Annotated in this window: 42 protein-coding genes and 1 tRNA gene; 21 read left to right on the top strand and 22 right to left on the bottom strand. The window is 63.1% G+C overall.

What is annotated here, in order from left to right:
• The 6 genes from NKH02_RS27050 to NKH02_RS27025 form a co-directional block, all read left to right on the top strand.
• Positions 1-274 (top strand): phosphomethylpyrimidine synthase ThiC (locus NKH02_RS27050; RefSeq protein WP_352882762.1); only part of this gene is annotated, 274 nt, incomplete at its 5' end.
• A complete protein-coding gene (thiO, locus tag NKH02_RS27045) occupies positions 271-1,272 on the top strand; it encodes a glycine oxidase ThiO (protein WP_352882761.1) in 1,002 nt (333 codons plus the stop codon). The genes NKH02_RS27050 and thiO, both read left to right, overlap by 4 nt.
• The gene (gene thiS, locus NKH02_RS27040) at positions 1,241-1,438 is read left to right on the top strand and encodes a sulfur carrier protein ThiS (protein WP_352869610.1); all 198 of its coding nucleotides are present in this window, start codon (positions 1,241-1,243) and stop codon (positions 1,436-1,438) included. Before thiO ends, thiS begins: the two co-directional genes overlap by 32 nt.
• 3 nt (positions 1,439-1,441) lie before the next feature.
• A complete protein-coding gene (locus NKH02_RS27035) occupies positions 1,442-2,215 on the top strand; it encodes a thiazole synthase (RefSeq protein WP_352882760.1) in 774 nt (257 codons plus the stop codon).
• Positions 2,212-2,817, top strand: a complete 606-nt coding sequence (locus NKH02_RS27030; RefSeq protein WP_352882759.1) for a thiamine phosphate synthase — start codon at positions 2,212-2,214, stop codon at positions 2,815-2,817. The genes NKH02_RS27035 and NKH02_RS27030 overlap by 4 nt, the downstream gene beginning before the upstream one ends.
• Positions 2,808-3,569, top strand: a complete 762-nt coding sequence (locus NKH02_RS27025) for a hydroxymethylpyrimidine/phosphomethylpyrimidine kinase (RefSeq protein WP_352882758.1) — start codon at positions 2,808-2,810, stop codon at positions 3,567-3,569. The genes NKH02_RS27030 and NKH02_RS27025 overlap by 10 nt, the downstream gene beginning before the upstream one ends.
• Before the next feature lie 250 nt (positions 3,570-3,819).
• Here the strand turns inward: NKH02_RS27025 and NKH02_RS27020 are convergent.
• Together NKH02_RS27020 and NKH02_RS27015 are read right to left on the bottom strand one after the other, a co-directional pair.
• A tRNA-His gene (locus NKH02_RS27020) sits at positions 3,820-3,896 on the bottom strand.
• Between the two features lie 380 nt (positions 3,897-4,276).
• The gene (locus tag NKH02_RS27015; protein ID WP_352882757.1) at positions 4,277-4,735 is read right to left on the bottom strand and encodes a phasin; all 459 of its coding nucleotides are present in this window, start codon (positions 4,733-4,735) and stop codon (positions 4,277-4,279) included.
• Between the two features lie 247 nt (positions 4,736-4,982).
• Between NKH02_RS27015 and NKH02_RS27010 the strand changes: the two genes are divergently transcribed.
• Positions 4,983-8,711 (top strand): PAS domain S-box protein, encoded by a 3,729-nt coding sequence (locus tag NKH02_RS27010; RefSeq protein ID WP_352882756.1) that lies wholly within the window; start codon positions 4,983-4,985, stop codon positions 8,709-8,711.
• 334 nt (positions 8,712-9,045) lie between these two features.
• On the opposite strand, the gene NKH02_RS27005 is transcribed toward NKH02_RS27010, so the two are convergent.
• The gene (locus NKH02_RS27005) at positions 9,046-11,004 is read right to left on the bottom strand and encodes an acetoacetate--CoA ligase (RefSeq protein ID WP_352882755.1); all 1,959 of its coding nucleotides are present in this window, start codon (positions 11,002-11,004) and stop codon (positions 9,046-9,048) included.
• Between the two features lie 216 nt (positions 11,005-11,220).
• Here NKH02_RS27005 and NKH02_RS27000 point away from each other — a divergent pair, with 216 nt between their 5' ends.
• On the top strand, positions 11,221-13,074 hold the full coding sequence (locus NKH02_RS27000) for an AsmA family protein (protein WP_352882754.1): 1,854 nt from the start codon (positions 11,221-11,223) through the stop codon (positions 13,072-13,074).
• 19 nt (positions 13,075-13,093) lie between these two features.
• Here the strand turns inward: NKH02_RS27000 and NKH02_RS26995 are convergent, their stop codons facing one another.
• The 6 genes from NKH02_RS26995 to NKH02_RS26970 form a co-directional block, all read right to left on the bottom strand.
• Positions 13,094-13,912, bottom strand: a complete 819-nt coding sequence (locus tag NKH02_RS26995; RefSeq protein ID WP_352869624.1) for an ABC transporter permease — start codon at positions 13,910-13,912, stop codon at positions 13,094-13,096.
• A gap of 4 nt (positions 13,913-13,916) precedes the next feature.
• Positions 13,917-14,891: an ABC transporter permease subunit gene (locus tag NKH02_RS26990; protein ID WP_352882752.1), complete on the bottom strand. Its 975-nt coding sequence runs from the start codon at positions 14,889-14,891 to the stop codon at positions 13,917-13,919.
• A gap of 9 nt (positions 14,892-14,900) precedes the next feature.
• Complete coding sequence (locus NKH02_RS26985; RefSeq protein WP_352869628.1) at positions 14,901-16,040, bottom strand: ABC transporter ATP-binding protein; 1,140 nt, start codon at positions 16,038-16,040, stop codon at positions 14,901-14,903.
• Between the two features lie 82 nt (positions 16,041-16,122).
• The gene (locus NKH02_RS26980; protein WP_352882751.1) at positions 16,123-17,220 is read right to left on the bottom strand and encodes a polyamine ABC transporter substrate-binding protein; all 1,098 of its coding nucleotides are present in this window, start codon (positions 17,218-17,220) and stop codon (positions 16,123-16,125) included.
• 344 nt (positions 17,221-17,564) lie between these two features.
• Complete coding sequence (locus NKH02_RS26975) at positions 17,565-18,518, bottom strand: DMT family transporter (RefSeq protein WP_352882750.1); 954 nt, start codon at positions 18,516-18,518, stop codon at positions 17,565-17,567.
• A gap of 135 nt (positions 18,519-18,653) precedes the next feature.
• Positions 18,654-20,096 carry a helix-turn-helix domain-containing protein gene (locus NKH02_RS26970; protein WP_352882749.1) on the bottom strand — a complete coding sequence of 481 codons (1,443 nt, stop codon included), beginning with the start codon at positions 20,094-20,096 and terminating at the stop codon, positions 18,654-18,656.
• Positions 20,097-20,332: 236 nt separating this feature from the next.
• Here NKH02_RS26970 and aceA point away from each other — a divergent pair, with 236 nt between their 5' ends.
• The 3 genes from aceA to NKH02_RS26955 all read left to right on the top strand — a co-directional run bounded on the left by aceA (position 20,333) and on the right by NKH02_RS26955 (position 22,605).
• The gene (gene aceA / locus NKH02_RS26965; RefSeq protein ID WP_352882748.1) at positions 20,333-21,622 is read left to right on the top strand and encodes an isocitrate lyase; all 1,290 of its coding nucleotides are present in this window, start codon (positions 20,333-20,335) and stop codon (positions 21,620-21,622) included.
• Between the two features lie 58 nt (positions 21,623-21,680).
• Positions 21,681-21,923 (top strand): SMc00767 family acetate metabolism repressor, encoded by a 243-nt coding sequence (locus tag NKH02_RS26960; protein WP_352629639.1) that lies wholly within the window; start codon positions 21,681-21,683, stop codon positions 21,921-21,923.
• A gap of 277 nt (positions 21,924-22,200) precedes the next feature.
• Positions 22,201-22,605, top strand: coding sequence for a response regulator (locus tag NKH02_RS26955; protein WP_502911007.1), 405 nt, complete (start codon positions 22,201-22,203; stop codon positions 22,603-22,605).
• A gap of 21 nt (positions 22,606-22,626) precedes the next feature.
• On the opposite strand, the gene NKH02_RS26950 is transcribed toward NKH02_RS26955, so the two are convergent.
• Positions 22,627-23,343 (bottom strand): HAD family hydrolase, encoded by a 717-nt coding sequence (locus NKH02_RS26950; protein WP_352882746.1) that lies wholly within the window; start codon positions 23,341-23,343, stop codon positions 22,627-22,629.
• Positions 23,344-23,486: 143 nt separating this feature from the next.
• Here NKH02_RS26950 and NKH02_RS26945 point away from each other — a divergent pair, with 143 nt between their 5' ends.
• The 3 genes from NKH02_RS26945 to NKH02_RS26935 all read left to right on the top strand — a co-directional run bounded on the left by NKH02_RS26945 (position 23,487) and on the right by NKH02_RS26935 (position 27,613).
• Positions 23,487-24,923: a glutamine synthetase family protein gene (locus NKH02_RS26945; RefSeq protein WP_352869640.1), complete on the top strand. Its 1,437-nt coding sequence runs from the start codon at positions 23,487-23,489 to the stop codon at positions 24,921-24,923.
• A gap of 173 nt (positions 24,924-25,096) precedes the next feature.
• A complete protein-coding gene (locus NKH02_RS26940) occupies positions 25,097-26,383 on the top strand; it encodes an NAD(P)/FAD-dependent oxidoreductase (protein WP_352882745.1) in 1,287 nt (428 codons plus the stop codon).
• 366 nt (positions 26,384-26,749) lie between these two features.
• Positions 26,750-27,613 carry an SH3 domain-containing protein gene (locus NKH02_RS26935; protein WP_352882743.1) on the top strand — a complete coding sequence of 288 codons (864 nt, stop codon included), beginning with the start codon at positions 26,750-26,752 and terminating at the stop codon, positions 27,611-27,613.
• A gap of 93 nt (positions 27,614-27,706) precedes the next feature.
• Here the strand turns inward: NKH02_RS26935 and NKH02_RS26930 are convergent, their stop codons facing one another.
• On the bottom strand, positions 27,707-28,453 hold the full coding sequence (locus NKH02_RS26930) for an SDR family oxidoreductase (RefSeq protein ID WP_352882763.1): 747 nt from the start codon (positions 28,451-28,453) through the stop codon (positions 27,707-27,709).
• A gap of 315 nt (positions 28,454-28,768) precedes the next feature.
• Between NKH02_RS26930 and zwf the strand changes: the two genes are divergently transcribed.
• From zwf to edd, 3 genes are all read left to right on the top strand, one after another.
• Positions 28,769-30,238: a glucose-6-phosphate dehydrogenase gene (zwf, locus tag NKH02_RS26925; protein ID WP_352882741.1), complete on the top strand. Its 1,470-nt coding sequence runs from the start codon at positions 28,769-28,771 to the stop codon at positions 30,236-30,238.
• Positions 30,220-30,936: a 6-phosphogluconolactonase gene (gene pgl, locus NKH02_RS26920; protein WP_352882740.1), complete on the top strand. Its 717-nt coding sequence runs from the start codon at positions 30,220-30,222 to the stop codon at positions 30,934-30,936. The genes zwf and pgl overlap by 19 nt, the downstream gene beginning before the upstream one ends.
• 71 nt (positions 30,937-31,007) lie before the next feature.
• Positions 31,008-32,831 (top strand): phosphogluconate dehydratase, encoded by a 1,824-nt coding sequence (gene edd / locus NKH02_RS26915; RefSeq protein WP_352882739.1) that lies wholly within the window; start codon positions 31,008-31,010, stop codon positions 32,829-32,831.
• An 83-nt stretch (positions 32,832-32,914) separates the two neighbouring features.
• Here the strand turns inward: edd and NKH02_RS26910 are convergent, their stop codons facing one another.
• The 8 genes from NKH02_RS26910 to NKH02_RS26875 form a co-directional block, all read right to left on the bottom strand.
• Positions 32,915-34,579: a vWA domain-containing protein gene (locus tag NKH02_RS26910; RefSeq protein WP_352882738.1), complete on the bottom strand. Its 1,665-nt coding sequence runs from the start codon at positions 34,577-34,579 to the stop codon at positions 32,915-32,917.
• Between the two features lie 388 nt (positions 34,580-34,967).
• Positions 34,968-35,930, bottom strand: a complete 963-nt coding sequence (locus tag NKH02_RS26905; protein ID WP_013530232.1) for a GlxA family transcriptional regulator — start codon at positions 35,928-35,930, stop codon at positions 34,968-34,970.
• 56 nt (positions 35,931-35,986) lie between these two features.
• The gene (folD, locus tag NKH02_RS26900) at positions 35,987-36,886 is read right to left on the bottom strand and encodes a bifunctional methylenetetrahydrofolate dehydrogenase/methenyltetrahydrofolate cyclohydrolase FolD (protein ID WP_352882737.1); all 900 of its coding nucleotides are present in this window, start codon (positions 36,884-36,886) and stop codon (positions 35,987-35,989) included.
• Between the two features lie 180 nt (positions 36,887-37,066).
• Positions 37,067-39,625 carry a GumC family protein gene (locus NKH02_RS26895; RefSeq protein ID WP_352882735.1) on the bottom strand — a complete coding sequence of 853 codons (2,559 nt, stop codon included), beginning with the start codon at positions 39,623-39,625 and terminating at the stop codon, positions 37,067-37,069.
• A 319-nt stretch (positions 39,626-39,944) separates the two neighbouring features.
• Complete coding sequence (locus NKH02_RS26890) at positions 39,945-40,886, bottom strand: Csu type fimbrial protein (RefSeq protein WP_352882734.1); 942 nt, start codon at positions 40,884-40,886, stop codon at positions 39,945-39,947.
• A gap of 14 nt (positions 40,887-40,900) precedes the next feature.
• Complete coding sequence (locus NKH02_RS26885) at positions 40,901-43,321, bottom strand: fimbria/pilus outer membrane usher protein (protein WP_352882733.1); 2,421 nt, start codon at positions 43,319-43,321, stop codon at positions 40,901-40,903.
• Complete coding sequence (locus tag NKH02_RS26880; RefSeq protein WP_352869659.1) at positions 43,293-44,012, bottom strand: fimbrial biogenesis chaperone; 720 nt, start codon at positions 44,010-44,012, stop codon at positions 43,293-43,295. Before NKH02_RS26880 ends, NKH02_RS26885 begins: the two co-directional genes overlap by 29 nt.
• Before the next feature lie 21 nt (positions 44,013-44,033).
• Positions 44,034-44,531, bottom strand: coding sequence for a Csu type fimbrial protein (locus NKH02_RS26875; RefSeq protein ID WP_352869661.1), 498 nt, complete (start codon positions 44,529-44,531; stop codon positions 44,034-44,036).
• A gap of 547 nt (positions 44,532-45,078) precedes the next feature.
• Here NKH02_RS26875 and NKH02_RS26870 point away from each other — a divergent pair.
• Positions 45,079-46,374 carry a lipopolysaccharide biosynthesis protein gene (locus NKH02_RS26870; protein WP_352882732.1) on the top strand — a complete coding sequence of 432 codons (1,296 nt, stop codon included), beginning with the start codon at positions 45,079-45,081 and terminating at the stop codon, positions 46,372-46,374.
• 25 nt (positions 46,375-46,399) lie between these two features.
• Here NKH02_RS26870 and NKH02_RS26865 read toward each other — a convergent pair whose 3' ends face one another.
• From NKH02_RS26865 to NKH02_RS26855, 3 genes are read right to left on the bottom strand one after another with little or no spacing between them, the layout of a single operon-like run.
• A complete protein-coding gene (locus NKH02_RS26865) occupies positions 46,400-47,329 on the bottom strand; it encodes a DUF6492 family protein (RefSeq protein ID WP_352882731.1) in 930 nt (309 codons plus the stop codon).
• Complete coding sequence (locus tag NKH02_RS26860; RefSeq protein ID WP_352882730.1) at positions 47,326-48,120, bottom strand: WecB/TagA/CpsF family glycosyltransferase; 795 nt, start codon at positions 48,118-48,120, stop codon at positions 47,326-47,328. The genes NKH02_RS26865 and NKH02_RS26860 overlap by 4 nt, the downstream gene beginning before the upstream one ends.
• On the bottom strand, positions 48,117-49,289 hold the full coding sequence (locus NKH02_RS26855) for a glycosyltransferase family 4 protein (RefSeq protein WP_352882729.1): 1,173 nt from the start codon (positions 49,287-49,289) through the stop codon (positions 48,117-48,119). Before NKH02_RS26855 ends, NKH02_RS26860 begins: the two co-directional genes overlap by 4 nt.
• Before the next feature lie 172 nt (positions 49,290-49,461).
• Between NKH02_RS26855 and NKH02_RS26850 the strand changes: the two genes are divergently transcribed.
• Genes NKH02_RS26850 through proC form a run of 3 tightly spaced genes read left to right on the top strand, consistent with a single transcriptional unit; the run spans position 49,462 to position 52,651 of the window.
• Positions 49,462-50,460, top strand: coding sequence for a glycosyltransferase family 2 protein (locus tag NKH02_RS26850; RefSeq protein WP_352882728.1), 999 nt, complete (start codon positions 49,462-49,464; stop codon positions 50,458-50,460).
• Positions 50,429-51,775 carry an O-antigen ligase family protein gene (locus NKH02_RS26845; RefSeq protein ID WP_352882727.1) on the top strand — a complete coding sequence of 449 codons (1,347 nt, stop codon included), beginning with the start codon at positions 50,429-50,431 and terminating at the stop codon, positions 51,773-51,775. The genes NKH02_RS26850 and NKH02_RS26845 overlap by 32 nt, the downstream gene beginning before the upstream one ends.
• A 60-nt stretch (positions 51,776-51,835) precedes the next feature.
• Positions 51,836-52,651, top strand: a complete 816-nt coding sequence (gene proC / locus NKH02_RS26840; protein ID WP_352882725.1) for a pyrroline-5-carboxylate reductase — start codon at positions 51,836-51,838, stop codon at positions 52,649-52,651.
• Positions 52,652-52,832: the final 181 nt, after the last annotated feature.

Genomic DNA, 52,832 nt, shown 5'->3' with positions numbered 1-52,832 from the left:
CTGGGAGGACCAGTTCAACCTGTCGCTCGACCCGGAAACCGCGCGGTCCTTCCACGACCAGACCTTGCCCAAGGAAGCGCACAAGCTGGCGCATTTCTGCTCGATGTGCGGGCCGAAATTCTGCTCGATGCGAATTTCCCACGACATCCGCGCCGAAGCGCAGAAGGAGGGCATGGCGGCCATGGCGGCGAAATACCGCGAGGGCGGCGATCTCTACATTCCAACTGGCGAGACCAGCGTCCCACTCATGCCTGAGGCCCCGGAACCGTCATGAGGGTGCTGGTCAAAGGGGCCGGCGTCGCCGGCCTCACCGCCGCCTTCGAACTCGCCGCCCGCGGCGCGACGGTCACGGTCGCCGAGATCCGGCATGGCCTTGGAGGCAATGCGTCGTGGTTCGCCGGCGGCATGCTGGCGCCATGGTGCGAGCGTGCAAGCGCCGAGCAGCCGGTGCTGGATCTCGGACGCGACGCCGCCAACTGGTGGGATGCCGCAACGCCCGGCTTGGTAACACGGCGGGGAACGCTGGTCTTCGCCGCGCCGCGCGATGCGCGCGAGCTCGACCGGTTCGCTAGTCGCACGTCGGGCCACCGGCGTGTCGGTGAAGAGGAAATCGCGTTGCTGGAACCCGACCTCGCCGGCCGCTTCCGGCGCGGATTGCTCTTCCCCGATGAAGCTCATCTCGACCCGCGCCAGGCGATGGCAGCACTTCATCACAAGCTCGCGGCAATGGGCGTCGAATTCCACTTCGGCGCCGACCCCCAGCATGTTTTTGGTTTCGATCGTCAGATCGATTGCACGGGAATGGCAGCCGCCGATGACAGGCTGCGCGGCGTTCGCGGCGAAATGCTCATCCTGCGCACCCCTGATATCTCGCTGTCACGCCCGGTCCGGCTGCTTCATCCGCGCTTCCCGCTTTATGCGGTGCCGCGCACCGACCACCGTTTCATGATCGGCGCGACGATGATTGAAAGCCAGTCCGCCGGACCAGTCACGGCGCGTTCGATGATGGAGCTGCTGGGGGCCGCCTATGCCCTCCATCCGGCTTTTGGCGAGGCCGTGATCGTTGAAACCGGTGTCGGCGTTCGTCCAGCCTTTGCCGACAACCTGCCGCGCGTCGAAATGAACGGAGACACCGTCGCGATCAACGGGCTCTATCGTCACGGATTTCTTCTCGCCCCCGCCATGGCGCGCCAGGCTGCCGACCTGGTTTTCAATCAAGACGCAACCAAGGAACTTGCTCATGAAACTGATGGTCAACGGCGAATCGCATGAGGTTGCCACCGCCACGCTGGCGGAGCTGCTTGCCGCGCTCGACTACGAGGGCGATTGGTTGGCAACGGCCGTCAACAGCGACCTCGTGCACAAAGCCAACCGGGCGGAATTCCAGCTAAGCGATGGCGACCGGGTCGAAATCCTCTCGCCCATGCAGGGAGGCTAGATCATGTTAGAGCTTTATGGAACCGAGCTTCCGTCGCGCCTGCTTCTCGGCACCGCGCAATATCCTTCGCCGGCCATCCTTGCCGAGGCTGTCAAGGCGTCGGGCACATCGGTGGTGACCGTCTCGTTGCGCCGTGAGATGGCAGGCGGCAGGGCCGGCGAAAAATTCTGGTCGTTGATCCGCTCGCTCGGCGTCAGAATCCTGCCCAACACTGCCGGCTGCCACTCGGTCAATGAAGCTGTCACGACCGCGAAGATGGCGCGCGAAGTTTTCGGCACCAACTGGATCAAGCTCGAAGTGATCGGCAACCACGACACGCTGCAGCCGGACGTGTTCGGGCTGGTCGGGGCCGCCCGCATCCTGTGCGAGGACGGTTTCGATGTATTCCCCTATACCACCGACGATCTTGTCGTCGCCGAGCGGCTGCTGGAGGCGGGCTGTCAGGTTCTGATGCCGTGGTGTGCACCGATCGGTTCCGCCCTCGGGCCGATCAACATTCCGGCGCTGCGCTCGATGCGCGCACATTTCCCCGGCGTTCCACTGATCGTGGATGCTGGGCTCGGGCGGCCGTCGCACGCGGCCACCGTCATGGAACTCGGCTTTGATGCCGTGCTCCTAAACACCGCCGTTGCCAAGGCGGCCGATCCGGTCGGCATGGCGTGTGCGTTCGGCAAGGCGGTCGAGGCCGGTCGTGAAGCTTTCAGCTCCGGAATGCTCGAACCGCGCGACGTCGCCGTGCCATCGACGCCGACCATCGGCAGGGCAGTTTTTTCATGAAGCTTGATCCCTTCTACCTGATCGTCGACAGCGCTGCCTGGATCGAACGGCTGGTGCCGCTCGGCGTCAAGCTGGTGCAGTTGCGCATCAAGAGCATGGATGAAGCCGGGTTGCGCGCGGAGATCCGCAAGGCCAAGGCTTTATGCGCCCAGCACCAATGCCAGTTCATCGTCAACGACCACTGGCGCCTGGCAATCGAGGAAGGCTGCGACTTCGTCCATCTCGGCCAGGAGGATTTGCTATCCGCCGACCTCGCGCGGATACGGGCAGCCGGCGTGAAGGTCGGGGTCAGCACGCATGATCATGTCGAACTGGAAACGGCCATGGCCGCCATGCCCAACTACGTCGCGCTCGGCCCCATCTATCCCACCATCCTGAAGAAGATGAAATGGGCGCCGCAAGGGCTTGAGCGGATCAGCGAGTGGAAGCATCGGGTGGCGCCGATCCCATTGGTCGCCATTGGCGGCCTCAACCCCGACCGGCTCGACGGTGTTTTCGAGGCTGGTGCGGACAGCGCGGCAGTGGTCACCGACATCACGTTGAATGCCGATCCCGAAGCGCGCACGCGAGAATGGATCGAAAAGACAAAGCCATGGCGCTGAGGCGAGAACCGCATGTGCTCGTGGTCGGCGGATCAGACTCCAGCGGTGGGGCTGGAATTGCACGCGATATCGAGACGATCTCTTCCATTGGCGTGCGCACCTGCCTTGCCGTCACCGCGCTGACGGTGCAGACGCACGAAGCCGTGATGGAAATCCATCCTTCGCAGCCCGATCTTGTGGCCAATCAGATGCGCGCGGCGCTGCAGGCCAACGAGGTGGCGGCCATCAAGATCGGGATGCTCGCTACGGCCGAGATCGTCGTTGCCGTTGTCGCTGTGCTGCGCGAAAATCCACAGGTGCCGGCAGTGCTCGACCCGGTGCTGGCCTCGACGTCGGGCCGGGGGCTCCTGGAAGCCGGCGCCATCGCCGCCTTGAAGCGTGATCTGATGCCATTTTGCGGTCTGGTCACCCCCAATCTCTTCGAGCTGGCGCTCCTTGTTGGCGCGGAACCGGCGGCGGACGAGAGCGACGCGATGAAACAGGGACGGAAATTGCTGGCATCTGGCGCGCGGGCCCTGCTGATCAAGGGGGGCCACGCTGCGGGACCTCGTTCGACCGATATTCTGTTGCGCCGTGATCAAGAACCAATCCGCTTCAACACACCGCGCCTTGCAGGATCGATGCGCGGGACGGGATGCATGCTGGCCAGTGCGATTGCGGCGCATCTGGCGAAGGCGAACTCGCTTGAGGACAGCGTGCGCAAAGGCAAGCTATTTGTGTTCGAGAAGCTTCAGAAGCAAGCAGCCGAATGACAGTGGCTTTATGCCCAAGTTGATCTGCCCGCCTGAGCGGGCGCCCGTCTTTCGATCCTCGGCCTTTGAGTGTTTCATGTGCGCGAAGCAGACCCGCCGATTTGCGCGTGGCGCTCCGCCCTATTTGTAGCGTCCACAATCGCGCGGATCGCCTCCGATCATGGTTTGGCCCGCCCACGTTCGACGAGCTGTTCCAGCGCGCTCGCCTCATCCTCGCAGCCGTAAATCATTGAAATCATTTCGTGAATTATGGTACCGTTGGCTGGGATCGAACCAGCGACCTCCGGATCCACAATCCGGCGCTCTAACCATCTGAGCTACAACGGCACGTTTGCCTGAGTGGGATCGAAGCAGAAACTCATCCCACTCGACCGCTCTGTCGTTCGGCGATGCGTCCTTACGGGCTTATGGATTCTAATTCAAGGCTTTTGGAAAGCAAAGATCACTTCCCCACATCGGCACGACATTTGCCTGGCAACAAGAGGCACAAGGCAAGAACAGGGCGCCAGACAAAGAAAAAGGCCGGCGGGAGGAGGTGCCGGCCTTTTCCTGTTACGAGCCAGCGGGAGGAGGTGCTGGCTGGTCACCCCGGGAGGCAGAGGGAGGAGGTTCCACCCGCCGGGTATTCCTTGATGGTCACCATCATACGGTTGATCTATCTTAAGAAAATGCGACCTTTTGTTGCATCTTCAGATCATGCGTAAATGTTAGGCGACCTTGATTTCCTTCATCGCCTTCTCGAAGGCGGTCTTGATCGGCTTGGAGACGTCCTCGGCCGCCTTGGAGGCGACAGCCTGGAAGTCCTTGGCCTGCTCGACGGTGGTTTCGACGCGCTTGCGCAGGAACGCGGTCTGCAACTCGACGACTTCCGACAGCGACTTGGCGCCGATCAGCGCTTCGAGGTGCGAGAAGCCGGCTTCGGCATTGGCACGCAGGGCGGAAATGGTCTTGAGCGAAAGGTCGCTGGAAACGGTCTTGGCGGTCTCGAAGGTCGACTCCAGAGCCTTCTGGGTCTCCTCGGCGCCGGTCTTCAGCTTGGCATAGGCTTCCTTCGACTGCTCAACGCCCTTTTCGGCGAAGGCGCGCATCTGGTCGGTGGCCTTGGAAGCGTCGAAGCTCGGGAATTCAACGTTTTCGATCGTCTCGGCGGCTTTGGTCCTGGACATTTTCCATCCTTTTCAGCGGCAGCGGCTTTGACAGAAAGCCGTCTCGTTCATGTATGATGGCAATATAAAGGCAAATTTTGTGCATTGCAATATCTTTGTTGCAGTGCACCATAAATTCTTTTGGGCCATTAACCAAGAGCCCAAATTCCAGCCTTTGCACGTTCTGGCTTGTGGACCTTCGCGCCTCCGGCTTTTATTAACAAAGCGTTAACTGCAAATTCGCCGCTCCGTTAGGGTTAGCCAAGGCATGCCGTCCGAATATTCCTTCCTCGACGTCGCCGTGCTCGACGCGGTCCGCCAGCGCTTTGCCGCCGGCGACGCGATCGCGATCCTGTCGGCGGACCTGGAGCAGGTGATCTGGGCCAATGGGCCGGGAGCCGCGATGTTCGGCTATCCCGACATCGAGGCCATCATCGGCGCCTCGACGCAGCTGCCCTTGATCGCCAAGCGCCAGATCATGGCGACCAGCGGATTTCCCGAGATTGGCAGCGACCGCGCCATCATGGTGCGGCTGGCGACCGGCATGACCAGCCGCGCCGTCGGCTTCCTGGCCAGTGCCGTGAGCATGCCGGACGCCGAAAAGGCGATCATGCTGGCCGTGCCGGCGGCGCAGACGGGTTCGCGCAGTGCCGGCGAAATCGCCGCTCGCGCCATCAGCGGGTTTACCGAGGATGGCCATTTCATCGCCTTTGTCGATGCCGCGGGCAACATCGAGGCCGCCTCGGAGGGGTTTTCGGCGCTGGGTATCCTGCCGGAGACGCTGGCCGCGCTCGTCGCCGATGTCGCGGCCGAGAGCGACCGCATCGTCAAGCGCCTCGTCCCCGGCGGTGCGACCTCCTATCCGGCGGGGCTGGCAAGACTGACCGAAGAGCGGCATCTGCTGGTGGTGATCGACGAGGACCAGCTCGACGACACGACCGCTGGCGGCGAACACCCGGCGCAAACCATTGCCGGGGCTGCGCCGGCCGGCGACGTCGCCGCATCGCAGCCGCATGAGATCGCCGACGCGACGGCGCAGCCGCCCACGGCAGCCAACAGCGATCAACCGGCAGCCGCGCGCACGCGGGCGCAGCACGACCATTGGTACTTCAATGCCGGCGAGGACGAAGGGCAACGGGCGCCGCGACCAGCCGCGCCCGAACCTCAAGCACCGGCTGAAACGGCCGCCCTGGAATTTCCTGCCCAAGACACGAAACGGGACGATGTCCAGGCCACCTCCGCGCCCGCGACGGTCTCGGCGACAGATCGCATGGCGGCGCCGGTACGCTTCGTCTGGCGCACCGATGCCGAGGGCAAGTTCAGCGCGCTGTCGCCGGAATTCGCCGACATAGTCGGCAAGCCGGCGGCCGACGTGATCGGCCGGCGCTTCAGGGATGTCGCGGCCACCTTCGGTCTCGACCCCTCCGGCGAAATATCAGGCCTGCTCGAACGGCGCGACACCTGGTCCGGGCGCTCCGTGCTCTGGCCGGTCGTCGGCACCGGTCTGAAGATACCTGTCGACCTGGCGGCGCTGCCTGTCTATGGCCGCAGCCGCGCCTTCGAAGGTTTCCGCGGCTTCGGCGTCGCGCGCACCAGTGATGCGGTCGTCGATCCGGAAGCCATCGGCATGGCGCTGGTGCCCAACGGCAGCGCGCCAGCGACGCCGGAACCGCAAGCCGTCGAAGCCGAGCCCGAACAGCCAAAGGCCGAGGATGCTCAGGCATCGGATCCGTTCAAGGGCGAGGTGCCGGCGCTGACTATCGTGCCGAAACCGGAACGGCGCTTTGCCGACAAGGTGATCAGGCTGGCCGAACATCGGCAGCCAGCCAACGACAAGGGTCTGTCGAGTCTGGAACGCAGCGCGTTCCGCGAGATCGGCGAGCGGCTGAAGAAAGACAGCTCCCCGGTCGAGCCGCCAGGGGCCGAGAAGCCCAGCCTTGAAAGCTTCGAGGAAGCGACGACCGAAACATCTGCTGAACCTTTGGGAAAAGCTGACGTGCCTAAAGCGGAGGCCGAAGCCCCGGTCGAGGCGGCTGGCGAGGTTGCGTCGACGCCCGATGCTGTCCAGCAGGAAGACTCCACGCATGCCGGCGAAATCCCCGCGGCAGAGCCAGAGAACGAAACAGCGCCAGCCGAGCTGTCCGAAACCGATGTCGATGCCGAGGACGAGCGGGATCTGGCGCGGCTTGATGGCGGCCATCCGAACGAAGCGGTTCATGAAGACCCCTCCGAGTCGAATGCGGCGGCGGGCTCATTGCTCGACTATGCCGACCATGATGACGACAGCATGACGTCGGCGGACTTTCGCGATGCCGAGGATAGTGAAGATTGGGCGCAGCCCGACGAGGAAGCCTCGGCGCCTGACGAGCAGGCGGTTGCGTCGGCCGAGGAAACCGCCAGTCCAAGCGACGCCGTTGCGGCACGCGTCGAGCGCCCTCGCCTGCAGGTGCCGCCGCTCAAGGCCGAAGGATTCGTGCCGTCGGCGTTTTCGGCCGGAGATGAGCACAAGGCTCCGGACACTTCGCTTCTCGGCAAGCTGCCCGTGCCGCTGCTTATCCATTCCGGCGACCAGTTGCACTATGCAAACGACGAATTCCTCAATCTGACCGGCTATGAGGCGCTCGACGACCTGGCGGATGCCGGCGGCCTCGGCGCGCTGTTTGCCGATCCCTACGCCCACGACGGCGCTTCCGACGGCGCCGATCGCGCGCTTCGGTTGAAGACGCGTGACGGGCAGGAATTCCCGATCGAGGCTATTTTGCGTTCAGTCCCCTGGCGCGACGGCAAGGCGCTGATGCTGGTCGTTCGCCGCTCCGGCGAGGATGACGCACCGGTGAATGCGGTTGGCGACGAGCAGACGCAGCCCGACATTCCCGAGCTCAAGGCGCGAATCGCCGAGATGCGCACCATCATCGACACCGCCACCGACGGCGTCGTGCTGATCGGCCGCGACGGCACCATCCGCTCGATCAGCCGTCCGGCCGAAGCGCTGTTCGGTTTCGACAGCGACGACGTGACCGGCAAGCCGTTCGCCTCGCTGTTTGCGATCGAAAGCCAGCGGGCCGCCCGCGACTATCTCAACGGGCTGTCCGAGCCCGGCGTGGCGAGCGTGATGAATGACGGGCGTGAGGTGATCGGGCGCGAGGCGCAGGGGCGCTTCATCCCGCTGTTCATGACCATTGGCCGATTGCCCAACGACAGTGGCTTCTGCGCTGTCGTGCGCGACATCACGCAGTGGAAGCGGGCCGAAGAGGACTTGACGCAAGCGCGTGCGGTGGCCGAGCGCGCGTCCTCGCAGAAGACCGATTTCCTCGCCCGTATCAGCCATGAGATACGCACGCCGCTCAATGCCATCATCGGCTTTTCCGAACTGATGGTCGACGAGAAGTTCGGACCTGTCGCCAATGACCGTTACCGTGACTATCTGCGCGACATCAACCGGTCGGGCAATCATGTGCTCGACCTCGTCAACGACCTGCTCGACATATCGAAGATCGAAGCCGGCCAGCAGGAGATGGCCTACGAGGCGGTGTCGCTCAACGACACGCTGGCCGAGACAGTGGCGATGATGCAGCCGCAAGCCAACCGCGAGCGCGTCATCATCCGCTCCAGCTTCGCTTCGCGGTTGCCGGAAGTGGTGGCCGACCTGCGCAGCGTGCGCCAGATCGCCCTCAACATCCTGTCGAACGCCATCCGCTACACCCAGGCCGGCGGCCAGGTGATCGTCTCGACCGCCTATGAGACATCGGGCGACGTCGTCATGCGGGTGCGCGACACCGGCATCGGCATGAGCCAGGCCGAGATCGAGCAGGCGCTGAAGCCGTTCAAGCAGATCAATGCGCTGAAGCGCGGACGCGGCGACGGCACCGGGCTTGGATTGCCGTTGACCAAGGCGATGGTGGAAGCCAACCGCGCCCGGTTCATCATCAACTCGACACCGGGTGAAGGCACGCTGGTCGAGGTCGCTTTTCCCTCGACCCGTGTACTTGCGGAATAGGCCAGCGCCCCTCCACAGCTCGATCTCGTACCGGCAAAAGAAAAGGCGCCCAAAGGACGCCTTAAGAGATAGGATTGCTGTCACAACGGGGGCTTGAGCGAATTCGGATCCTCCGGGGGCCGAGGAACGGGATTTCTCCCTCAAGTTGAATGCGACTATCGACGCCGGACCTTAACAACTCCTTACCGGCCCGGCGGAAAATTTACGGATGTGTACCACTCATGAAATCTAGGTAAATTCTACCGACATATTTCGGTAACCATGCCGGATTCTTTGTTTCATGCATGTCGTTGTCTCAAAACCGGGGCCACTTTTGAGCGACATGCATTAGCGATCACTCCGCCAGTTGCGGCAGGTTCTTGAACAGCTCCAGCGCCTCTGGGTTGGCGAGCGCCTCCTTGTTCTTGATGGCGCGGCCATGCACCACGTCGCGCACAGCAAGCTCGGTGATCTTGCCCGACTTGGTGCGCGGGATGTCGGTGACGGCGACGATCCTGGCCGGCACGTGACGCGGGCTTGCCCCGCCGCGGATTTTTGCCCGTATGCGTTTTTCAAGTTCCTCGTCGAGCTGCACGCCGGCGGCCAGGCGCACGAAAAGGACGACGCGCACGTCGTTGTCGAAGTCCTGGCCGATGCACAGCGCCTCCAGGATCTCCGGCATCTGCTCGACCTGGTTGTAGATCTCCGCCGTGCCGATCCTCACGCCGCCCGGGTTGAGCGTGGCGTCGGAACGGCCATGGATGATCAGGCCGCCATGCTCGGTCCATTCGGCGAAATCGCCATGACACCAGACATTATCGAAGCGCTCGAAATAGGCCGCCCGGTACTTCTTGCCCTCGGGATCGTTCCAGAAGCCGATCGGCATCGCCGGAAACGCCTTGGTGCAGACCAGCTCGCCCTTTTCCTGCCGGACCGGCCTGCCGTCGTCGTCCCAGACATCGACGGCAAGGCCGAGGCCGGGACCCTGGATCTCGCCGGTCCAGACCGGCTGCGTCGGCACACCGAGCACGAAGCAGGAGACGATGTCGGTGCCGCCGGAGACCGAGGCCAGATGGACGTCTTTCTTGATGCCGTCATAGACGAAGCGGAAATCCTCCGGCGACAGCGGCGAGCCGGTGGAGGAAATCGCCCGCACGCTCGACAGATCATGGCTGCGGATCGGCTTCAGGCCGGCCTTGCGCACGGAATCGATGAACTTGGCCGAGGTGCCGAAGAAGGTCATCTTCTCGGCATCGGCAAAGTCGAACAGCACATTGCCGTCAGGGTAGAAGGGCGAGCCGTCATAGAGCAGCAGCGTGGCACCCGAAGCGAGCCCCGACACGAGCCAGTTCCACATCATCCAGCCGCAGGTGGTGAAGTAGAAGAAGCGGTCGCCCTCGATCAGCCCTGCATGCAGCCGGTGTTCCTTGACATGCTGGATCAGCGTGCCGCCGACCGAATGGACGATGCATTTGGGAATGCCGGTCGTTCCCGACGAGAACAGAATGTAGAGCGGATGCGCGAAAGGCAGCGGCTCGAAGGCAACGGGCTTGCCGGCGAAGGGCGACAGCGCCTCTTCCAGCGCCACCGCCTTGTCTATGGTGCCAGCGACATCGCTCGAAGTGCCTAGATAGTCGACGACCAGGATCTTGCGGACAGTGCCGAGCTTGGCCGCGACCGCGGCGATCTTGTCGGCGACCTCGATCGCCTTGCCGTTGTACCAATAGCCATCGGGCGCGATGAAGACGACAGGCTCGATCTGGCCGAAGCGGTCGAGCACGCCCTGCTCGCCGAAATCGGGAGAGCAGGACGACCAGACCGCGCCGATCGAGGCGGCTGCGAGCATGGCGGCGACGGTCTCCGGCATGTTGGGCATCATCGCGGCAATGCGATCGCCCTTCTTCACCTTGAGCGACAGGAAAAGCTGCTGCAGCCGCGAGGTCAGCGCATGCAACTCGTTCCAGGACAGACGGCGCTCGACCTTGTCCTCGCCGCGAAACACGATCGCCTCACTGGCGCCGGTCTTCTTCAGGAGATTCTCGGCGAAATTCAGTGTGGCCTCGGGGAAGAACGATGCGCCGGGCATCCTGTCGCCGTCGACCAACACAGGCTCTCCCTTGTCGCCGACGATGCCGCAGAAATCCCAAACCAGGCTCCAGAACCCGTCGCGGTCCTCGACCGACCAGCCATGAAGCTGCGAATATGAAGAAAACGCCACGCCGGCTTTCCCAGCGGCGGCCTTCGTGAAAGCGGTCAAGGGTGCTGCATCAATCTGGTCTTGCGTCGGGGTCCAGAGCGGTACTTCGGCAGCCATGATCGTTCCTCCGCGGTCGCCATCGCTTATGCATATCGCAGCGCAGCAGAGCAAGATTTTGTTCGGCCGATGCGGCCAGATGTGCGCAAATGCCATCGCGGGGCCATAAAGACTTGAAATGCGTCAGCCCTAAGTCGTAGTGACGACTGGAAGTCGTGGTAACGACTGGGTTACACCATCGGGCGATTTTGTCGGAATGGAAGCATACGGGGCGATATGCCATCATCTTTGATCCGGCGCGGAATATGGGCGATCGGCGCTGCCGTGATCGTCATCGCGCTGGTGGTTGCTACCCTGCCGCTGATCGCCTCTACTCGTATCGTGCGCGACCGCATCGCTTGGGAAATGAGTGCGTGGAGCGGCTTCCGGGTCGCCATCGAGGGCTCGCCGCGCATCGAGGTCTGGCCGACATTCCGGGCAATCCTGACCGATGTGACGCTGTCGCAATGGACCGACACCGAGGCGCCACCGGTCGTCGAGGCCGAACGGGTCGAGGTCGACCTTTCCGCCATGGCGGCCTTGCGCGGCGACGTGGTGTTTTCGACGGCGCGGCTGGTGCGGCCGACGATCCGGGTTGAGCGCACGCCAACCGGCCTTTTCCTGCCCGCCGTCCCGACCGGCGGGCGCATCACGCGTTCCATCGACGCGGCGCGCGGCGTCGTCAATGCCGACCCCGCCGCGCCGGATCTCGACAAGCTGCCGACCGATACTTTCGGCACGGTGGAGTTTCGCGACGGCCGCATGGTGGCTTCGGTCAATGGCAAGGACGTCGAGATTCTGAGCAGCCTGAGCGGCCAGGCGACCTGGGCGGCGATGAACAGCAATGCGACGCTGTCGGCGACGGGGATCTGGCGCGGCGAAAGCGTGGCCGTGGACGCCGCCTCGGAGAAGCCGCTGGTGCTGTTTGCCGGCGGCATGGCGCCGCTTACTCTGTCTTTCAAGGCCGCGCCCGCCACCTTCTCTTTCGACGGCACGGCCAGCATGTCCGAAAACAGCTATTTCGACGGTCAGGCGAAGTTTTCGGCGCCCTCGCTGCGGCGCGTGCTGGAATGGTTGCAGTCCGGCATCGCGCCAGGCGCCGCGATCGGCTCGGTCAGCATTTCGAGCAAGGTCACGGCGACGGCCGGGCGCGTCAAATTCGACAACACCGCCATCGCGCTGGACAACAATCCGGGAATGGGAGCGCTGGACCTGTCGCTTGGCGAAGCTCAGCCGGTGATCTCCGGCACACTCGCCTTCGACACGCTCGACCTCAGATCGTTCCTGTCGGCCTTCACGCCGCTGGCGCCGACCGGAGGGGCCGGGCCCAGCGAAATCGACACAAGTTTCGCCGACAAGATCAACCTCGATCTCAGGCTGTCCGCGGCACACGCCACGGCGGGGCCTATCCAGCTCGCCGACGTCGCCGCCACCGCACAGGTCAAGGATGGTCTGTCCGTCTTCGATATCTCCGATGCCTCGGCCTTCGGCGGCAACATCCAGACCAGCCTTCGCTTCGACCGCAAGCCGGAAGGTTCGCAGGTCGAAATCCGGCTGCTGGCGTCCGATATCGACGGCGGTGCTTTCGCCACGGCGGCGGGGATGACCCGGCTGGTGCCGGTCGGCACCGGAACCGTCTCGGTGATCCTCAAGGGGCCTGGCAGAACCTGGGACTCCATCTTCGACAATGCCGACGGCTCGGTTTCGGCGACCTTCGGACCGGGTGCGTTGAGCAAGCTCAACTTGCCGGCCTTCCTCAAGCATACCGAACAAGGCGGCTTCTTCGCGCTCGACGACGTCTCCGACGGAACGCTGCCGATCGACGGCGCCGAGATCAAGGCCAGCATTTCGAAGGGCGTGGCTCGGCTCGACAAGGCCGAAGCCAATTCGGCGAAATACAAGATCTGGCTGTCCGGGATCGCGTCCTACGCCGGACGCGGACTGGCCCTGTCCGGCGGTGTCATTCAGCAGGACCAGGCGGCAACGCAGACCACTGGCCAGCAAGGTTCCAACCAGTCATCGTTTTTTGTTGGCGGGACCTGGAGCACGCCGTTCATTTCCCCGATCAGCCGCGGCGTTTCGGGGGAATAGGCAGCCGCGCTTCCCATCTTCACCCGCGCTGCGCGGCCTGCTCGTCGAGCTGGCGCTGCACCTCACGCCGCTTGTTGGCAAGCGAGGCGATGATGACGCCGATCGCCACAACGGCGATCAGGATGGTGCAGGCGGCGTTGATCTCCGGCGTCACGCCGAGGCGAACCTGGCTGTAGATCTTCATCGGCAGCGTCGTGGCACCCGGCCCGGAGGTGAAGCTGGCGATCACCAGATCGTCGAGCGAAAGTGTAAAGGCCAGCATCCAGCCCGACACGATCGCCGGCATGATGACCGGCAGCGTGATCTGGAAAAAGGTCTTCACCGGTGTCGCGCCAAGATCCATCGCCGCTTCTTCCAGCGAGCGGTCGAAGGTGACGAGGCGCGACTGCACGACGACGGCGACGAAACACATGGTCAAGGTGATGTGAGCCAGCGTGACGGTCAGGAAGCCGCGGTCGAGACCGACGGCAACGAAGAGCAGCAGCAGCGACAGGCCGGTGATGACTTCCGGCATGACCAGCGGCGCAAAGACCATGCCGGAGAACAGTACCCTGCCCTTGAAGCGGGTGTAACGGGTCAAGGCGAGTGCCGCCAGCGTGCCGAGCACCGTCGCCACGGTGGCCGAGATCAGGCCAACGCGTGCCGTCACCCAGGTCGCGTCCATGAGGCCCTGGTTGTGGAACAGCGAGACGTACCATTTGGTCGAGAAGCCGCCCCAGACGGTGACCAGCTTGGACTCGTTGAAGGAGAAGACGATGAGCAGCACGATCGGCAAATAGAGAAAGGCAAAGCCAAGCACGATCGAGGTGATGTTGAAGCGGCTCCAGGTGGTGTTCATGAGGTCACCTGTCCATTTCCTGAGCGCGCGCCTGAGCCCGCTGGAAGAGCATGATCGGCACGATCAGCAGCAACAGCAGGATGACGGCGACGGCCGACGATACCGGCCAGTCGCGATTGGCGAAGAACTCGTTCCACAGCGTCTTGCCGATCATCAGCGTCTGCGATCCACCGAGCAGATCGGGAATGACGAACTCACCGACGGCTGGAATGAACACCAGCAGGCAGCCGGCGATGACGCCCGGCAGCGACAGCGGGAAGGTGATCTTCCAGAAAGCGCTGGTTGGCGGACAGCCGAGATCCTTTGCCGCCTCGATCAGGGAATAGTCCATCTTCTCGAGAGCGGAATAGAGCGGCAATACCATGAACGGCAGATAGGAATAGACGATACCGATGAAGATCGCCGTGTAGGTGTTGAGGATGATCAGCGGCTGGTGGATGACCCCGGTGGCGAGCAGCAGCTGATTGAGCAATCCTTCGGGCTTGAGAATACCTATCCAGGCGTAGACGCGGATCAGGAACGAGGTCCAGAACGGCAGGATCACCAGCATCAGCAAGGTTGGGCGGATCGTCGCTGGCGCGCGTGCCATTCCATAGGCGATCGGATAACCCACGAGCAATGTCAGGACTGTCGAGATCGCGGCGATGATGACGCTGGTCACATAGGCGTTGAAGTAGAGCGCGTCCTGCGTCAGCCAGGTGTAGTTGTCGAGGCTGAGTTGTTTCAGCTGATCCAGAAATCCGGAAATGCCGCCGCTGAAATCGAGTGCCGGCGTATAGGGTGGAATGGCGATAGCCGTCTGCGACAGCGAAATCTTGAAGACGATGACGAACGGAATGAGGAAGAAGAACAGCAGCCAGACATAGGGGATGATGATGACCAGGCGGCCAACGAAGGCAGCGCCCAACTTGGCGAGGGCGGATTTGCCGGCATTGATTGCCGGAGAGGCTGATGTGGTGGTGACGGTGGCGCTCGACATGGTCGCCCCCTACCGCGTCAGCACGACGCCGGCGTCGGGCCGGAAGGAAACCCAGGCGCGGTCGTTCCAGCTCAATGGATCCTCGGTGATGCGAGCCGCGTTCATGGTGCTCGCGCGCACCACCTGGCCGTCGTCCAGCCTGACGTGATAGACGGTCATGTCACCGAGATAGGCGATGTCGTAGACCTCGCCCTCGATAGCGTTGACGGCCTCGGCCGGCTTTCTCGACGACACCTTGATCTTTTCCGGCCTGATGGCGAAGGTGACGGCCGTCCCGGCACTGGCAGCGCCGGCATTGTCGGTGCGGATGGTGATGCCATTGCCGGCATCGATGCTGGCGGCGCCAGCCTCGCCACGCGCGATCTTGCCCTCGAACATGTTCACATTGCCGACGAAACCGGCGACGAAGCGCGACCCCGGCGCCTCGTAGACTTCGGCCGGCGTTGCCACCTGCATCACCTCGCCCTTGTCGATGATGGCGATGCGATCGGCCATCGTCATCGCCTCTTCCTGGTCGTGGGTGACGACGACGAAGGTCAGGCCGAGGTTCTGCTGCAGGTCCATCAGTTCGAACTGCGTCTCTTCGCGCAGCTTCTTGTCGAGAGCGCCAAGCGGCTCGTCGAGCAGCAGCACTTTCGGCCGCTTGGCGACCGAGCGGGCGAGCGCGACGCGCTGGCGCTGGCCGCCGGACAGCTGGTGCGGCTTGCGCTTGGCGAACTGCTCGAGCTTGACCAGCTTCAGCATCTCGGCGACGCGCGACGCGATCTCGGGCTTCGGCATGCCGTCCTGCTTGAGGCCGAAGGCGATGTTGTTCTCGACCGTCATATGCGGGAACAGCGCATAGGACTGGAACATCATGTTGACCGGCCGGCGATAGGGCGGGATACCGCGCATATCCTGGCCATCGAGCAGGATGCGGCCGGCCGTCGGCTCCTCGAAACCGGCGAGCATTCTGAGCAACGTCGACTTTCCGCAACCAGAGGCGCCGAGCAGCGCGAAGAACTCCCGCTCGAATATGGTCAGCGACAGTTTGTTGACGGCGGTGAAGTCACCGAACTTCTTGGTGACATTGTCGAACTGGATGTATGGCTTGGCGTTCGGGTCGTTCCACGGCGCAAAATCCCTGCGGATGCTGCCAAGCGATTTCATGTCCCACTCCGTGCTGATTCCTGCTTCTTGCCCCAGAAAAGAATGGTCCCGGCAGGTGGCTGCCGGGACCATGTCGGATTGCTTACTGGCCAGTGACGATCTTGGTCCAGGTGCGCGTGATGACGCGCTGGGTCTTGGGATCGTATGGCGAGACCGTGTAGAGCTTCTTTATCGTCTCGGCATCGGGATAAACCGAAGGATCATCCAACAGCGCCTTGTCGACGAATTGCTGCGAAGCCTTGTTGCCGTTTGCGTAGAGCACGTAGTTCGACGACTTGGCGATAACCTCCGGCTTCATCATGTAGTTGATGAACTCAAGCGCCTCGGCGACATGCGGCGCATCGGCCGGGATCGCCATCTGGTCGAACCACATCTGAGCGCCCTCCTTCGGCACGGAATAGCCGATCTCGACGCCCTGCTTGGCCTCGACCGCGCGGTTACGAGCCTGGAACACGTCACCCGACCAGCCGACCGCCAGGCAGATATCACCGTTGGCGAGGGCGTTGATGTATTCGGAGGAGTGGAATTTTCGGATGTAGGGCCGGACCTTGAGCAAAGTTTCCTCGGCCTTGGCGATATCGTCTGATGACGTGCTGTTCGGGTCGAGGCCGAGATATTTCAACGCCGCCGGGATGATGTCGGCCGGGGAGTCCAGCACGTAGACGCCGCAGTCCTTCAATTTGGCCAGGCTGTCGGGATTGAAGAAGACATCCCAGCTGTCGATCTTGTCGGTGCCGAGTGCTGCTTGCACCTTCTTGATGTTGTAGCCGATGCCAACCGTGCCCCACATGTAGTTGACCGAGTATTCGTTGCCGGGGTCGTATTTGGCGGTGCGCTCGGTAACCGTGTCCCACATATTGGAAATGTTCGGCAGTTTCGACTTGTCGAGCTTCTGGAACACCCCGGCCTGGATCTGGCGCGCGAGGAAATTGCCGCTCGGCACGACGACGTCATAGCCGCTGCCGCCGGCAAGCAGCTTGGTTTCCAGGATTTCGTTGGAATCGAAGGTGTCGTAGACGACCTTGATGCCGGTTTCCTTGGTGAAATCGTCGATGATCGAACTGTCGATATAGTCCGACCAGTTGAAGACGTTGACGACGCGATCCTCGGCATGACCGCCGACGGTGAAAAGCGTCAGAAATACCGAAGTCGCCGAAAGCCAGAGCGCTTTGCGGATCATGCTATTCTCCTTTGGTGAGTGTTCCTTCGCCGGCTCGTCGCGGTTCCAGCGCGGCCGGGCATTTGTTTCAGGCTATTGAGCTTTCCAAAAGGCGACAAGCGTGAACTGCCAACGCTATGCAGGCAGTTCGATGAGCGGCAGGCGTTGTGTCGTCGCCGGGACTCGTGTGGCGTGCAGATGCCGTCATAGGCTTTCGCCGTGGCGCAGGCAGAGATACGACGATGTGGTCCGGTCTCGATCTGACCGGCAGGGAGACTTGGCAAGATACGCCTGTCTTGTTGTTGCCGTAATCTCAGCCTGCCCGCGCGGCAGCGACATTGTCAATGGCAAAGCTGCGCGCCACATCAATTAGGCGATGGAACTCCGGTGACCCCTGCGCGCTCGGGCCGGGTCTGGCGCTTGAATTCGAGCCCGATATGAACGAGCAGCGCCGTGACAACCACCGCGCCACCGATGATGGTGCGCCCCGATGGCACCTCGGAATGGATTAGCCAGACCCATATCGGGCCGAGGATCGGCTCGAACGTGCCGAGCAGTGCTGCTATTGCCGCCGGGATCAGCCGCGCGCCGGTGGCGAAGAAGGCGAGGCCGAGGCCCAGATTGACCACGCCGAAGACAAAGAGAAAGCCCATGTCACTGGTCGACACAGTGAATGTCGATGCCTGCGAGGCGGCGAAGCCGGCCGCAAGCATGGTGCCGAGGCAGGTCGCCGGCGTCATGCGCACGCTGGAAAACCGCCGGGTGATGACGGTGGCGATCGAGAACATCACCGCGATCAACAGAGCCAGCCCGTCGCCTATCGGCGAGACAGCGCCATCTAGCGATTCCGACACCATGATGGCGACGCCGGCGATGACGGCGGCAATCGCCAGCCAGGTCGCGACACCAACCCTTTCACGGAACAACGCCCAGGCAAACAGCGCCGCCAGCAGCGGCACGCCGGCCTGCATCAACAGGATGTTGGCGACGGTGGTGTAGGCAAGTGCCACAACGAACGCCGTCGATGCGGTGGCGAAGCAGACCCCGACGGCAAGGCCGGGCAGACCCATGTCGCGGAACATTTTCAACATGCCGCGCCAGCCGTCGCGCCAGACCATGAAGCAGATCAGGAAGGCCGCTGCCCAGACGGAGCGCCAGAAAATAACCGTCCAGCTGTCGCCGACCGTGATGAAGCGGGCGATGGTGCCGCCGAAACTCCACATCAGCGCCGACAGGAATACCAGCAGGAAGCCGATGCGCTCCTCCCGCTGTGGGACGGTCGAGGAAACAAGGATCGGCGACGATGCGGTGTCGGTCATGGGCGCGACTGTCGGGCTTTTGTGGACGGGACGATGCGCAAGGGACGACGAAAAGATGCTCTGTTCGCGTAACGCAAAAATGCAGGCCGGGCGTGAGCCAGCGACCGGCGACAATTGTGGCACCCTGCCACGGCGTTACTGGAAGTCGAAGGCACTTAAGCCTGTCACCATCTCGTCAAGGCCGAGCGGACGCGTCACCGGCGGCTCGGCGCGCGCCAGGCAGCCGACGCGCTCGCAAAGCCGGCAGGCGGGCCCGACCGGCGTCGCCGCGACACTGCCGGTCTTTGCGGTGACTGCCGCGCCGGGCAGTGCGGCGCCATAGACGATGTCGTCGCGAAAGCCGATGTCGCAACCAAGCAGCAGCGCCGTGCGGCGCGGGCGTTCCGAGAACGCGCCTTGCGGTCCTTCCAGCGTGCGGGCGATGCACAGGAACTCGGCGCCGTCGGGCATTTCCACCGCCTCGACGAAGATCTGGCCGGGCTGGGTGAAGGCGACATGCACCGGCAGCTTGGGACAGGCACCGCCGAAGCGGCTTTGCGGAAAGCCCTGGCTGCCGGCCTTGCGGAAGCGGTTGCCGGCATTGTCGACTTCCAGCATGAAAAACGGCACGCCCGAGGCACCCTGCCGCTGCAGCATGGTCAGCCGATTCGCCGCCTGTTCGAAAGAGACACCGAAACGCGAACGCAGGACGTCGATATCGTAGCGGGCGCGCACCGCAGCCGCGTGAAAGGCCTGGTAGGGCATCATCAGTGCATGCGCCGCATAGCGGCCGAGTTCGAAGCGAGCGAGCCGGCGAGCCTCGTCGGTGGTCAGCTTGAGCGCCTGGATCTCGCCGGCGACCGCGACCGTCATGCGGATCAGACAGGCCTCCATCGCGACTTCGCGCAGGTGGTCGAACGGCGACAACCGCTCGGACAGGAACAGGCGCTGCGAGTGGCGGTCATAACGACGACGCCAGTTCGGCATGGTGGAGACCGGCAGCACCTTGACCACGATGCCGTATTCGCGCTTCAGCCAGGACTTCAGCGCGCCGAACAGATCGTCGCCGGGGTCAAGCACCGAGGTGAACGCCGCGGTCTCCTCCTCGAGGGCCGCGAAATGGTTCGGCCGGCGCTCGAAAATCTCGCGCATCTCGTCTATCGGCAGACGGGCTCCGGAAAGTGCGGTCGCCCGGCCCTCGCGCGCCAAAAGCTCGTTGAGGTCGGACAGGCGCTCGGCCTGCTCGCGATAGGCGCGAAACAGCTTTATCACCGCCGCGGACGCGTTTGGCGCCGCCTCGGCGAACTCGATCAGCTCCTGATCGCCTGGCAGTTCGCCGACCAGCAGAGGGTCGGTGAACACCTCCTTCAAGGCAGCGACAGATCCCCTTGCCTCGCCCTGCAACTCATGCGGATCGATCTTGTAGACGGACGCCAGCTTGAGGATCAGCTGCACCGTCAGCGGCCGCTGGTTGCGCTCGATCAGATTGAGATAGGACGGGGAAATGCCAAGCCCCTCGGCCATCGCCGTCTGGGTCAGGCCCTTGGCGTTGCGGATGCGGCGGATGCGCGGTCCGGCAAATATCTTCTGGTCAGCCATCGACTGTCCTTGACAGGAATTTACATAAGTTTCGCGGCAATCTCGATGCGCCGCTCTTTACAATCATGACAAATTTACAGCGTGCCTCTGTCAAACGCAACACAGATTTTCCCTTATATTTCGACGATTTTCTTGATTTTTCTGGCTCATTTCGCGCCGCAATGTAATTTCAGTCATATTCCGACGCACAGATGGTTGATGCTCGGACACGGTTCAGCAATCCTTCGGAGTGACCCATGACTGATTTTTACAACCTCGTCCCATCGGCGTCGGAAGGTCGCTTCGACGGTATCGAACGGCCCTATTCCGCGGAAGATGTGAAGCGGCTGCGCGGCTCGGTGCAGATACGCCAGAGCCTTGCCGAAATGGGCGCCAACCGGCTGTGGAAGCTCATCCACGAGGAGGACTTCGTCAACGCGCTCGGCGCCATGTCCGGCAACCAGGCGATGCAGCAGGTCCGCGCCGGACTAAAGGCGATCTACCTGTCGGGCTGGCAGGTTGCCGCCGACGCCAACACCGCTTCGGCTATGTATCCGGACCAGTCGCTCTATCCGGCCAACGCGGCGCCCGAGCTGGTCAAGCGCATCAACCGCACACTGCAGCGCGCCGACCAGATCGAGACCTCCGAAGGCAACGGGATTTCAGTCGAGACCTGGTTCGCGCCGATCGTCGCCGACGCGGAAGCGGGTTTCGGCGGACCGCTCAACGCCTTCGAGATCATGAAAGCATTCATCGAGGCGGGCGCCGCCGGCGTCCACTACGAAGATCAGCTGGCGTCGGAGAAGAAATGCGGCCATCTCGGCGGCAAGGTGCTGATCCCGACCGCGGCGCACATCCGCAACCTCAACGCCGCACGCCTGGCGGCGGACGTGATGGGCACGCCAACCCTGGTCGTCGCGCGCACCGACGCGGAAGCCGCCAAGCTGCTCACCTCCGACATCGACGAACGCGACCAGCCCTTCGTCGACTACGGCGCCGGGCGCACCGTGGAGGGTTTCTATCACGTTAGGAACGGCATCGAACCCTGCATCGCCCGCGCCATCGCCTATGCGCCTTACGCGGACCTGATCTGGTGCGAGACCTCGAAGCCGGACTTGGCGCAGGCCAAGAAATTCGCCGAGAGCGTGCGCAAGCATCACCCCGACAAGCTGCTCGCCTACAATTGCTCGCCATCGTTCAACTGGAAGAAGAATCTCGACGACGCGACGATTGCCAGGTTCCAGAAGGAACTCGGCGCCATGGGCTACAAGTTCCAGTTCATCACGCTCGCCGGCTTCCACCAGCTCAATTACGGCATGTTCGAACTGGCTCGCGGCTACAAGGCACGGCAGATGGCGGCCTATTCCGAGTTGCAGGAAGCGGAGTTCGCGGCCGAGGCCAACGGCTACACCGCGACCAAGCACCAGCGCGAGGTCGGCACCGGCTATTTCGACGCCGTGTCGATGGCGATCACCGGCGGCCAGTCGTCGACCGCCGCCATGCATGAATCGACCGAGCACGCGCAGTTCAAGCCGGCCGCCGAATAGCGAACAGAAGAACGCAGAGGAAACGCCCGACAGGGCTTGGGACACAAGGAGAAGAGCAATGGCATCGATAAGCCGTGTCAAGGAACGCGCCGAGGAACAGTCCACGACGATGAGCGTCGATCAGCAAGCGACGATCCGCATGCTGGCCAACGATCTGCACCGCCTCAACCAGTCGGTGATGAAGGCGGTCGAGGCAGGCGTCTCGGTGGAGCTCGTGCGCTCGGCACGCCATCACGGCGGCGACGGCAACTGGGGCGATCTGCTGATCCCGGTGATCGTCACGCAGCAGGGCCACGGCTGATCGCAATCCGCGCAACCGTCCTCTTCACCTGCGCGTCTCTGCGCAGGTGAATTTTCTTTTTATGAAACGCACTATGGACAGTTCAGTACAGTAGCGTTGCTTGAAATTCACTGCTCCAAGCATGATTTGGGGGTCTTTTATTTCAACTTGACATGGACCACGATCTCACGCCAATTGCTCGCCAGATTCAACTCTGCATTGAAATAGGGGCGAGCTTCTTGGTCGACTTGTGTGCCCAGTGAATCGTGAGGACGAGACTCCAAGACATCTGAATTGGGTGGCCCGCGACGCAAGCACCGAGGCGATCCGTGATCCGTCGCAGGTGCTTGTCGTCGGCAAATCGCCAATCAATCGCGTGGTGATTTCGAAGATCGTCGAGCGATCCGGGCTCAAGCCAATCTCAGAATCTCCCGACACCGCGGCAAGGATCTTGCGGTCCCTCATTCCCGGCGCGGTTGTCCTTGACGGCGGCGCCGACAACAAGGACTGCGACAATCTGATGTCCAGCATCGGCGCGTTGCGGCGCGCCTCGGGCAAATCGCTGCCACCAGTGATCCTGCTTTCGACCAAGAATGGCACTACGGAAAGCCTGGGCCTGTCTGACATCATCGACGTGGTGGTCGCCAAGCCGATCACGCCCGAACGGCTGCAACCGGTGATCGATCGCTTGGTCGGCCGCTAGAGCGTAGGCGGTTTCCTGGGATCAGCCTGCGTTCACGATGCTTTCTACCAGTTCCGGCAGTTGTCCGAGATCGGATATCTGGCGGAATCTCGATTCGGCCACCGGGGCCTCGACATGCTCGAGCACCCAGGTCAGTTCATGCGGCACATGGACACCCCAACCGCCGGCCTCGATGGCCGGCACCACGTCCGACTTCAGCGAATTGCCGACCATCATGCTTTTTGCCGGACCATCGCCATGCCGGCTGAAGATCCTGCCATAGGTGGCGGCATTCTTGTCGCTGACGATCTCGATCGCGTCGAACAATTCGCCCAGGCCCGACCCGGCCAGCTTGCGCTCCTGGTCGAAGAGGTCGCCCTTGGTGATCAGCACAAGGCGGAATGCGCCGGCAAGCTTCTCGACCGTCTCGCGCGCATGCGGCAAGACCTCGATCGGATGGCTCAGCATCTCGCGGCCGGCATCGAGAATCTCCGATATGACCGCCGCAGGGACGCGAGCCTGCGTAACCTCGATCGCCGTCTCGATCATCGACAGGGTAAATCCCTTGATGCCGAAGCCATAGACGGCGAGGTTGCGTCTTTCGGCTTCCAGCAATCGTGCCGAGATGTGCTCCGCTTCGGCATGATCGGCAAGCATGGCGGCAAAGCGCTTCTCCGTCAGGCGGAAGAACTGCTCGTTCTGCCAGAGTGTGTCGTCGGCGTCGAAGCCGATCGTCGTCAGTTTGCCGTCGTGCCGCATGCAATTTCTCGATTGGGATTGAAGGCCGAAACTAAGCCGATCGGCGTGATTTTCAACCGTGTCAGCCAAAGCCCGACGCGGCTCCCCTTCCCTTCCATGGGAGGGCACGGCTATACTCCACAATCCGCAACCCAATCTGGTGAATGATGCCGCCTGCAAAAAAGGAAGTCCGTCCGTCGAGCCGCGGAGGACGTGCCCGCACGCCTGCCTTCGTGAAAAACCAACGGGGCGTCAAGAACTGGAAGGAAGTCAGCGCCTGGCTGGAATGGCGCGGCATCGAGGACATCGAGTGCATCACGCCTGATCAGGCTGGCGTCGCGCGCGGCAAGATGATGCCATCGAAGAAATTCACCTCCAACACCTCGCTGGCACTGCCGTCGGCTGTGTTCATGACGACGATTTCCGGCGGCTACCCCGAGGATGGCAACGGCTTCCACTACCCGGAAGACGACGGCGACCTCAAACTGATGCCGGATCTGTCGACACTGACGGTAGTGCCCTGGGAAGAAGACCCGACGGCCGCGGTCATCTGCGACCTCGTCCACCAGGATGGCCGCTCGGTCGAGTTCACGCCGCGCAATGTGCTGAAGCGCGTGGTTGCCGCCTATGACAAGCTCGGCCTGAAGCCGGTGGTGGCGCCCGAGATCGAATTCTATCTCGTGCGCAAGAACCCCGATCCGGACTATCCGCTGACCCCGCCGGTCGGCCGGTCCGGACGCGCGATCGGCGGCGGCGCCGGTTATTCGATCGCCGGCGTCAACGAATTCGACGAACTGATCGACGACATCTACCATTTCTCCGAAAGCCAGGGCCTGGAGATCGATACGCTGATCCATGAGGAAGGTGCCGGCCAGTTGGAGATCAATCTGCGCCATGGCGACCCGATCGAACTGGCCGACCAGGTGTTCATGTTCAAGCGCACCATTCGCGAGGCGGCGCTGAAGCACGAGATCTATGCCACCTTCATGGCCAAGCCCATCCAGGGGCAGCCTGGCTCCGCCATGCATATCCATCAGTCGATCATCGACAAGAAGACCGGACAGAACATCTTTTCAGCCGCCGACGGTTCGGAAACCGACGATTTTTTCCACTTCATCGGCGGCATGCAGAAGCATGTGCCGAACGCGCTGGTGATGTTCGCGCCCTATGTCAATTCCTACCGCCGCCTGACACAGGCGGCGTCGGCGCCGGTCAACAACAAATGGGGCTACGACAACCGCACCACGGCGTTTCGTGTGCCACGCTCGGATCCGGCGGCACGGCGCGTCGAAAACCGTATCCCCTCCTCCGACGCCAACCCCTATCTGGCGCTGGCGGCATCGCTTGCCTGCGGGCTGATCGGCATCACCAACAAGGTCAAGGCCGAGCCTCCCGTCCTGACCACCGCCAACGCCGACGAGATCGACCTGCCACGCGGCCTGCTCGAAGCCGTCGACCTGTTCGAGGGCGACGAGGAACTCTGCGCGCATCTGGGCAAGTCCTTCGCCGCGACCTATGCGGCCATTAAGCGCGCGGAATTCGAGACGTTCATGGAAGTGATCAGCCCGTGGGAGCGGGAGTATCTGCTGCTGAATGTTTAGAGGAATAGCGAATAGCGAATAGCGAATAGCGAATAGCGAATAGCGAATAGAAATGATGAGACAGGCGACACAAGTCTCGATCAACCCTCACTCCTCAATTCTCCCTATTCGCTACTCCCTACTCGCTATTCGCTTTCTCACTCCCTTCCAAATCTCCGAGTCTTCACCGCATCATGGCCTACCAATCCCCAATTTCTCCCGGCCGCTCCTGGTATGAGGACAGCGCCGGACCAAGACCCGAATACCCAAGCCTCGATGGCGACCGGACTTGCGACGTCATTGTCATCGGCGGCGGCTTTACCGGTCTGTCGGCGGCAGCGCATCTGGCCAAGGCTGGCACCAATGTCGTGCTGATCGAGGCGAATCGCTTCGGTGATGGCGCTTCCGGGCGCAATGGTGGCCAACTTGGCACCGGCCAGCGTTCGTGGGTGGAGGATCTGGAGGCCGAGTACGGTTTTTCCCGGGCCAAGGCGCTGTTCGATCTCGCCGAAGAGGCGAAGGCCCATCTCCTCGAATTCGCTGCTGCCAACCAGATCGACATCGACTATATGCCGGGCCAGCTCTCGGTGGCGCACAAGCCGCGCTACGTCGACGGTTACAAGGCGCATGCCGAGACCATGGCGAGCCGTTTTTCCTACCCGCATATCTCGTTCATGGATGCCAGGGAGACGGCGGAGCGGCTGGGGTCGACCGCCTATTTTGGCGGGACACGCGACACCGGCACTGGCCACATCCACCCGATGAAGCTGGTGATCGGTACGGCGCGGGTGGCAGCGCTTGCCGGCGCGCAATTGTTCGAGGGGACGCCATCGACCGGCATCATTTCCAGTGGCGGCAAGGTCAAGGTTTCGACGCCGAGAGGCACGGTGACAGCGCAGAAGTGCCTGATCGCGGTCAACGCCCATGGCGGCACGCTCGAGCCGGTGAGTGCGGCGCACATCATGCCGATCGGTTCGTTCATCGGCGCAACCGTGCCTCTGGGAGCGGACTCGAACGTGTTGCCGGGCGGCGAGTCGGTCGATGATTCCCGCTTCGTCGTGCGCTATTTCCGCAGATCGAAGGACGGGCGGCTGCTGTTTGGCGGACGCGAGATCTATGGCGTCAACGATCCGAAGGATATCCACATCCATATCCGCCGCCAGATTGCGGAACTCTACCCAACGCTCAGGGATGTCGAGATCACGCATGGCTGGGGCGGCTATGTCGGCATCACGGTGCCGAGAAAGCCGTTCGTGCGCGAAGTGATGCCCAATGTCATCTCCGCCGGCGGCTATTCCGGCCACGGCGTCATGCTGTCGAACTTCTTTGGCAAGCTCTATGCCGAAACCGTTGGCGGCAACCGCGACCGGCTGAAGCTGATCGAGGACCTGAAAATCCCGCCGTTCCCCGGCGGCCGGCGTTTCCGCACGCCGCTGCTGTTCCTGGCGCTCAACTGGTTTGCTCTGCGCGACAGGATCTAGGCCCGGTGCCGCGGCGATGGAATCAGGACCGGATTTGATCTGCTGGTTGGAGCATGATCTCTGACGAAGCCGGATGCCATTTCCGGATTGCGCTCCGGGCTGGATAGGATCGCTCTGAATTCATGTAATATTCCTGTAATATTTGTTGCCGTGCCGGCACATTGCGGAATCCCCGGCAAAGGTGCAGAATCGGGTGGGAAGGCGTAGTGATGCCACAATCACCGGCAAAAGATGCCGGTTGTGGGCGACTGACGGGGAATTCCGCGGGCTTTCCCGCTTTGGTTTCTTGGGACCGATGCAGATCTGGCGCCAGGTTCTTGGCATTCGATCGAAAGAACATCGGCCCGCTTATGGAGGTGGCAAGAGTTGAGAGAGCCCTTCAGTTTCGGTACGCCGGAACGTCGGCGCTTTGCCATGCAGTTCGGATACGACATGCGGCCGTCCTTCTGGCAGGAAGTCCGTTCGAACTCGCATCTGGTGATCGCCGCGATCGGCACCGCCGCACTGCTTGGCGTCGCCGCCGTGGCGTTATGGCTGACATTGCCGGCCAGCGACAGGCAAGCGGCAGCGAGCTCCGAGCAGACCATTCCAACCATTCCGGTGAAGACGACGAAAATAGCCCCGGTGGGGGCCGCGGTCGCCGCGGCAGCCGTGCCCCAGGCGCGCAAGTCCGACACGGTTTCACCGACCGTCACGGCCGCGGAAGCCAACGTACAAGCGCTCGCGGCCAATGATCCGCGCTGGACCGGTTCGCAGCCGAAGGCTGCATCCGCTTCCGACTCGACTGCTCCGAGCCAGGTTGCGAACCAGGCTGAACAGGCACCGGACAAGCCGGCGGCGGCATTCGCGCAGCCGGCAGCCGATACCGATGCCACCGCTGAACTTGCCAAGGTTGCCGCGCCCTCCGCGACGGCGGGCAGCCATCCCGATGGCGCACAAACCGCCGCCATCCCCGCGGTGAAGCCGCCAGTGCCGGCTCAGCAGCCAGCGGCAACAGAAGGCGACGGAAGCCAGGCCAAGGCGAAGCCTGGGAAGGTCGCAGCCGCCGGAACGGGGCGTATCCTGAGGGCCGTGACCATGCGGAGCGGCCCGAAGAAGAATGCCGCCGCCATCGGCACGGTGCCCGCCAGAACCTCGGTGCAGGTGATGAACTGCAAGCAATGGTGCCAGATCACCTACAACGGCAAGACCGGCTGGGTCTACAAGAGCTACATCAAGACCGGCGCCTGACGCCCCACCGCTCCGCGCGGGGCATGTCCGTTGTTCTGGTGCATGTCACTCTCCCAAAACCGGGGCCACTTTCGGGCCACGTGCACCAGGCTTTCAGATGCAGCGGCCGCCGTCGACCTCCAGCGCCACACCGGTGATGAAGGCGGCTTCGTCGGAGGCCAGCCAGAGTGCGGCGTTGGCGATGTCGAGTGGCGTCGAAAGCCGCCCGAGCGGGATCGATGCCCGGAACTTCTCACGGATTTCGGGTGTGTCGGCGCCCATGAATTTCTCCAGCATGCCGGTCTCGCCGGCAACCGGGCAGAGGCAGTTGACGCGGATGTTCTTCGGCGCCAGTTCCACCGCCATCGATTTGGTGGCTGTGATCGCCCAGCCTTTCGACGCATTGTACCAGGTGAGGCCGGGCCGCGGCCGCAGACCCGCGGTGGAGGCCGTGGTCAAGATGACGCCGCCGCCTTGCCGCTCCATGATCGGCACCACGGCGAGTGCCGCGTGATAGATCGCCTTCATGTTGACCGATGCGATCAGGTCGAAGGTTTCCTCGTCGACATCGAGCATGTCGCCGTTACGGTGGGTGTAGCCGGCATTGTTGACCATGATGTCGATGCGGCCGAAGGCGCTTTTGGCGGCATAGACCATCTCGTCGAATTCGGAGCGCAGCGAAACATCTGTCTGGGTCCAGATCGCCGCTTCACCGATCCCGCCGGCGACGCGCTCCGCGCCCTTGGCATTGAGATCGGCGACAACGACCCTGGCGCCCTCCTCGGCAAAGCGCCTGGCGATGCCCTCGCCAAAGCCCGACGCAGCACCGGTGATGACGGCAACCTTGTTTTCCAGACGCATGTTTTTCCCGCTCATGATTGGTGACGATCGACCGGCACGCCAATAATGCACATCCGCGCAATGCCATGGCTTCTGACCGGGTTGGTCGAAAGATGTGCGGCCATCGCCGATTTCTCCTTTGGCTTTCGCCTCGATCCCGCTCTATGCTGCAACTGCGAAGGCTTCCGGAGCCGCGCCTGTCGACAAGCCTCCAGGTCATCGGACTGTCAAGGGGCAGGCGCATACACCCAGATGTGACACCATGGCACTGGAAAATTTAAATCGATTAGATTATATCAGCCGCGTCACAGCGACCGGCGTCAAAGCGGACAGACCATGACCAGCCAGATCATCCCCGTCGACCCTTTCGACTTCATCATTTTCGGCGGCACCGGCGATCTGTCCGAGCGCAAGCTTCTGCCGTCGCTCTACTATCGCCAGCGCGACCATCAGTTCTCCGAGCCGACGCGCATCATCGGCACGTCGCGCTCGAAAATGAGCGACGAGGAATTCCAGGCCTTCGCCAGCCAAGCGATCTCCGAGCACGTCAAACCGGCCGATATCGACGCCAAGGAACTGAAGACCTTCCTGGCGAGGCTATCCTATGTCTCGGCCGATGCAACGACCGGCGCCGGATTCGACAAACTGAAGAAGGCGATAGGCGACAGCGACCGTATCCGTGCCTTCTACCTGGCGGTGGCGCCGGCGCTGTTCGGGGATATCTCGCACAAGCTGAAAGAGTACAATCTGGTCACGCCGAACTCCCGCATCGTGCTGGAGAAGCCTATCGGCCGCGACCTTGCCTCGGCGCGAGCGCTCAACGATCTGGTCGGCGACGATTTCCACGAAAGCCAGATCTTCCGCATCGATCACTATCTCGGCAAGGAGACGGTGCAGAACCTGATGGCGCTGCGCTTTGCCAACGCGCTCTACGAGCCGCTGTGGAACTCCGCCCATATCGACCACGTGCAGATCACCGTGGCCGAGACCGTGGGACTGGAAGACCGCGTCACCTATTACGACAAGGCCGGTGCGCTGCGCGACATGGTGCAGAACCATATGCTGCAGCTGCTGTGCCTCGTCGCCATGGAAGCGCCGTCGTCGATGGACGCCGACGCGGTGCGCGACGAGAAGCTGAAGGTGCTGCGGGCGCTGAAGCGCATCAACGGCAACGAGGCGCCGAAGCAGACCGTGCGTGGGCAGTACCGCGCCGGTGCCTCGGCCGGCGGAGCTGTAAAGGGCTATGTCGAGGAGCTTTCCCACGACAGCAACACCGAGACCTTCGTCGCCATCAAGGCCGAGATCGGCACCTGGCGCTGGGCGGGCGTTCCGTTCTACCTCAGGACCGGCAAGCGGCTGGCAACCCGGGTTTCGGAAATCGTCATCGAATTCAAGCCGATCCCGCATTCGATCTTCGGCGACAGCGCCGGTCCGATCTTCGCCAACCAGCTGGTCATCCGGCTGCAGCCGGACGAAGGCGTCAAGCAGTTCATCATGATCAAGGATCCGGGTCCGGGCGGCATGCGGCTGCGCCAGATCTCGCTCGACATGAGCTTCGCGCAATCCTTCGATGGCCGCGCGCCGGACGCCTACGAGCGGCTGATCATGGATGTCATCCGTGGCAACCAGACCCTGTTCATGCGCCGCGACGAAGTCGAGGCGGCGTGGAAGTGGATCGACCCGATCCAGAACGCCTGGGAAAGCGCCAGACAAGAGGCGCAGGGCTATACGGCAGGCACCTGGGGACCCTCGGCCTCCATCGCACTGATCGAACGTGACGGGCGGACATGGCACGAGAGCAATTGAACAGCGCCGCTTACAGCTGGAACGGCTTCGCCGGGCGCCAGGAATTGGCGGCCGCCCTTGCCGGTCATGTCGCCGGCCGCCTGACCAAGGCAATCGCCGAGCGCGGCACAGGGATGCTCGCCGTCTCCGGCGGCACCACGCCGGCAAAATTCTTCGCCGCCCTTTCGGCGATACCGATTGCCTGGGACAAGGTGATCGTGACGCTGGTCGACGAGCGCTTCGTGCCTGCCTCCTCGCCGCGTTCCAACGCCGGGCTGGTGGCCGCCAATCTCTTGCAGAACGCGGCCAAGGCGGCGCGCTTCGTGCCGCTCTATCACGAGGCCACCAGCATCGAGGATGCGGCTTCCTCCGACAATGCGGCGCTCCAGTCATTGCCCTGGCCGCTCGACGTCGTCGTGCTCGGCATGGGGCCGGACGGCCACACCGCCTCGTTCTTTCCCGATGCCGACGACCTGGAAAAATTGCTCGATCCGTCCTGCGACAGGATCGTGCTGCCGGTTCATGCGTTGAGTGCGGGAGAGCCGCGGCTGACCCTGTCGCTGGCGCGCATCGTCGATGCCGGCTTCATCGCGCTGCACATTGAAGGCGAGGACAAGCGCACCGCCTTCGACGGCGCGGCTGCACCCGGACCGCGGAAACCAATCCGCGCCGTGCTCGACGCCGCGCATAAGCCCGTGGAGATTTTCTGGGCGCCCTGATTTGAACTTGCTGAGGGTCCCGGCGGACAGCCGGATTGTGTTCCGGGACCTCGCCTGAAAGGACCGACACCATGACCGCCAGACGCGACATCGAAGCCATCACCGAGCGCATCCGCGAGCGTTCAAAGCCAGGCCGGGAGCGGTATCTTAGCCGCATAGCCGAGGCGTCGAACCGCACCGCCAACCGGGCCGTGCTGTCGTGCGGCAATCTCGCCCACGGCTTTGCGGTGTGCAGTCCCTCGGAAAAGCTGGCGCTGGGTGCGGATAAGGTCCCAAACCTCGGCATCATCACCTCCTATAACGACATGCTGTCGGCGCATCAGCCTTTCGAGACTTTTCCGGCGCTGATCAAGGACGCGGCACGCGAGGCCGGCGGCATCGCGCAGGTGGCCGGCGGCGTGCCGGCGATGTGCGATGGCGTGACGCAAGGCCAGCCCGGCATGGAGCTGTCGCTGTTTTCGCGCGACGTGATCGCCATGGCCGCGGCGATCGGCCTGTCGCACAACATGTTCGACGCCGCCGTCTATCTCGGCGTCTGCGACAAGATCGTGCCTGGGCTGGTGATCGCCGCCCTCACCTTCGGCCATCTGCCGGCGGTGTTCATTCCGGCCGGGCCGATGACCACCGGCCTGCCGAACGATGAAAAGGCCACGGTCCGCCAGCTCTATGCCGAGGGCAAGGCCGGACGCGCCGAACTGCTGGAGGCCGAGTCCAAGTCCTACCATGGGCCGGGCACCTGCACCTTCTACGGCACGGCGAATTCCAACCAGATGCTGATGGAGATCATGGGCCTGCACACGCCGGGCGCTTCCTTCGTCAATCCAGGCACGCCGCTGCGCGAGGCCTTGACGCGCGAGGCGACGAAGCGGGCACTGGCGATCACCGCGCTCGGCAACGCCTATACGCCGGTCGGCCGGATGATCGACGAGCGCTCGATCGTCAACGGCGTCGTCGGCCTGCATGCCACCGGCGGCTCGACCAATCACACCATCCACCTGATCGCCATGGCGGCGGCGGCCGGCATCGCCATCACCTGGCAGGACATTTCCGACCTTTCGGAAGCGGTGCCGCTGCTGGCGCGGGTCTATCCCAACGGTCTCGCCGACGTGAACCATTTCCATGCGGCCGGCGGGCTCGGCTTCCTGATCCGCGAACTGCTCGACGAAGGCATCCTGCACGAGGATGTGCAGACGGTCTGGGGCGAAGGCCTGCGGCCCTATGCGGTCGAAGCAAAGCTCGGCGCCGACGGCAGCGTGATGCGCGAAGCCTCGCCACGCCAAAGCGGCGACGAGAAAGTGCTGGCGCCGTTCAGCAAGGCTTTCCAGGCGACCGGCGGTCTTAAAGTGCTGTCGGGCAATCTCGGCCACGCCGTCATCAAGACTTCCGCGGTGAAGCCGGAGCGGCGCATCATCGAGGCGCCGGCCAAGGTTTTCGACAGCCAGCAAGGGCTGAACGAGGCGTTCAAGGCCGGCACGCTGACCGGCGATTTCATCGCCGTCATCCGCTTCCAGGGGCCGAAGGCCAACGGCATGCCGGAACTGCACAAGCTGACCACCGTGCTCGGCATCCTGCAGGATCGCGGCCAGCGCGTGGCGCTGGTCACCGACGGGCGCATGTCTGGCGCCTCCGGCAAGGTGCCGGCGGCGATCCATGTGACGCCGGAAGCAGTCGAGGACGGGCCGATCGCCAGGATCCACGAAGGCGACATCATCCGGCTCGACGCCGAGGCCGGGACACTCGAGGTGCTGGTGCCGGCCGGGGACTTTGCACTGCGCCGGACAGCGGATGCCGACCTCATAGGCAACGAGTTCGGCTTCGGCCGCGAGCTGTTTGCCGGCTTCCGGCAATTGGTCGGCCGCGCCGACCATGGCGCCAGCGCCTTCGGCACGGCTTGACGGAATCACCATCCTGTCCATGAAAAAGGGCGGCTCATGCCCCGGCTCATGGCCGCCCTTTTTTGCTGCCGGTCAAATGGCGGTCACGGCGTAACGGTGATTTCGCTCCGTTCGCCGGCCTTGACCGTCACCGGCATTTCCTTCTCATGCCCCGCATCGGACATGTGGCGGACAACCACATAGTCGCCGGCCGGAACGGTCTGCTGCCAGGTATCGCCGTAGTTCAGGCCAAGCGCCTTGCGCTTGCCCTCAATGTCCTTTTTCGGCGACAGGATCTCGATCGAGTAGGCACCGGGGGCCGACATGGCCAGGACACCGGCATCGAGCGGCACCTTGATATCCATGACATCACCGACCTTGATGCTGAACGGCTGCTCGACGACCGCCAGGTCAAGCGTGGTGACCGCCACATAGTCGTCCGGCGGCAGCCAGAACTTGCTGTCCGGTCCATAGGAATGCTCGACACTGTCACGCGTGCCATCGATTTTCTTCTTCGCCTTGACGATCTCGAAACCGAGGCCGGAACTGTCGGCCTTGTCACCGCCGGCGATATAGAAGGCGTTGAGCACGACATGGCCGACACCAACGATGACGTCCTTCTCGATCTTCTGCCCGGCGGCGAGCTGGATGGTTTCGGTGACGCTGCCGGCGCCAATCTGGACCGTGACCTTCTGTTCGCCCGCCGGCACGATGATTTTGGTGTCGCCATAGTGGGTGGTGCTGCCGCCCGGATAAGCGAAATTGAGGCTGGCCGCGTCACTGATGTCGGCGCCCTGGCTCGGCCGCGGATGAATGAGCATGGTGCCCGCGTTCAAGGTGAACAGCGGCTTGTAGACCTGACCGGCCTCGATCTTGATCTTCTGCTCCACCTTGGCCTCGTCGTCGCGTGCGACGACGATGTAGTCGCCCGGTTCGAGATTGCCGTTGTAGGTGCCATATTCGGTGGTGACGGAACCGCCACGCGAGCCATCGGCGTCCGCCTTGTAGATCTCCCAGGCGTTGCCGTCGGTGATAGGCTCGCCACCTTCGGCCATCACCACCGTCGGCTGGAAATTGAATTCAGGCTTGGTCGGCTCCGGTGCGGGCGCAGGAGCGGGAGCCGGTTCTGGAGCGGGTGCCGGCGCTGGTGCCGCCACGGTCTCGACAAGCGCCTCCTGCAACGCCTTCTCGTCGGAGGCCTGGATGTATTTGCCGCCGGTGTTGTCGGCGAGGCAGGCGATCTGCTTACCTTCGTCGGCGGTGAGGCCGAAGCCGACGACATCGGCGGTGAAGTCGACGCCGGATGCCTCAAGCTCCTTGCCAAGCGCGCAGGGGTCGCCACCGCATGTTTCGAGACCGTCGGTGATCAGCACGACAGTGGCCTTGTCCTCGGTGTATTTCAACGCCTCGGCTGCTTGCTTGACGGCAGAGGTCAGTGGCGTCTTGCCGAGGAATTTCAAGCTGTCGGCGGCGGCCGAAATGGCACTTGCCGAACCTGCCTGTGGCGGCACGATCAACTGGATATCGTCGCAGCTGCCCTTTTCGCGATGGCCATAGGCCATGAAGCCGATTTCGTCGTCGCCGGGGACCGATTGAAGCACGGTTCGAAGCGACTCGCGGGCGATTTCGAGCTTGGGCTTGCCGTCGATCTGCGCCCACATCGAGCCGGAGGCATCGAGAATGATGATGACCTTGTTCGCGGCAAGGCCGAATGTCGTCATCGACAAAAGGAGGATCGCCGCAGCGACGCTCCGTGCAAGTCCCGCCATCGAAATCTCCTCAAATCCGCCCTGATCCGGGCGGCAAAGCTATTTGACGCCGCGCCGGGACACAAGCCCGGGCACCTATGCGTAGGGCTCCGAACTCAAGTTGACAAAGACCTGACGACAGCCAGTTCGGCGGTGTTGGCAGCTTTTGTGCCGGCAGCTTTTCACGATAGGAATTTTTTCTTGATTCCGTGACCTCAGCTATGGTACATGTTCGTCCATGGTGCTGATTTGCGCCAGTGACCCGCCGCGCAGGCGGGTTTTTCATTTGATGCTCCGTCAGCCAACGCGCCGACGAAGGCTGCGAAGGAACCCGTCAACCCGAGTTCGTTGCCCTGGTCCGGTGCGCCGGGGACGAATGCCGAACTTTTCAACCGAAGCGAAAACCCGGTCAGTAGGTCGTGCGGCGCTCTTCCGAGGGCGGCCTGCCGAATTGCAGCCGGTAGCTCTGGGCGAAATAGGAATGCGAGGTGAAGCCGGTCGCGATCGCCACGTCGAGGATCGGCATGTTGGTCTGGCGCAGCAGTTCGCGCGCCCGTTCCAGCCGCAGCCGCATATAATAACGGCCGGGCGTGACGCTGAGATGGCGCAGGAACAGGCGCTCCACCTGGCGCACCGACAGGCCGGCGGATTTTGCCAGCTGCACCGCCGACAGCGGCTCGTCGAGGTGGTCGGCCATCAGTTCGACAATGCGCCTAAGCTTCTCCGACTTGCCGGTCAGGTCGCGTTCCGGACCGACACGCTGGCGGTCGCCGGCCGAGCGGATGCGTTCGTGCTGGAACTGGTTGGCGACGCCATTGGCGAGATTCGAGCCGAAATCGCCGCGCACGATCTCCAGCATCAGGTCGATCGAGGTGGTGCCGCCAGCGCAGGTGTAGCGCTTGCGATCGATCTCGAAGACATTGCCCGTGCAGTTGATGTCGGGGAAGCGCTCGACGAAGCCGGCGCGGTTTTCCCAATGGATGGTGCAGCGATAGCCTTCGAGCTGGCCTGCCTCGGCAAGCAGGTAGGAGCCGACCGACAAGGCACCCAGCGCATTGCCGCGCCGGCCCCAGCTGCGCAGCGCCGCCAGCACCTTGCTCTTGCCGGGAAATTCCGTCGTCAGCCCGACGGAAACGAAGAGGATATCGACCGGCGGCAGGTCGGCGACGGCGTAGTCGATCTTGAGCGGCAGGCCATTGGAGGCCATCACCGGATCGCCGTCGGCCGACACCGTGGTCCAGCCGTAGAAGTCGCGGCCGAGCAACCGGTTCGCCGACCGGAACGTATCGATCGCCGCGGCCAGCGAGAACATGGAGAACTTGTCGACCAGCAGGAAAGCGAACTGCCTGCCGCCTTGAACGGGATCAGTCATGACCGGCCGTTCTGAGGGAACACTGGGGTTCGGCAAAGTTGCGGCTTTCTGGCGGGTCAGAAGGACGGCCGTTTCAATCCGGCCGCAAGGTAGGCCGAGGCTAACGTATTGGCCATCAGCATGGCAATGGTCATCGGCCCGACGCCGCCGGGCACCGGCGTGATGGCGCCGGCGGCCTTGGCCGCTTCGGCATAGGCGACGTCGCCGACGAGGCGCGACTTGCCCTCGCCCTTTTCGGGTGCGGGAATGCGATTGATGCCGACATCGATGACGGTGGCGCCGGGCTTCACCCAATCGCCCCTGATCATCTCCGGCCGGCCGACGGCCGCGACCAGAATGTCGGCGGTGCGGGCAAGTGCCGGCAGGTCTTTGGTGCGGCTGTGGGCAATGGTGACGGTGCAGTTGGCGGCAAGCAAGAGGTTGGCCATGGGCTTGCCGACGATGTTGGAGCGGCCGACGACGACGGCATTCAGGCCGGACAAATCCTTGCCGCGCACCCGCTCGATCAGAAGCATCGAGCCGGCCGGCGTGCAGGGCACGAAGGCAGTCTCGAGTTCACCGGTGCCGAGCTTGCCGACATTGATGAAATGGAAGCCGTCGACATCCTTTTCCGACGCGATGGTCTGGATGATCTTGCCGGCGTCGATATGGGCAGGCAGCGGAAGCTGCACCAGGATGCCGTTGATGGCCGGATCGGCGTTGAGGTCGCCGATGATGTTCAGCAATTCCGGTTCGGAGGTTTCGGCCGGCAGCGTGTGCTGCACGGAATGAAAGCCGCATTCCTTGGCGGTGCGCGATTTGGAGGCGACATAGACCTGGCTGGCCGGATCCTCGCCGACGATGACCACGGCAAGACCGGGCTTGGCCTTGCCTTTGGCGACAAGCTCGGCCGTCAGCGTCTTGACCGTCCGCACAACGTCTTCGGCAACGCTCTTACCATCAATCACTTCGGCCATGGACTACCCTCAACACCAAAATGCCCAAGCGCGGCGCTTCCGGAAGCTACGCGCTTTCTGATCTTTCACAGCGTGGCATCTTCACGAAAATTCCAACACGCAATCCCGCCAAAGCGCCGTCCCATGCCGTTTACGCGAAACCGGCATGTTTTTGTACGACAGCGCGAAGAATTTTGTGGCTCAGAAGTAACGGCGGCGCGCGCGGCTCTCGGTGAGTTCGCGAACTGCTTCACGGAATTCGCGCAGGCTGGCGCGGATTTCCTCGATTGGCGCTTGCGGTTCGACGTCCTGCTCGGCCTGCCGCGCCTCCACAGATGGCTCGCGAGGCTGGGTCTCCTGCTGCGGCGAGGTGGGATGTTGCGGATAGAGCGCGGAAGCAGGCTGAGGCGGATAGGGCAGCTGCCCGGCATTGGGGGCCGACATGGACTGCGGATAGCCAGGCTGCTGCGTGTAGGCCAAAGGCTGCGCGTAGGGATAGAGTTGCGGGCCCGAATACGCTCGCGGCGGCACCATGTGCGGAGGCTGAGGCGGCGGCGCCATCTGCTGGGCAGAGGGAACAGGATTACCGGACCGGACGGGCGGCGGCAGCGGCGGCGGGTAGGCCGCCGCGACCTGCTGCCGAGGCGTAAAGGCCGGCGCCGACTGGGGATAGGGGGAGTACGCCGGATCTTGCGTTGGCTTCCCGTTTTCCGCGGAAACCCACTCGGTATCGAAGGGCTCTTCCGGGGACGGCTTGCGGGACACGGCCTTGCGCAGCCTCGACAGCAGCGCGCTGACCCTGCCGGGGCCTTCATCCGGCGTGATCTCGGCCTGCTGGACAGGCGGTGGTGCTACGGGCGGTGGCGGCGCAGTTGGTGGTGTCGATGGTTGCTGCGCGGGTGGTTGCGGCGCCGGCGGGGGTGCTGCCCGATATGGCTTGTCCTCGTAGGGCGTCCGGCGCTGGTCCGCGCCGCGGTCGCGGCGCGATCGCGAATTGGCGGTGTCGCGCAGGCTCTCATAGGCGCCGCGCATGGCACCGAGCCCAATCCCGGAGGCAAAGCCCAGCAACAGGCCGGCAAGCGCCACCACGACCCGCGACGGCCCGTTCGCCTCCAGCGGCGCGAAGGCCTTCGAGATCACGTTGATGTTGGCGGTGTTGATGTCCTTCTGCTCGCCGGTCTCCTTGGCGCGCAGCAGATACTGTTCGTAGACGGAGCGCTTGGCGGTAGCCTCGCGCTCCAGTTCGCGCATCGACACCAGATCGCCGTTGACGTCGCCGCTGCGAACCTTCAGCTGCGCCAGACGAGAGGCGAGATCCTGTTCGAGCTGGACCGCGCGCTTGAGGTCGACCTGCAGCGACGAGCCGATGCGGCGCAGCTCGGCTGCGATGCGGTCGCGTGCACCGGCAAGCTGAGCATTGAGCGCCTGGAGTTCGGGGTGGCGCGGGCCGAATCGGATGGCGGCGCGATCAGCCTCCTGCTTGAGCGACGCATATTGCGAACGCAGATCGCTCATCGTGTTGGAGTTGATCTCCTCCGGCAAGGTGCCGGTGAGAACAGAGTTGACGTCGACCGAACGCGCCGAAGCGGCCCGGGCGTTGAGTTCAAGCGTGCGGGCGCGGGCAACCGCCAGCTGCTCGTTGAGCTTCATCATCTCATCCTCGCTGATGAGGTGGCCCTGCGCGTCGACAAGGTCGTGCGAGGCCCTGAAATCCTCGACCTTTCGCTCGGCCGCCTCGACGCCCTTGCGCAGTTCGTCCAGTCTTGCCGTCAGTTCGTCGGTGGCGCGGCCTGCGGTATCCGACTGGATCTGGCCGAAGGTCTGCAGGAAGACATCCGTCATCGTGTTGGCGATCAGTGCCGATTTCTCGCCATTCTGCGTGGTGGCGCTGACGGTGATGACGAAGGTCTTGCCACCGCGTTCCACCGAAAGGCTCTCGGCCAGATTGCCGACGGCAAGCGCCCGGCGACGGGTGTCGTCGACACCACCTGGCCCGTCATTGCGTGACAGGACGGAGCGGATGAGCGACATGACGCCGAGGCCGCCGCCCTGCCCATTGAATTCCGGGTCGTTGACGAGATTGAGCTTGTCGACGACCTTGTTGAGAACAGTGCCTGATGTCAGCACCCGGACCTGGTTTTCGACGATGGCCAGCGTCGCGTCGGAAGCGACGACCGACTGGGTGAGGTCGCGATCGGTGAGCTTCAGGTCGCGCGGATCGACGATCAGTTCGGTGGTGGCTTCGTATTTCTTCGGCGTCGACAGAGCGATGGCAATGCCGAGCGCGGCACCCAGTATCGTCGTCGTCACGATCAGCGTCTTCGACTTGCCAACACCACGGACGACCTGCATCGGATCGATCAGCGGCTTCCACCGCTGGCTGTCGGCGCCGTCGTCGTGGGATGCCGGCGCGTCGCCTGAACGATAGGGTCCGGATGCAGGATCGGGGCGATAGGCGGCTGCGGTTTCGGTAGATTGTGTCCGTGGCGTGGTTTGCGCAGGGGTCACCGACGAGGCCGTCTCATAGCCAGCCTGATACCCGTCCGTTGCGGCCGGATCCGACAGCTTCGGGTTCGTCCGCGTTTCGCGTTGTGAACGGGCGAGACGATGACGCGTGGCGGCATCCTCGCGCCATGACGGGTCTGCCCGGTCCCCGATCGAGACCAGGGACGCGTCGGGTTCGTCGCCGCGCACAGCCTGGCCTAGCGCCAGCAACGAGCGCTCGCGCTTCCAGTCTTCGCGGTTTTCCCTGTCGACCATCGTCCGGAACTTTACCCTTGGCGACCTGCGAACGGCGATTGGCCATTCGTTAGCCCACGCTAAACTTACAAGCCCAGAATTCCGCGAAGTGGGAACTTCTTTTGGCGTCAAATGGGCAGAAATAGGCGAACTGGGCAGTTCGTTTGGCCATGGACTCGTTGGTTTGGAACTTGGCACTGGTATGGTTAAGGGGCCGTTAAGCCAGGCCACCCAGAATGCTGTCCCTCTGCGAAGTCAGAGGTCGGCTGGCGTATTCTCTTCCCAGAAGGCGGGCGTGAGTAAAATTGGATATCTTGGCGTGCCGTCATGCAACCAACGATCAGTATGTGATCGTCACCACCACCGTATCCGTATAGACGCCGGCCGAGGGCGTCGTCTGCGGCGGCACCCGGCCATACACCGTCAATGCTTGGACGAGACCGTTTCCGGTACCGGGCACCGTGCTTCCGGGCGTCGCCGTATCGCCCCATGGTTGCGAGCGTGCCGTGTCCTTGTAGAGGCCATAGGTAACGGTCTCGGCACCCTTCGACATCTTGCGCGCCGTCGGGGCCGAATTTGTGGTGCCACCATTGAGGGATACGGTGTAGGCCGTCCCCGAGGTACAGGTGACGGAAACCCCGCCGGTGGCGTCGACATTGGCGCTTAGCACCCCTTTGGCGCCGAAGTCGATGTTCTGGACCGTGACGAGACAGTTCGCTGCCACGGACGCGTTCACCGTAAAATTGGTGGTGGTTGCGGTGCCCGCCGACGTCGTACAGTCACTGCCGAGACTATAGCGATAACGAAACGGTGTGTTCGCACCGGAAAACGTCGAAAGATAGCTTCCGGGAACAGCCGTCGACTGTCCGCCCAGAACAGCGCCGTAGATGGTAATTGCCCCCGATCCTGATCCCAGAGCGTTCAGCGTCAGGGCATAGGCCGGCGAACGGGCGGCATAGGGCCAGCTGTACGAACCCCAGATAACGCTGCGCGTCGAATCCGAATAGATCTGATAGTTGAGTGGATTGGCTCCGCTCAGCATCTGACGCGCCGCAGCGGACGTTGCTCCGCCGCTGCCCTCAGCGAGATTGGGACAGATCAGGATGCGCTGCAGGCCAATCCCGGTGCAGTCTACGCTGATCGAAGCTGTTGAGTTAGTCTGGCTGCCAGATAGGGTGTCGACGCTTCCGAAATTCAGGTTGGAACTGCTGAAACTGCAACTTTGCGCAAAAGACAGCGAGGGCAACACCAAGAAGAGGACAAAACCGACGGCACGAAGCATGGTTGATCCTTTTCTCACAAGCATTTCAGATCGTTGATCACGACCTGTTTTCCCGGCACTGGCTTGTAAGGAAACTCGGCGCGACAGGTCTTTCCGTCACTCAGATCGATGACGATTGCGTTGTGCGCCCTCAGCCCGCGAATGTAGGCTTGGCCGTCATAACCGACGAAGAAGTCTTCAGAGCTGCCCTCAAGCTTGCCGGAAAGGCCGGCTTGCAATGGCGCCCCGCCCTTGTCCGCAATGGTAACCAGCGCGGCCCGCGGCGTTTCCGAGACTCCGAATTTCACAACCACGCCGCTACGGTCGGCGGGCACGACCGTTTCCCTGGTGGCCGGAACATCGGCGTCGACCGGCAGATTTTTCGGATCGATCGAAATCGTGTTCAGTTCGTAGGAATTGAGATCAGGCACAAGAATACGGCCACGACGGTCGGTCTTGCCGACAGGTCTGTTCTGACGTTCAACCTCCACGCCCGGCGTGCCAACATCCACGACGGCAAAGGCGTCGTCGATCCGGTTGGCTGCGAATACGCTGCCGCCGGCCACCGCGATTGCGCCATCCATCCGCGCCGTCGCCCGAACATCGTGATCATACTGCTGGACGCCGGCCTCGAAGCGCGCGAACGGAGCGCGATAGCTGACCGCCGCCGAGCGGTTGGGAACGTCTCCTTCCGATGTCCGCGCACGCCAGCCGATGCTTCCGTTCTCAAGCCGCTCTGCCTTGGCGACGTCGGCCACGACGTTCACACCATTGGGGCCTTGCTCTACTCCCGTGGAGGCGGTGATGCCTTCGCCGAAGGGAACCGAGATCCCCGCGAAGACGCCAAAACTGTCGCGGTCTTCAAGGTCTGTGAACGCCGTAGCGTAGAGCGTGCTTCGCTTGAATATCTGCTGGCTGTAGGAGAGCCCGACAATCTGGCTCTGCTCGCCTTCGGCATCCTCCAGGTGGGTGTAGGAAAGGTTGAGACTCGACAGATCGAGCGGCATCGGCACGCTCAGCGTTACCTGATCGATCGCGCGCGGAACGCCGGGACTGAAGATCGGAAGACCATCCGGTCCCGAGAATTCTGGTTCGGCCGTCACCGAGGCGATGTCCTCATAGTCTCCGAACGCCCTTTGAACCCTGCCGTACAGCGACCATCCCTCGTAGGTGAGTTCCAGCGACGCGTTCACCAACGAGCCGGTGTCTCCGTCGTGGTGGCTTCCCGCAACCGCAACCGAAGCAGCGCCATACGGTCCGAGCGGAAAGGCAACACCCAATCCCCCGTTGAGCAGCTCTTGACCGCCCTCGAAATGGCCCTCGAGCGTCAGCCAGTTGGCAAGCCCGTAGCGGGCGGTGGCGACGCCCATGACGCGCTGGTCGTAGTCGTTGGATTCGACGCCGAAATTTCGGCGCGGAAGTCCGGCCTCGGCCGAAAAATCAAGCAGGCCCTGTCGCAGGAGCATACTGGATGCGTAGAACGGAAGCGTTGCCGTGGTTTCCCTTCCAAGACTGTCTCGCAGCACCACGCGTGCCTCTCCGGCTCCCGTGAACACCGGCACGTTGACGACCTGGAATGGCCCTGCCGCCACGTTGCCGGCGTAGGTGCGTACATTCTGGGTATAGACCTCTAGGGTTGAAGGCACGGCAGCCGTGCCTTCAAACGAGGGGAGTGGAAGGGTGACCAGATCCGAACGAAGGGAAAAATTGCGCTGTGCCTGGATGCCGCCGAGATAAACAGGCCGGGTCCATGACAGGCCACCGGAAACGAAATCTCCCGCCCTGTAGGTGACCATGCGGTCAGGGTCCGAATAACTCCAGGTGGTGTTCAGGCGGGTGAGGTCCTGGAGTTCCCCTTCAGAGTAGCCGGCAATGAATGACTGGGCCAGCGTTCCGTACGGGCTGAAGGCGCGTGCATCGAAGGCGCCTGAGACGCCCTGGAACAACTCGACGTTATCATCGAACAGCGTGTTCGAGCTTGCAAAGAGGGAATAGTTGAGGACGGCCCCGTAGCCCGATTGCGGCTTCAGCCGATCCTGCTTCTCCGCCGGGCCGACATCGATCGTGCGGGCGGCACGACCGTCATTGGTGGTGGTGACATAAAGCCGCTGCGCCGTCTCATCGACGCGAAAGGAAATGCCCGGCAACCGATCAAGCCTGGCGAGGCCATCGGCGTCGATCACCTCCTCGCGTGGTTTGAGGCCGACCTCCTGCAGTTCCCCTGGGGCGGCCGCAAGGCCGCCATCCGGCAGTTCCTTGAAGTTGCCGATCATCTTAGATGAAATGTCGTTGATAAACACTTCCAAATAGAGATCGCGCCCAGCGGGCCGAGCCGAATTGGAAATGTCTTGTGCCGGTGCGTCCGGAATCTCTTGCGAGTTCACCTGCGACGAAGAGCAAATCACAAGAACGCCGGCAGCCGCGGTGCTAGCGACCCTGAACGGCGACTGTGGCATCGAATGGTCCAAAATCGCTCTGCGCCTTAAGCGTCACGGAGCTTCCGGACAGCGATTTGCCGCTGCCGATCGGCCATTGCATTGATGCCCCACCCAAAACGTAGCCAACAAGTCCGCTGCGGCTCGCTAGTTTTTTACCTCCCTGGTTGAGAGTGATGTTTGACAGTCTCAGTCGGCTATCACCGTCGTTGCGTGCCTTGAGGATCAGCCCACCGCCGGCGCGCGAAAGACTGAACGACACGTTCGGCGTCGAAGCGTCGGGACTGCGGAAGAAGACCGGGATCGAATACCGCAGGACCAGGGTCACGGTCCCGGCCTGTCGGCGCGAAGGGTCCGGCAGCTCATCGACGACAACGCGATAGCTTTCCTCGGTTCGAACCGGCGCCTTGCCGACCCGCAGGACCCGGACCACGTAGTCGGCGTCGGGGCCGAGTTTGGTTGAAGGCGGGCTGGCCACCACGTCCGACGTCGGCTCCAGCCGTTCAACGCCATCCACCTGCGTCCATCTGAAGACGCGGACTTGTACGTTGATCGGCCGCTTCGCGTCATTGTGGAGGTTGAGAACCGCAGCACTGTCTGGTGCAATCAGTTCGAGATTGGTCGGGGCTACCCTCAGCGAGGCGGCTTGTGAAAATCCGGCGCACAGCAGAACAAGGGCCGCCGCGCCAATGCTTGAAAGCATGGTTCGCATGTCGTTCTCGCTTCGCTGTTGTCAGTAGGTAACGGTGATCGCGACGGTGTCGGTATAAACGCCGGCCGCCGGTGTGGATTGCGGCGGCACCCGTCCGTAAACGGTCAAGTTCTGGACACTGCCGTTGCCGGTTCCCGCGACTGTGTCGGTGCCGACCGTAATACCCCAATTTTGTGTGCGAGCCGTGTCCCGGTAAAGCGCGTAACTGATTGTCGCCGCCGCCGGGCCGGTCATTTTGCGAGTTGTAACGGTCGCGCCGGCGCCGCCACCGGCACTCAACCCGACATTGTAGGTTTGTCCGGTCGTGCATTGCACGCCTATCGTGCTGGTCAGATCGACATTGGCATCGATGACGCCCCTCGTGCCGAAATCCAAATCGCTGGCGGTCTGAACTTTGCATTCGGCCTGGATGGTGATGCGAACGGTCATGTTGCCGGTCGCCGTCGCGGCGAACGCCGGGCCCGGCGGCACGATCGCGGCAAGCGCCGCAATACTCGATGCGAGAGATCTCCTAAGCATGCACGGTTCCCTTCTTCAGAGTGCCCTTAACGCATGCCACTACGCCCCTTTCACCTGTCGCGGGTGCCCCCCAACGTGATGACCAAGCGTTGGTCAAAGCATATCGGAAGGGCTTTTCAATACAACCGCTTATTGAGACGCTGACTTTTGACTTCCTTTGCATTAGCAATACCTAAATTATTAACAAATGAAACTTTCAAAGCGGAAATTAGGAACTTGATTCCGCGCCGCTAGCGTTGGATGAGCCGCAACGGAGGCGTCGAACCAGCCTATTAACTGATTGGTCTAATCAAGCTGAAGGGCGGGACAATGCGTGGTCACTGGTACCCGCGCCCGAGCCTGGGAGATCGCGCTTTGGATCCTCGACCGGAAGTACGAGGAGAAACGCGACGGATAATCTTCACGGCCGGGCCGATCAAGTCCGAAACCGATTTTGCCAGATCAGCGGGCGCGGATAGACCGGCAAAAAGCCCGCCGCTTGCCAACAACACAGCCTTAAGCTCCAGAACGGCACGTTAAGCTTTCCGGCCTAGGCTCTGTTTGAGACATGACGCAGGCCAGTGACATACCGCAAAGGCTGCCCCTCGCCCGGATCGGCAGCTTTTTGGCCGAACGACGGGGGCTGCTTCGCGACTATTTCTCGGCGATCAGCGGCGCCGGTGGGCGACTGGTGTTTTCACTCGCCTATTTCATCGCGCTGGCCAACACGCTGTCCATTTCCGAGTTCGGCATGTTCGCCACGGCGTCGGCGGCCGGCGTCATGCTGTCGCGCATCCTCGCCTTCGGTTTCATCTCGGCACTCTACCGCACCGCCACTATCCGCCCCAATCTGATCGGCACCTTCACCGCCGGCTTCCTGCTGCTCGGCCTGCTGTCGTTGCCGCTCCTGGCGGCCGCCTCGTTCGGCGTCTATCTGATCTTCTTCGCCAGCACCGTGCCGCTGGCGGTGTTTGCGGCAATCGTCTTTGCCGAAGCGCTGTTGTGGCGGCCGGTGGAGGTGGCGCTGATCGTCAACAACGGTCTGGGCAAATTCGGCCGCGCCGCGGTGCTGGCCATCCTGGCGACGGCGCTGCGGGCGCTCGGCGCGGTGCTGTTCATGTTCTCCGCGCAACACAGCGTCTGGATATGGTCGTGGTTCTACATCGGCTCCAATGCCGCCTCCTTGATACTGGCATTCGGCTGGTTCTATCCGCGACAGCGGCTGCGGCTGCGCATCGAGCCGTATCTCCGGCGGCTGGCCGATTCCATCTATGTCGCCGGTGCAGAAGTGCTGTTCTACCTGCAGATGGAGTTCGACAAGCTGCTGGTTCTGGCGATAGGCGGCCCGCATCTGGCCGGTGTCTACGCCATCATCATGCGGCTGGTCGACTTGACCGCCATTCCGATCCGAACCTTCTCGATGATGCTGGTGCAGCGCATGATGCGCGCGCCGGAAATGCTGTCACGGCTGGCGGTCAAGAGCGGCATCGAAGGCGGCGTGTTCGCGGTCTCGACAGCGGCGCTGCTGGCGCTCGGCATCGTGCTGCACTTCTTCCCCAATGCGCTTGGCAAGAATGTCGCCGAGGCCGCCCCGCTGGTGGTGCTGGCGATCTGCGTTCCGGGGTTGCGCAATCTGGTCGAATACCAGGCCGAGCTTTTGTTCGCGCGCGGCCAAACGCTGGTTCGGGCGCTCAATCTCGGCTTGCTCGCCGCACTGAAGGCGCTGTTGCTGACCTATGTGCTGACGACCATCCTCGACACGCCGAACCTGGTGCTGTCGCTCAATGTCGTCTTCCTGCTTTTGTACCTCGCCTCGACGCTGCTCACCTATTCGGCGATGCGCAAGCCGGCGAAGCCGGTCTAAGACTTCCGGTTCCCACTTTTCGGGATCATGCTTCGTTAAGCCCAATCAAACGGCGAATGCGGCCGATGTCGGTGCCGATGAAGGATTGCATGCCGATGGCCACCTGCTCCGGCGCCATGGCGGCAACGAAGCGGCGGAACTCGTCGTCCGAAAGCGCTTCGCCGGTCCAGTGCACACGGCAGAACTCCTCCGAGCCGTGGAAGTGGCCGGCGCCCTCCAGCAGATCGTCGACATAGCGGCCGTAGATCATGCATTCGGAGAATTTGCGCGCCGAGCCGACGACCTCGACCCAGTTTCGGCCATGGGCCTTCTCGATGTCGCCGCACATGGCCAGCACGGTGTCGCGCCGCCAGGCGATCAGCGTCGAGATGTAGTCGTGGTTCGATGTCCGGGATGGGTCGATGCCAAGCGCCGCACCCGCGTTGCGCGACCAGATGCGATGCTCTTCATGACCTTCGTGCGCCAGCGCACCGTCGCGGCGGAACAGCCGCGCCTTGCCATCATGCCAGAAAGTGCCGCAGTCGAAAGGTTTGAGGAAAGCGACGTCGGAATCGCAGAAGATCAGCACATCCTCGGATGCATGCGCCGATATCGCGATGCGGCGCAGCTGCTGCACATGCCAGCCGCGCAGCGGCTGGGTCTTCAGGCTGAGCCAGATGCGCCGACGAAACAGGCTGAGCGGGTCGTCGAAGGCGTGCAGCCAGCGCGGCAGCAATTCCCGCTCGTCGACGATGGTACGCCAGCTGGTCTCCAACTGACGGAAAAGCGAGATATCGCGATGTTCGACCAGAATATAGTGGTGCGCCGCGCCGGAAACATGGCGATCGAGTGTCTCGCACAACAGGCGGCAGCGCTCGAAATCGGGCGCGTAGCTTGCCGTCACCAGTGCCGCCGTCGGCATCCGCCGAAGCGGGCTAGGCTCGACAGCGGCACCCGGAACGAACCTGCTGTTCAACGGATGTCTCCCGCAGCTTCGGGTGCATGCGAGAATCTCTGCCTGACGACGCGCAGCAGGAACAGAGGATTGCCGACCACATAGCGGCGCCACAGGCGGCCCGGTTCGACAGCCAGCCGGAACAGCCATTCGAGCCGCAGCCGGCGCATCCACAAGGGCGCCCGGGGCACCGAGCCGCTCAGGAAATCGAGCAGCGCGCCGACGGCGATCGGCAGCGTGCAGTGGCGTGCGTCGATGTGGCGTTCGATCCACAATTCCTGGCGCGGCACACCCATGGCGACGAGCAGCACGTCGGGCCGCAGCGCGGCTATCCGATCGACGATTTCCGTCTGCTGGGCGGTCGAGAAATAGCCGTCATGGATGACCACGAACCGGTGCTGCACGGCCAGTGCCGCAAGCTTGACCGACGCCGCTTCGGCGTTGACGCGCGTCGCGCCGAGCAGCCCGACCGTCAGCGGCGTCGTCGAGGCCTGCAGGAAGGCGGGGACGAAATCGGTGCCGTTGAGATTGTCCGGGAACGGCGCCCCGTAGAGAAGTCTCGCCGCCAGATCGACACCGATGCCGTCGGGCAGGATGAGGAAATCATCGAGCGCCTCGGCGAAGACCGAGTCGGTATAGGCTATGTTGGCGTTGTGGGCGTTGAGGAAACTGACCTTGGTGAAGCGCCGCTCGGCGATCAGCCGGTTCAGCAGGACAATGGCATCGTTCCAGCGGATCGCAACCACCGGGATGCCGAGGATCGTCTTCAGGGAGTCGTGCCCGAACGCGGCGCGGGCGGAATGCATGTTCATGCAAACGCCTCCTGCCTGACAGGCTCGAGCTTTTCGAGGCCGAGCCGGATGGCGGTGTCGAGCGCCTTGACCTGCGAACGCCGGAATGTGCTGCCGTCGACGTCGCGGACGTCGGCCGCCGCGGCTTCGAGAGCCCTGGCGAAGGCGGCGGGATCGTCGGTGACGACGCAATTGGACGGGCGATGGTCGATGCCGCGCAGCGAGCGGCTGGTGGCGACGGACGGCAGGCCGAGCTCGAAGGTTTCGATGGTCTTCAACTGGACGCCGCTGCCCGCGGTGCTGATCAGCGGGATGACGGCAGCGCTACGCACGAAGGCCTGTGCGTCCGGCACGCGGCCGACAAATTCGACACCCGGATGCTTCGACGTGACGCCCGCGGGCATGCTGCCGGCGATGCGGATGCGGAAGTCGCGCCGCAGATGCGGCGCCACCTTGCCCAGGAACCAGTCGAGGCCGATGCGGTTCGGCTGCCAGGTCCAGGTGCCGATCAGAGCCGCATCGCAGTCGATATGGCGCGGCCCTTTCCAGGTCGGCGCCTCGACGCCGGTCACCAAAGGCAGCACCGCCGAGCGGTCGTCGGAGGCGACACCGAGTGCCGCGCGGTCTTCCTCGGCGAGCGTGAAGACGAAACGCGCCCGGCGACAGAGGCGCTCTTCCACGATCTTGAGCAACCTCGCCTCACGGCGAAACAACTGGCGCTGAAAGGGGCCGCCGGCGGCAGCGGCGTTCTCCCGCGCCGATAGATGCTCGACATTGTGGGCGACGAAGATCGAAGGCCGGTCAGCGAACAGTTTTTCGAAGGCGCCGGCGAACTGCACGGAATTCAAGACATAGCCGTCAACCGGACCGGCGCTCTCGATGGCGGCGAGAACAGCGCCGTCGGACACGGCGCGCAACTTGGCCGACGCGAAGGTGAGGCCCGAAAGCAGTGCCTTGCCGACCCAGGCCAGCTTTTGCCGTGCGGAGGCATTGTCCGTGCGCACGTCGATCGCACCCAGCACCATGGTGTTGTCGGGATCGGCCGCGGGTTTCCCCGGCCAGGTGAAGCCGATGACCGTGACTCGCGCGCCAGCGCGCCGCAAGGCGGCGATGATCGCGGCGTTGGCGATCTCGTAGCCCGAGGCGAGAGCGCCGTCGGGCACGATCGATGTGGCGAACAGCAGATGCATCTCACCTATCCTGTGGTGCAGCCGGTAGCAAAGTGCGGTGAACCCTTGATTAAGCCAGCACATTCGACGACCGAAAGCCCCTGTCTGCGGGGCTTCTCCGTGCAAGGTGATTAACGAAACCTTATCACCGTGGTGCTACCCAGAACCCAACTCACCATGTGGCTGGACACGGATGATCCCTTTGCCATCGGACGGTTCGGTATCGATCGCGGGACGCTCGCCGCGGCTTGACGTCGAGGCCATCGAAGCGGTCGTCACTTTGCCAACTTTCAAGCGGCCCGAGCAGGTGCTGGAAACGCTGGCGTCGCTGCGCGCACAGCAGACCGGCAGGCGCTTTGCCGTCATCGTCATGGAAAACGAGGCCGAGGCGCGGGCCGGCGCCAAGGCGGCACTGCCGCTGTTCGAGCGCGGCGAGATACCGGGTCTGGTCATCATCGCGCATGAGCGCGGCAATTGCAGCGCCTACAATGCCGGCTGGCAGACAGCGATCCTGCAGTTCCCGAACTTCCGGCATCTGCTGGTCATCGACGACGATGAGATCGCCGATCCGCGGTGGCTGGAACGGATGTGCAAGGCGGCCGAGACGCTCGGCGCCGATGTCGTCGGCGGCCCGCAGGTTCCCGTGTTTGCCGATCCCGCCCATGCGGGATGGGCCGAGCATCCGGTGTTCGCGCCTTCCTACCGGGAGACGGGACGCGTGCCCGCGCTCTATTCCTCCGGCAATCTTCTGGTCGGACGCAACGTGCTGACCGCGATGGGGCCGCCCTTTCTCGACCTCAAATTCAATTTCATGGGCGGCGGCGATTCCGATTTCCTGAGCCGGGCGGCGCAAAGCGGCTTCGTGCTTGGCTGGTGCGCCGAAGCGGAAGTGCAAGAAACCGTTCCGGCCCGGCGTATCGAAGCCGACTGGATCCGTGCCCGCAGCCTGCGCAACGGCGTGATCTCGACACTGGTCGAAAAGAAGAAACGCGCCGGCAGGCCACTCGCCGGCGCCAAGGTGTTGCTGAAGAGCCTGGCGCTGCTTGCAGCCTCGCCGTTTCGCGGCCTGATCCGCCTAGTGCGAACCGGATCACCGGCGATCGCCATCTACCCCGTCCATGTGGCGCTGGGCCGCGTGCTGGCCGAATTCGGATATGCCAATGAGCAATACCGCCAGCCTGAGAAAAACTGAGCGCGCCCCGCTCAGCGCCGCGTTCACGCGCGAAGGCGTGGCCACCGCCATCGCGGCGCTTCTGTTCACCGTCACCATGGTGTCCTTCCGGCCATTCCAGCCGGCCGGCGCCGAACTCACGGGGCAAGGCGGCGACATCGTCAACCAGCTTGGCTTCAGCTCGCTCGGCGCAATGTCGATCTTCTCGCTGATGGCCTTTGCCGATCCGCGCGTGGTCCGCTCGCTGCTCAGCCCGTCCTGGATGCTGATGCTGGGTTTCTTTTTCCTGTCGGTGATCCTGGCGACCGATCCGCCGTCTGCGATGCGCGCCGCCTCCTTCACGCTGATCGGCATCCTGACGGTGGCGACGATCCTGGTGCTGCCGCGCGACGCCGAAGCTTTTTCAAAAGTCATCATCTTCACCGCCGTCGTGGTCATGGTCCTTTCCTATCTCGGCCTCATCGTCTTTCCGCACGAGGCGATGCACACCGCCGACTCACAGGAGCCCGAACATGCCGGCCTGTGGCGCGGCGTGTTCACCCACAAGAACATCGCCGGCCCAATCATGGCCTGCCTCAGCTTCGCGGGCCTCTATCTCTACCGGCGCGGGCAACGGTACTGGGGTGCCGGGATCTTCTTCGCGGCGATGATCTTCATGCTGCACACCGGCTCAAAGACAACAGCCGGCCTGGTGCCGTTCTCGATCCTGATCGTGATGTTCCCGAGCCTGATAGGCATGCGGCTCGGCACGCCGATTCTGTTTGCCCTGGCGATCATCGCCACGGCGGTCGGCACGCTAGGCATCGTCTTCCTGCCGCCGGTGAAACATCTGGCGGCGATCTATTTCCCCGACATGACCTATACCGGCCGCACGACGCTGTGGGAGTTCGCCGGCGGCATGCTGGCGAAGAAGCCATGGACCGGCTACGGCTATGAAAGCTTCTGGGGCACGCCGCTCTTGCTCAACCAGGACCAGCCTTTTGACCGGCCGTGGGACATCAGAACCATCGTGCACGGCCATAACGGCTATCTCGATATTGCCGTGCTGATGGGCATTCCGGCCCTTTGCGTGGCGGTTTACACCTTCCTCATCGCGCCGCTGCGCGACTACATGCGCATTCCGCTGCGCAGGGAAAACATCTTTCTCGGCGACTTCTTCATGATGGTGGTGCTGTTCACGGCGCTGAACGCTTTCCTCGAAAGCTTCTTCTTCCATCGCGGCGACCCGGTCTGGCTGTTCTTCGTGCTCGGCGTCCTTGGGCTGAGGCAAGTTTCGCTGCGGCCGATGGCCGTGCGTGACCCCGATCACGGTGCACGATCTTCCCGTTCCTCCTGACGGGGGCTTCCCCACGGAACAGCCAGCGTCTATGTGAAGGCCTTCCTTGGGAGGCTTTCGATGACGATCAGGCTTGTTCTCGCCGGCTGCGGCAATATGGGTTACGCCATGCTCTCGGGCTGGCTGAAATCCGGCAAGCTTGCGCCGTCGGCGGTTTTCGTGGTCGAGCCCAAAGCCGATCTGCGCAATCGCGCGGAAACGCTAGGCTGCGCGACATCAGCCGATGCTAGCGGCATTCCGGCAGATGCCGTGCCCGATCTCGTCGTCATCGCGGTGAAGCCGCAGGTGATCCGCGACGTCACCGCCGCCTACAAGCGCTTCGCCGATGGCCGCACCACCTTCGTCAGCATCGCCGCCGGCACGCCTTCCGCCACCTTCGAGGACGTCCTGGGCAATCGCGCGCCAGTCGTGCGCTGCATGCCCAACACGCCGGCGGCGATCGGCAAGGGCATGATGGTGGTGTTCTCCAACAGACTGGTTTCCAACGACACCAAGCGTTTCGTCGCCGACCTTTTGTCGGCGAGCGGCGAAGTGGCCACCATCGACGACGAGGGTTTGATGGACGCGGTGACCGCCGTGTCGGGGTCGGGCCCGGCCTACATCTTCCATTTCATCGAAGCGCTGACCGTGGCCGCCGAGAAGGCCGGCCTGCCGACGGCAACCGCCAAGCTGCTCGCCAAGCAGACCGTCTACGGTGCTGCCTCGCTTGCCGCCGAAAGCGGCGAGGAGCCGGGCGTGCTGCGCCAGCAGGTGACCAGCCCCAATGGTACGACGGCCGCGGCGCTAGACGTGCTGATGGGCGAGGACCGGCTGACCAACCTGCTGACGCAGGCAGTCGAGGCAGCGCGGTTGCGGTCGATCGAGCTGGGGAAGTAAGGCACTAGCTCCTTATGTTGACGGCTTGGCGGAAATGCACATGGTTTTCTTCATCCTGGGGCGCAGCAAGGAGCGAAGCGACGCAGCGCAGACCCCAGGATCCTGTGTGTTGTTCCCATGCTATGTTTGAAGTGGGAAGGAGACCGAGAGGATCCTGGTCGTCCTTTCACAGGACAGGCCG

The sequence above is a fragment of the Mesorhizobium sp. M1396 genome (assembly GCF_040317725.1).
In the GTDB taxonomy this organism is placed as follows: domain Bacteria; phylum Pseudomonadota; class Alphaproteobacteria; order Rhizobiales; family Rhizobiaceae; genus Mesorhizobium.
This window is presented reverse-complemented; position numbering and strand designations above follow the sequence as displayed.

Coding starts and splice junctions, on each gene's coding strand:
- NKH02_RS27000 (WP_352882754.1), top strand. CDS start 11,221: ATGCCATCATCTTTGATCCGGCGCGGAATATGGGCGATCGGCGCTGCC.
- thiO (WP_352882761.1), top strand. CDS start 271: ATGAGGGTGCTGGTCAAAGGGGCCGGCGTCGCCGGCCTCACCGCCGCC.
- NKH02_RS26945 (WP_352869640.1), top strand. CDS start 23,487: ATGATGCCGCCTGCAAAAAAGGAAGTCCGTCCGTCGAGCCGCGGAGGA.
- NKH02_RS27030 (WP_352882759.1), top strand. CDS start 2,212: ATGAAGCTTGATCCCTTCTACCTGATCGTCGACAGCGCTGCCTGGATC.
- NKH02_RS26860 (WP_352882730.1), bottom strand. CDS start 48,120: ATGAACATGCATTCCGCCCGCGCCGCGTTCGGGCACGACTCCCTGAAG.
- NKH02_RS26870 (WP_352882732.1), top strand. CDS start 45,079: ATGACGCAGGCCAGTGACATACCGCAAAGGCTGCCCCTCGCCCGGATC.
- pgl (WP_352882740.1), top strand. CDS start 30,220: ATGGCACGAGAGCAATTGAACAGCGCCGCTTACAGCTGGAACGGCTTC.
- NKH02_RS27025 (WP_352882758.1), top strand. CDS start 2,808: ATGGCGCTGAGGCGAGAACCGCATGTGCTCGTGGTCGGCGGATCAGAC.
- NKH02_RS26905 (WP_013530232.1), bottom strand. CDS start 35,930: ATGACTGATCCCGTTCAAGGCGGCAGGCAGTTCGCTTTCCTGCTGGTC.
- proC (WP_352882725.1), top strand. CDS start 51,836: ATGACGATCAGGCTTGTTCTCGCCGGCTGCGGCAATATGGGTTACGCC.
- folD (WP_352882737.1), bottom strand. CDS start 36,886: ATGGCCGAAGTGATTGATGGTAAGAGCGTTGCCGAAGACGTTGTGCGG.
- NKH02_RS26970 (WP_352882749.1), bottom strand. CDS start 20,096: ATGGCTGACCAGAAGATATTTGCCGGACCGCGCATCCGCCGCATCCGC.
- NKH02_RS26895 (WP_352882735.1), bottom strand. CDS start 39,625: ATGGTCGACAGGGAAAACCGCGAAGACTGGAAGCGCGAGCGCTCGTTG.
- zwf (WP_352882741.1), top strand. CDS start 28,769: ATGACCAGCCAGATCATCCCCGTCGACCCTTTCGACTTCATCATTTTC.
- NKH02_RS27010 (WP_352882756.1), top strand. CDS start 4,983: ATGCCGTCCGAATATTCCTTCCTCGACGTCGCCGTGCTCGACGCGGTC.
- NKH02_RS26995 (WP_352869624.1), bottom strand. CDS start 13,912: ATGAACACCACCTGGAGCCGCTTCAACATCACCTCGATCGTGCTTGGC.
- NKH02_RS26950 (WP_352882746.1), bottom strand. CDS start 23,343: ATGCGGCACGACGGCAAACTGACGACGATCGGCTTCGACGCCGACGAC.
- NKH02_RS27015 (WP_352882757.1), bottom strand. CDS start 4,735: ATGTCCAGGACCAAAGCCGCCGAGACGATCGAAAACGTTGAATTCCCG.
- NKH02_RS26850 (WP_352882728.1), top strand. CDS start 49,462: ATGATCCCTTTGCCATCGGACGGTTCGGTATCGATCGCGGGACGCTCG.
- NKH02_RS26910 (WP_352882738.1), bottom strand. CDS start 34,579: ATGGCGGGACTTGCACGGAGCGTCGCTGCGGCGATCCTCCTTTTGTCG.
- thiS (WP_352869610.1), top strand. CDS start 1,241: ATGAAACTGATGGTCAACGGCGAATCGCATGAGGTTGCCACCGCCACG.
- NKH02_RS26975 (WP_352882750.1), bottom strand. CDS start 18,518: ATGACCGACACCGCATCGTCGCCGATCCTTGTTTCCTCGACCGTCCCA.
- NKH02_RS26985 (WP_352869628.1), bottom strand. CDS start 16,040: ATGAAATCGCTTGGCAGCATCCGCAGGGATTTTGCGCCGTGGAACGAC.
- NKH02_RS26855 (WP_352882729.1), bottom strand. CDS start 49,289: ATGCATCTGCTGTTCGCCACATCGATCGTGCCCGACGGCGCTCTCGCC.
- NKH02_RS26960 (WP_352629639.1), top strand. CDS start 21,681: ATGGCATCGATAAGCCGTGTCAAGGAACGCGCCGAGGAACAGTCCACG.
- NKH02_RS27005 (WP_352882755.1), bottom strand. CDS start 11,004: ATGGCTGCCGAAGTACCGCTCTGGACCCCGACGCAAGACCAGATTGAT.
- NKH02_RS26930 (WP_352882763.1), bottom strand. CDS start 28,453: ATGCGTCTGGAAAACAAGGTTGCCGTCATCACCGGTGCTGCGTCGGGC.
- aceA (WP_352882748.1), top strand. CDS start 20,333: ATGACTGATTTTTACAACCTCGTCCCATCGGCGTCGGAAGGTCGCTTC.
- NKH02_RS26990 (WP_352882752.1), bottom strand. CDS start 14,891: ATGTCGAGCGCCACCGTCACCACCACATCAGCCTCTCCGGCAATCAAT.
- NKH02_RS26890 (WP_352882734.1), bottom strand. CDS start 40,886: ATGCTTCGTGCCGTCGGTTTTGTCCTCTTCTTGGTGTTGCCCTCGCTG.
- NKH02_RS26940 (WP_352882745.1), top strand. CDS start 25,097: ATGGCCTACCAATCCCCAATTTCTCCCGGCCGCTCCTGGTATGAGGAC.
- edd (WP_352882739.1), top strand. CDS start 31,008: ATGACCGCCAGACGCGACATCGAAGCCATCACCGAGCGCATCCGCGAG.
- NKH02_RS27035 (WP_352882760.1), top strand. CDS start 1,442: ATGTTAGAGCTTTATGGAACCGAGCTTCCGTCGCGCCTGCTTCTCGGC.
- NKH02_RS26980 (WP_352882751.1), bottom strand. CDS start 17,220: ATGATCCGCAAAGCGCTCTGGCTTTCGGCGACTTCGGTATTTCTGACG.
- NKH02_RS26875 (WP_352869661.1), bottom strand. CDS start 44,531: ATGCTTAGGAGATCTCTCGCATCGAGTATTGCGGCGCTTGCCGCGATC.
- NKH02_RS26845 (WP_352882727.1), top strand. CDS start 50,429: ATGAGCAATACCGCCAGCCTGAGAAAAACTGAGCGCGCCCCGCTCAGC.
- NKH02_RS26880 (WP_352869659.1), bottom strand. CDS start 44,012: ATGCGAACCATGCTTTCAAGCATTGGCGCGGCGGCCCTTGTTCTGCTG.
- NKH02_RS26885 (WP_352882733.1), bottom strand. CDS start 43,321: ATGCCACAGTCGCCGTTCAGGGTCGCTAGCACCGCGGCTGCCGGCGTT.